This is a genomic window from Hymenobacter psychrophilus, from assembly GCF_900107135.1.
In the GTDB taxonomy this organism is placed as follows: domain Bacteria; phylum Bacteroidota; class Bacteroidia; order Cytophagales; family Hymenobacteraceae; genus Hymenobacter; species Hymenobacter psychrophilus.
On record NZ_FNOV01000002.1, the window covers coordinates 401,807 to 459,477 of the forward strand.

A 57,671-nucleotide genomic window follows, 5' to 3' on the forward strand; every position below is an offset into this window, starting at 1 on the left:
CTCGGCCCTGCCCGTTGCCGCGCAGGAGCGGCTGGAAGCCCAGACCGACAGCGGCCCGACGCGGTAGCAGGGCCGGCTGGCCTGTAGCCGTTAGGGAAGAACGCGGATCAAGGCGAACGTCATGCTGAGCGCAGCCGAAGCATCTCTACCGCTTCATCTGAACCGATACAATGAAGCGGTAGAGATGCTTCGGCAAGCGGACGCAGGATGCAGCATGACGTTCTTACTACTCTACTCTTCACCCAAAACAGCCTCTCATAACCCAACCCCATGACCCACACCCCCCAAACTTACCGCTGGGCGGTGGCCGCGTCCTTCGCCGTGCAGGGGCTGTGCTTTGCCACCTGGGCCTCCCGGATTCCGGCGGTGCAGCACCGGCTGGGCCTGTCGCCGGCCGAGCTGGGCGGGGTGCTGCTGGCGCTGCCGGTGGGCTCGTTGGGTACGCTGCCGCTGGCGGGCTGGCTCGTGAGCCGCTTCGGGAGCCGCCGGGTGGTGCTGCTGGGCATGCTGCTTTATGGGCTGGGGCTGCCGCTGCTGGGGCTGGCCGCCACCGTGCCCCAGCTGCTGGCGGCGCTGGTGCTGTTTGGCATGGCCGGCGAGCTGGGCAACATTGGCGTGAACACCCAGGCCGTGGGCGTGGAGGCCCTGTACGGGCGCTCCATCATGGCCACCTTCCACGGCCTCTGGAGCCTGGCCGGTTTCGCCGGGGCCGGGCTGGCCGGGCTGCTGATTGGGCAGCACATCGGGCCGTTGTACCATTTTGTGGGCGTGGCCGTGCTGGTGCTGCCCACGGTGCTGCTGCTGGCCCCGCGCCTGCTGCCCGCCGATGCGCCCCGCCCGCCCGGCGCCCCGCTGCTGGCCCTGCCCGACCGCTCGCTGCTGCTGCTGGGCGTGCTGGCCTTCTGCTCGCTGCTCTGCGAAGGCACCATGTTCGACTGGAGCGGGGTGTATTTCCGGCAGGTGGTGCGGGCGCCCGAAGCCTGGGTGGGGCTGGGCTTCGCCGCCTTTATGGCCCTGATGGCCACCGGCCGCTTCGTAGCCGACTGGTTTATCGACCGTTACGGCCGCCACCGCACGCTGGTGCTGAGCGGGCTGCTGGAGGCCACCGGGCTGCTGCTGGCGGTGGCTTTTCCTACGTTGGGAGTGGCTACGCTGGGTTTTATGCTGGTGGGCCTGGGCACGGCGGCGGTGGTGCCGCTGGTGTACGGGGCGGCCGGGCGCTCCACTACGATGCCGGCGGGCATGGCGCTGGCGGCCGTTACCACGGTTGGCTTCCTGGGCTTTCTGCTGGGCCCGCCGCTTATCGGCTTCGTAGCCGGCCTCAGCAGCCTACGCGTTTCCTTCGCCCTGATTGCCGCCATGGGCCTGGCCGTGGCCGCCCTGGGCCGCCGGGTGAAGTAAGAAGGGTTCGAAGCCACCGGTCATACGCCAGCGCCCACCCCTCAGCCAGCTGCAGCCAGGGTTTCGGGTACTTGATTCAGAAACAAGCCCTCCGGTGCGTTTGGGCGGGGTCAGGGGCGGCCTTCGACAGAATGACGGGCAAGCCTCTACTTTTAACTTTCATCCGTTCACCTTCCCTGCCCATGGCTTCCGACACCATTTACACGCCCCGCCAGCAATACGTGCTGCTGATTGTGTGCCTCGTCGGCCTGACGGCGCTGATATTGCTGGGGCTGGGCTCCTACATCACGGCGTTTCTGGGCGCGGGTGTGCTGTACGTGGTGCTGCGGCCCTGGTTTGCGGCCCTCGTACACCGCCGCAACTGGAGCCGGCAGCTGGTAACGGCCGGGCTGCTGGTGTTTGCCTTCGTGGTGATTATTCTGCCCTTCACGGGGCTGGTGCTGATGCTGGTCAACCGCATCCGGCTCTACGCCCAGGACACGAGCCAGATTATGCATGTGCTGCACCTGGTAGAGCAAAAAACCGGCTACCAGTTCACGACCGAAAACAACGTGCGCGACCTGGTCCAGCAGGTGGTAACCTGGCTGAGTACCCGCATTCCGTCGCTGGCCAGCGGGCTGCTGCACTTTATGGTCGTTATCGGCCTGATGCTGTTTACGCTCTACTTCATGTTCGTGCAGGAAGAGGCCTTCCTGCGGGGCCTGCGCCGTTATCTGCCCTTCCGCGCCAGTACGCTGCAGGAGCTGGGCGATGCGCTGCGCAACACGGTAAACGCCAACGTGCTCGGCCAAGCGCTCATTGCCCTGGTGCAGGCCCTGCTCACCACCTTCACCCTGCAGATATTCGGGGTGCAGGATGCCCTGTTTTGGGGTACACTGGCCTTTTTTACCGCCTTTATCCCGGTGCTGGGTACGCCCCTGGTGTGGGGGCCGGCGGCCGTTCTCAAGCTGGCCCAGGGCCAAGTAGGCCAGGGCGTGGGCATTCTGCTGGTGGGCGTCATCGTCATTATCAACATCGACAACCTGCTGCGCATTGTGCTGGCCAAGCGCATGGGCGACATTCATCCGCTCATCACGCTGGCCGGGGTGGTGCTGGGCGTCGAGCTGTTCGGCATCCTGGGCCTGGTGATGGGGCCGCTGCTGCTCTCCTATCTCATTGTGCTGGTGGGGGTGTTCGAGCGCGAAAACCGCAGCCGCAAGCGCCTCCAACACAAGCGCAGCAAGCCCCTGCCAGCCCCACCGAAGCTACCGCTGCTGCCCGAGTAGCCCCTCGGACGGGTAGCACTACTACGGCTTCCAACCCTCCGGCATGGGCTGCTGCCCCCGCACATCGCGCGACCAGAACTCGCGTACTGCGCGGCCGCCCGACCGCGAGTACATGTGGTGTACGGAAAGTGTATCGGCCGGCGTTTGGTAGCCGAACTGCACTACCACGTTGTGCGTCACCGAGTCGCCGTCGAACATAGCCGGCAGTTGGTAGTTCACAAATTCCAGGGAGCCATCCGGCCGGTAATTTTTCCAGATGCCTTTGTAAGGCACGCTATCGGCGGTCGTAGTATATATATTTTCGGCCTGCAACTGCCCGTGCTTCGAGAGGCGCACCCAGGTACTGTGGGGCGTAAACTGATAGCGGCCGTTCTGCCAGCGCACCCGCAACGGCCCCTGGTCGAAGTAAGAGTGCCAGATGTCGCCGTATTTTTTGTGGATTTTCTCTACTACCTCCCCACGCTGGGCCGCCGCCACTTCTGCCGGAGTCAGGTGCCGCTGATACTGGCGGTAATAGATACGCTGCCAACCAGCGTCGGAAATTGGCTTTCCCGCGAAGTAAATGCCGCCACCCAGCGCCAGGCCAATCGGTATCAATAGCTGCCACATAGCCTACACACTCCTGCGCCGGCCCGCTGATTTGCTGGCCGGCAGTCAAATATAAAGGCCTGCCCTCAGTCTCTGGTTAAGATTGACTGAAAGCAGACCTTTTGAAAAAACCTCACCCGAGAGCAGCGAAACCTAAACCTATTCTCAGGTTTCCGTCAGCACCGTTTTAAAACCCTGCAGCCGGCCACCTTCGCCCTCGCCGAGCACCAATACCGGCACCTGCGGGCCTGCCCCGAAACGGTACACCTGTGTGCCGCTTAGCTCTTGCTTGAGAAACATCTGCAGCTGCTTGAAGCGGTTGGCCGTTTCGGGGCTACCGCTCACGCCCTCGTCGGCGGTGTGGTTGCGCAGGAAGTAGGTCAGCTCCTGCCGCTCTACGCTCGTGCCGGCCGGTACGCCGGCCAGCTTGGCCAGCGCCTCGTCGGTGAGGCCGCCGGCCGGGGCCGCGAAGCTCACCGGCTCCAGCGACGCCTCCGACTCACTCACATACTTAAGGCCCTGGGTCAGGTCGCGCAGGGGCTCCGGGGCCGCGTCGTCGGGCGCTGCAGCGTTGGGGGCGGGGGCCTGGAAGGCGTCGGGCTCGGAGGCCTGCACGGTTTCGCGGCCGCCTTTGGTGTCGCGCGGGTCGGCGGGCATTTCGGGTGTGCCGGCTACCACGGCGGGCACCTGGGCCCCGATGGCGGCGGCCAGCGCGTTCATGCGCTGCTCGCCGACCTTTATTTTGGGGTTGGCGAAGTTCATATCCGACACGTTGTGCATCGGAATCAGGTGGATATGGGCGTGGGGTACTTCGAGCCCGATAACGGCCACTCCCACGCGCTTACAGGGCACGGCTGCCCGCACCCCGGCCGCCACGCGCTGGGCAAACAGGTGCAGCGCCGCAAGCTCGGCGGGCGGCAAATCGAAGATGTAGTCGACCTCCCGCTTCGGAATAACCAGCGTGTGCCCCTCCACGAGCGGCGTAATGTCAAGAAAAGCCAGGTGATGCTCGTCTTCGGCTACCTTATAGGCGGGCAGCTCGCCAGCCACGATACGGGAGAAAATGGAAGGCATGTGGTGAGGTGGTGAAATGGTGAGTTGGTGAGTTGATGTTCAAGTGGCTTGGCGGCGCGGACGGTGGGGCGGCAAAACGAAGAGGCTTCTCCGCCGGGCCAAAAAAAGGGCAGCCGCTCCTGATTGTCCCAAAGTACGGGACCGAACGCAAAAAGGGCGAAGCCGTAGCTTCGCCCTTTTCACTTAGTGCTGATATAGTGAGATGGTGAGTTGACCTTGCAAAGACCGATATACGCTACTTGCGCCGCCAGGTCGCCGGTACGTCAACTCACCATTTCACCACCTCACCTTAACGGCTGATTTCGAGTATCTGGAACTGTAGCTTGCCGGCCGGCACCGTAATTTCGGCCGTGTCGCCTACCGATTTGCCCAGCAGGCCCCGGCCGATGGGCGACTTAACGGAGATTTTACCGGTGGCTAGGTTGGCTTCTTCCTCGGCTACCAGCGTGTAGTCGAGAACCATGCTGTTCTTGAGGTTTTTGAGCTTCACCTTGCTCATAATAAGCACTTTGCTCAGGTCGAGGTTGGTTTCGTCGAGCAGGCGGGCGTTGCCCAGTACTTCTTCCAGCTTGGAAATTTTCAGCTCCAGCAGGCCTTGGGCGTCCTTGGCGGCGTCGTACTCGGCGTTTTCGCTCAGGTCGCCTTTGTCGCGGGCCTCGCGCAGGTCGTCGGCGGCCTTGGCCCGGCCCCGGATTTTAAGGTCCTGCAGTTCCGTTTTGAGCTTCTGAAGGCCTTCGGGCGTATAGTAGTTGATGGTTGACATGACATGGGTGGGATTAGCTCAAAAAAATAAGGAGAACGGCCAGCGTCGCTGGCCGTTCTCCCCCTGGTAGGTGCTGGCAAATATACGAAAATCGGCGAAAGGGTAATCGGGTGATGGAGTGAGCGTCGTTCGGCACGTAGCGAAGAATGATGCGGGCTGCTGTTGGGTTATATATTGCAGCGGTTTCGAGTAAGATTCTTCGCTTCGCGCTGAATGACGCGCCTTTCCTCCTCTACACCCTCTTGTCCCCTCACCGGGCCAAAAATACCCCCAGCTTACGGGCCAGCACGGCATTTATACGCTCGTAGCTCTGGAAAGTCCAGCCGCCGATGTGGGGCGCGAGCACCACGTTGGGCGCCGTGCGCAGGTAATCGAAACGGGCCTGTTGCTCGGGCGTGAGGGCGGTGAGCTTCTCGTTCTCCAGCACATCGAGGGCCGCGCCGCGCACCTGGCCGGTGCGCAGGCGCTGCACCAGGGCGGCGTGGTCGAGCACTTCACCGCGGGCCGTGTTCAGCAGCCAGATGGGATTCACGAAGCCGGCCAGAAATTCCTCGTTCACGAAGTGGTGGTTGGCCGCCGAGTAAGGAATGTGCAGGCTCAGTACTTCCGTCCGGGCCTGGAGCTCGGCCCGCGAAACCAGCGTGGCGGACGCGTCGGGCGGGCAGGCGGGGTCGTGGTCGTGGGCCAGCACGGTGCAGCCGAAGGCGCTGAGGCGGCGGGCAAACGCCCGGCCCATGTGCCCGTAGCCCAGCAGGCCAATGGTTTTGCCCCCGATTTCCTCGCCCCGGTTGGCCTCCCGGTGCCACTGTCCGGCCTTCACCTCGGCATCGGCCCGCGGAATATGCCGGAACAGCGCCAACAGCAGCCCGATAGCGTATTCGCCCACCGCGTCGCGGTTGCCTTCGGGAGCATTAAGCAGAGCCACGCCCGCCTCGGCTATGGCGGCCTCATCAATATTATCGACCCCTGCCCCGGCGCGGCACACGTAGCGCAGGTGCGGGCCGTGGGCCAGCAGCTCGCGCGTTACGTGCAGCTTCGAGCGCACCACCAGCCCCGCGTAGGGGTGGGCGGCCAGGGCAGCGGGCACTTCGGCGGCCGTTAGGTTGGGGCGGTAGTGCAGCGTCAGGCCCAGCGGCTCCAGGTACTCGGGCAGGCTGGGGTGCATGTCGTCGATGATGAGACAGAGGGACATCTTTTTCGGGTATAAATGGCGACTGGCAAACGGTTGGGCGAAGGTATTGCTATCTGACCCAACCAGCCGCCGAAGCGGGCCTGAACTACCGCATATCCACGCATCAGGAGGCCGTCGGATTTCGCGCGGGCTCCTCTCTTTTTCACCTATTGCCCATTCGATCATTTAATACCTTTAGCCCGCCGCCACTGGCTTTATTGCTTAACCCAGCCCTTATGAAACACGTCTTTATTCTGGTCTTGCTCCTCGTACTGGCAGCCTGCGCCGCTTTGCAGGCAGCGGCCCAAACGGCGCCTGATGCTGCCGTGGTGCCCGACTCGGCCTGGAAGAAAAGCTTCACCTCGACGCTTAATTTTCAGCAGGGCCTGCTCTCGTCCAACTGGCGCGGCGGCGGCGTCAGCTCGCTGGGCCTGAATGCCTCCATCAACGCCAAAGCCGATTACCAGCAGGGGATTCATAGCTGGGACAATCAGGCCGACTTGCTTTATGCCTTCGTTTCGAACAAGGGCCAGGGCTACCGCAAAAGCCTCGACCGGATTTACCTGGACACCAAGTACGGCCGGGCAATGAGCCCCAAGTGGGACATGTTCGTGTCGCTGAATCTGCTCACGCAGTTTGCGCCCGGCTATAAGTACTCCGACGATGCCAACGGCCGGCAACGGGCGCAGCTCGTGTCCTCGACCTTCGCGCCGGCCTTCCTCACGGCGGCCTACGGCTTCGAGTATCACCCCACCAGCTACTTCAAGCTGCGCCTCTCGCCCTTCGCCCCGCGCCTGACGGTGGTGAGCCGCCCCGAGCGGTTTGTGGCGGCGCTGGGCGAAACGCCCTACGGCGTCAAACTGGGCCGCTCCACCCGTTTTGAGGTGCTGGCTGCCCAAATTCTGGCCGAGTTCGACAAGGATATTGCTACTAACATGAACCTGAAGGCCCGCTACCTGCTGTTCGCCAACTACGGCTCCGACTTTGCCCTGCGCCGCATCGACCACCGCCTCGACGCCAGCCTCACGGCCAAAGTTAACCGCTACGTGAATGTGGCCCTGACCGGCATTTTACTGTACGATTACGACCAGGATACCGCCGTACAGTACAGCCAGGGCCTAACGCTGGGCCTCATCTACTCAATGCAGAACTTCAAGGCGAAGAAATAAAAACGATGTAGGGGCGGGGCTTAGTTGCGCCCCTACACCGTGCTGGTAGCGTTACTCGCTTTTATTTGCCGCCACGCGGTTGGTCAGGTCCACGAAATCAGCCACGCTGAGCTGCTCGGCCCGCAGGTCGAACACGGCATCGGCGGTAGTTTCGGGGGGCATGCCGAAGGGTTTGAGGGCGTTGCGCAGGGTTTTGCGGCGGGTCTGGAAAGCCTGTTTCACGACGCGGAAGAACAGCTTCTCGTCGCAGGCCAGTTGCTCAGTATCGTTGCGGGTGAGGCGAATAACGGCCGACTGCACTTTGGGCGGCGGGCTGAACACGTGCGGCGGCACCGTGAACAGGTACTCAATGGTATAGAACGCCTGCAGCAGCACGCTCAGGATGCCGTAGGTTTTCGAGCCCGGGCCGGTGGCCAGGCGGTCGGCTACTTCCTTCTGCAGCATGCCCACGCTTTCGCGCACCTGCTGGCGGTGGGCCAGAATCTGGAAGTAAATCTGGGTGCTGATGTTGTAAGGAAAGTTGCCGATGATGCTCAACGGCTGCTCGCCGTAGAGCGCCGTGAGGTCCATTTTCAGGAAGTCCTGGGAGTAAATTCGGTCTTCGAGGGCGGGGTAGTGCTTCTGCAAGTAGGCTACCGAGTCGCGGTCGATTTCCACCACGGCCGTTTCGTACTCCGGGTGCAACAGCAGCGTCTGGGTCAGCACACCCATGCCCGGCCCGATTTCTAGCACGTGCTGCACGCCATCGGGCAGGCGCAAGGCCTCCACGATGTTGCGGGCAATGTTAGGGTCGTTGAGAAAGTGCTGACCGAGGTGCTTTTTGGCTTTAACGAAATCCATTTGGGCGTGGTGAGGGGCGGAGGAGCAGGTGGTGTGGTTGGGAGGATGCTGGAGGAGGAAAGAACGTCATGCTGAGCGGAGCCGGAGGCGAAGTCGAAGCATCTCTACCGCAATGCTAATCCTGACGTCGGGGTTGGTTTGGCAACGAAGCGGTAGAGATGCTTCGACTTCGCCTCCGGCTCCGCTCAGCATGACGTTCTTTCAATCCTTAAACTCCTAAACTTCCTACCTTCACGGCCAAAGATACGCCGCGGCCGGTCGTTTCGGCCGGTGCTTCATTCCAGTTCTTTCCCGCCCATGTCCCTGACCCTCGCCTACGCCGCCGATTTTCCCGCCATTGCCAGCACGGTCTTCATCCTGCCTGCCGGCACCACCGAGCTGCCCGTAACGGCCGCCGCCGACCTGCCCGAAGCCGCCCGTAGCTACGTAGCCGCCCAATTGGCCGCCGATGAGAAGCTGGTAGTTGTCAACCAGTACAGCCATCATCATTATTATATTGTAGCTGAGGACAAGAAAACGCCCGCCCTAGGCCTGGAGGCGCTGCGCAAAGCCGGCCACCAGCTGCACGCCCGCCTCAAGGCCGATAAGGTGGAGGAGCTGTTCATCTGCAACCTCACGCCCGCTGGCGCCTCGCTGGCCCTGGCCGAAGGCCTGGCCCTGACCGCCTACCAGTTCGCGGGCTACAAAACCGACGAGAAATCCAAGCAAGCCCCCACCCTGCAGCGGCTCACGCTGGTCGGCCCCGATTTGTCGGCGCAGAAGGTGGCCGAGCTGGAGGGCGTGCTACAGGGCGTGTACCTGGCCCGCGACCTGGTGAACCGCCCTTACAGCCACCTCAATGCCACCCAGCTGGCGCATCAGTTCGAGAAGGCCGGCGAGGAAGCTGGTTTCGAGGTGGAAGTGCTGGACTTGGTGCGCATTGAGGCCCTGCGCATGGGCGGCCTACTGGCCGTGAATCAGGGCAGCCCCGAGCCGCCTACCTTCAGCATTATGGAGTACAAGCCGGCCGGCGCCACCAACGCCAAGCCGATTGTGCTGGTAGGCAAGGGCGTGGTATTCGACACCGGCGGACTCAGCCTCAAGCCCACGCCCAACAGCATGGACATGATGAAGTGCGACATGGGCGGCGCGGCCGTAGTGGTGGGCGTGCTCACGGCCCTGGCCAAAAACAAGGTTCCACTGCACGTAATCGGGCTGGTGCCGGCCACCGACAACCGCCCCGGCGGCCCCGCCCTAGCCCCCGGCGACGTGATTACGATGTACAGCGGCCTGAGCGTGGAAGTGCTCAACACCGACGCCGAAGGCCGCCTGATTCTGGCCGACGCACTGGCCTTCGCCAAAAAGTACAACCCCGAGCTGGTGATGGACTACGCCACGCTCACCGGCTCGGCGGCCCGCGCCATCGGCATTGAGGGCATCGTGTACATGGGCACCGCCGACGAGGACGTGATGGCCGACCTGAAGAAGGCCGGCAACGTCACGCACGAGCGGCTGGTGGAGTTTCCCCTCTGGGATGAGTACGCCGACCACATCAAGAGCCCCATTGCCGACATGACCAACCTGGGCAAAGCCGAGGCGGGTGCCATTTCGGCCGGTAAGTTTCTGGAGCGCTACGCCGAGGGCTACCCCTGGGTCCACTTCGATATTGCCGGCCCCGCCTTCCTCACCGCCCCCGACTCGTACCGCGGCAAAGGCGGCACCGGCACGGCGGTCAGGTTGACATATGAGTACCTGAAGAACCGGGCGTGAGCGTGAAGGACAGGCAAAGAACGTCATGCTGAGCGCAGTCGAAGCATCTCTACCGCTTCGTTGGAGCTTACTACTGCAAAGAAGCGGTAGAGATGCTTCGGCTCCGCTCAGCATGACGTTCTTGTTTCTGTTCCGCCTTCACTCAGTTCCACCTTCGCTCAGCATATCAGCACACCGAACAATCACCACATCAACCGAATGCTCCCACGAATTGGTATTTCCGTCGGTGACCTGGCCGGTATCGGGCCCGAGGTCATCTATAAAACGTTCCTCGATCCGCGCCTGCTCAAGTTCTGCACGCCGGTAGTGTACGGCACGGCCGCCGTACTCTTCGACGACTTCCCCACCGATCCTAACCACGAGCCGCTCCGGTTCCGGCAGGTACGCGAGGCGGCCGATATTGCCCCCGGCAAGCACAACGCCGTGAGCTGCTGGGAAGATGACGACGTACAGCTCACGCCCGGCCAGCCCAGCACGGCCAGCGGCGCGGCCGCCCGCCAGAGTTTGCTCGCCGCCGCCCGCGACCTGAAAGCCGGCCTGCTCGACGGCCTCGTCACGGCGCCCATCAGCAAGGAAAATACCCAGGCCGACGACTTCCGCTTTCCCGGCCACACCGAGTTCCTGACCAGCTTCTTCGGGGCCAAAGAGAGCCTGATGCTGCTCGTGGCCGACGAGCTGCGGGTGGCGACGGCCACGGGCCATATTCCGCTCAAGGATGTGCCCGCGCGCCTCACCAAAGAGCTGCTCACCACCAAGCTCCGGATTCTGCTGGCCTCGCTCAAAAACGATTTCGGCGTCGAGAAGCCCCGGGTGGCGGTGCTGGGTCTCAACCCCCACGCCGGCGAAAACGGCCTGCTCGGCACCGAGGAAGCCGCCGTAGTAACGCCCGTAATCCAGCAGCTGCTGCACGGCGGCCACCTGGTGTTCGGCCCCTACCCTGCCGATGGCTACTTCGGCACCGGCCAGTACAAGCAGTTCGACGCCACCCTCTCGCTTTACCACGACCAGGGCCTGATTCCGTTTAAAACCCTGGCCTTCGAGCGGGGCGTCAACTACACGGCCGGCCTATCCGTCATTCGCACCTCCCCCGACCATGGCACCGCCTACGGCCTCGCCGGCCAGTTCAAAGCCGACGAAACCTCCTTCCGGGAGGCCCTGTACTTGGCCTGCGAGCTGGTAAACTACCGGAAAGCGCAGGCCGAAATTGTGCCCCTGGTACCCGGTCCGGCCCCGCGCGGCGGCCGCCGGGAGTAGGTGTAAGTGAGCAGGAAAACGGGCATTTCCCCCTGGTCTGGCTAATCTCCCAAACCGAAACTTTCTTTCCAAATATGAAAGTTTGTTTGCGGATTCGGAATTGCGTTTTACCTTTGCAGCAGAAACGCCGGAACCACTAGGCTCCGGCGTTTTGCTTGCCACTGGTTCTATGCTCCTTCAAACCCCCCTTGACTACCGTACTGCCCTGCGCCGCCTCGATGCGCTGGCGGCCGCCGGCGTGGAAGGTAATGAGGCGCTGGAAATCGAGTTCCGCACCCTTATTGCGGCGCTTGATATTTACGAGGGCAAGTTGGGGTTGCTGCCGATTCCGAACCTGCCCACCTCGCTGGCCGAGATGATTGAGCTTAAGCGTCAGCAGATGCGCCTCAAGCAGAAGGAGCTGGCCGAACTGCTCGAAGTGCCCGCCAGTCGCCTCTCGCAGATACTTAGCGGCAAGCGCCGCGTAACGCTCGATCTGGCCAAGCGCCTGTACGAGCGGCTGGGCATTCCGTCGGATTTCATTCTGAAAAACGCCTGACCCCACCCTACCCCCGCTATACGACTAACATACCGGGCAAAAGTGCCTACTTTTGCCCCCTTGCCACTACCTCCCGTGAAAAAGGATTCGCCCACTACCATCAACATAGCCCGGCTGGCCGATAAAACCCACCACTTCGAGTTTGACCTCGACCGGGCCTTTTTCGAGCAGTTCGACCAGGAGCTGATTCCGGATGGCAACGTGCATGTGGATGTAACGCTGCACAAAACCGAGCGCCTCATCACGGTTGATTTCGACCTGAACGGCACCGTGCGCCAGGTATGCGACCGGAGCCTCGACGATTACGACCAGGACATTAAAGCGCACGAGCAGCTGCTGGTGCGCTTTGGCGACGAGAACAAGGAGCTCGACGACAATGTGCTGCAAATCACGCCCGATGCCCAGACGCTGCCGCTGGCTCAGCACCTGTTCGATTTCGTGGGCCTGGCCCTGCCGATGAAGAAGCTGCACCCCCGCTTCCAGAACGAGCCCGACGACGAGCCCGACGCCAAAACCAAGCTCATCTTCACGACCCGCGGCGAAGCTGCCGACGACGACGATGACGAGGACCCGCGCTGGAACGCGCTGCGCAACCTCAATTAGGCCCTGCGCCTGCCCGAGTTTTCATTTTTACTTTTTTCATTTTTTCACTGTTTTCTTCTCATGGCTCATCCTAAACGCCGGACCTCCTCCGCCGCCCGCGACAGACGTCGTAGCCACTACAAGCTCACCCCCAAAGCCGTAACCCTCTGCGCCAACACCGGCGAGCTGCACCTGCGCCACAAGGCCTATGTAGTAGACGGCGACCTGTACCTGAACGGCAAAGTTGCCATCAAGGACTATGCTCCCGTTGCCGCCGCCGCTCCGCTCGATAGCGACGACGAATAGCCTTCTTTTGTAGCTGATAGCTGGTAGCTGTTAGCTGTTAGCTCTTGTCAGAAAAACAGAAGCTAACGGCTAGCAGCTATTGGCTAACTGCTCAACCAACATCCCGACCCTCTTGACTTTTCTTTCATGAAGATAGCTCTGGACGCAATGGGGGGCGATTTCGCTCCCCAGGCCGCCGTCGATGGGGCCGTGCTGGCCGCTCAGCAGCTGGCGGGCAAGGCACAGATTGTGCTTATTGGTCAGGAGGAAGCCGTGCGGCCGTTGCTGGCCGCGCACGGCGCCGCCGCCGAAAGCCTCACGCTGGTTCCCGCTTCCCAAATCATTGAGATGGGCGAGCATCCGGCCAAAGCCTACCAGCACAAGCAGGATTCGAGCATTGCCGTGGGCTACCGCCTGCTGGCCGCCCGCGAGGTGGAGGCATTCTGCTCGGCCGGCAACACCGGCGCTATGCTGGTGGGGGCCATGTTCAGCGTAAAGGCTGTGCCCGGCGTGCTGCGGCCGGCCATTGCCAACTTCGTTCCCAAGCTGCACGGCGGTACCTGCATCATGCTCGATGTGGGTGCTAATGCCGACTGCAAGCCCGAAATGCTGGAGCAGTTCGGTGAGCTGGGTTCCTTGTACGCGCAATATGTACTGGGCATCGGGCAGCCGAAGGTAGGACTGATGAATCTGGGGGAGGAAGAGGGCAAAGGCACGGCCGTTACCCAGGCCGCGCACCAGCTGCTCAAAGTCAATCCGCACCTCAACTTCATCGGCAATATCGAGGGCCGCGACCTGTTCAACGAGAAAGCCGACGTAATTATCTGCGACGGTTTTACGGGCAACGTGCTGCTGAAAATGGCCGAGTCGGTGTACGACGCCCTGACTGAGCGCAACTTCAAAGACCCGTTCTTCGACCAGTTCAACTACGAAGCCGTGGGCGGCTCGCCCATTCTGGGCATCAACGGCAATGCCATCATCGGGCACGGCGTAAGCACGCCCACTGCCATCTGCAATATGCTGCTGCAGGGCTACCAGATGGCCCATGCCGGCATTGCCGACCAAATTAAAGCTACTTTCAAGTCCTGATTTCGGCTTTCGTCCGGTTTCCATAACGGGGACCGGACTTTTTGCGGGCCGCTTCTTTTGTTCCTTCGCTCCACTCATGAAGATTACCGCCGCCATTTCCGGGGTGGGTGCCTATGTGCCCGATTACGTGCTCACCAACCAGGAACTCGAAGGCCTGGTCGACACGACCGACGAATGGATTTTGAGCCGTACGGGTATCAAGGAGCGGCATATTCTGAAGGGCGAAGGCCAAGGCACCTCGGTGATGGGCGTGAAAGCGGTAGAAAACCTGCTGGCTAAAACCGGTGTGGCCGCCGTCGACATCGACCTCATCATCTGCGCCACCACCACGCCCGACCTGGTGTTTCCGGCCACGGCCAACATCATTTCGGCGGCAGTGGGCGCTACCAAGGCCTTTAGCTTCGATATGCAGGCGGCCTGCTCGGGCTTTATGTATGCGCTGGCCACCGGGGCGCAGTTTATTGCCACCGGCACCTACAAAAAGGTGGTGATAGTGGGCGCCGATAAAATGTCGAGCATCGTGGATTATACCGACCGCTCGACCTGCATTATTTTCGGCGACGGCGCCGGCGCGGTGCTGCTCGAACCCAACCACGAGGGCCTGGGCCTGCTCGACCAGGAACTGCACTCCGACGGCAACGGCGAGCAGTACCTGCACCAGAAAGCCGGTGGCTCGCGCCGTCCGCCTTCGGCCGAAACCGTAGCCAACCGCGAGCATTATGTGCATCAGGAAGGCGCGGCCGTGTTTAAGTTTGCCGTCAAAAACATGGCCGATGTCGCAGCCCAGGTATCGGAGCGCAACGGCCTCACCCCCGATACCATCGACTGGCTGGTGCCGCACCAAGCCAACAAGCGCATCATCGATGCCACGGCCCACCGCGTGGGCATTGGCCCCGAAAAGGTAATGCTCAACATCCACCGCTACGGCAACACGACCAACGGCACCATCCCGCTCTGCCTCTCCGACTACGAACAGCAGCTGCGCAAGGGCGACAACCTCATTATTGCGGCCTTTGGAGGCGGCTTTACCTGGGGCGCGCTCTACCTTAAATGGGCGTACGATGGCGCTTCGCGCAATTAGTAATTGATAATTAAGAATTAAGAATTTGCCGCTCAAACATGTTTTTTGCTGAGCATCGACGGTTAATCTTGATATCTTATGTTTCAATTATTAATTACTAATTCTTAATTACTAATTAAAAAACGAATGGCCACCACCGCAGATTTCCGCAACGGGCTCGTAATCAACTACAACAACGAGCTGCACGTCATCACCGAATTTCAGCACGTGAAGCCCGGTAAGGGCCCGGCATTTGTGCGCACCAAAATGCGCAATATCAAATCCGGCCGCACCCTCGACAACACCTTCAATGCAGGTGTGAAAGTAGAAACGGCCCGCGTGGAGCAGCGCCCCCACCAGTACCTGTTTAAGGACGACTACGGCTTCACGTTCATGGACAATGCTACCTTTGAGCAGGTGGTGCTGCCCGAAGCCATGGTGCCCTTCGCCGATTTGATGAAGGAAGGCCAGGAAGTAGGCATTCTGTTCCACGCCGAAACCGAGCAGCCCCTCACGGCCGAGCTGCCGACCACCGTGGAGCTGGTAGTCACCTACACCGAGCCCGGCCTGAAAGGTGATACGGCCACCAACACGCTCAAGCCCGCCACCGTCGAAACGGGCGCCCGCATTCAGGTGCCGCTGTTCGTTGATACGGATACCAAGATTCGGATTAAAACCGCCGACTACAGCTACGTCGAGCGGGTTAAGTAAGCCGCCGAGCCCGTTAATTTCCCCGGATACGCCCTCTTCCCACCAAGCCCATGAAAGCCCAAGAACTTCAGGACCTCATTGATTTCATCGCCAAATCGGGCCTCAACAAGGTCAACATCGAAACCGAAGACTTCAAGATTTCAGTGCAGCGCGACCCCAACACTAAAATCGTGACGATGGCCGGCGCTGCTCCGGCTCCGGCCGCTACTGCTGCCGCACCGGCCCCGGCCGCCCAGGCGGCTCCGGCTGCCGCCGCACCGGCCGCCGCCGAAGCCCCCGCCGCCAGCAGCGCCACGCCCCTGAAGTCGCCCATGATTGGCACGTTCTACCGAAGCAGCAGCCCCGAAACGCCGGCCTTCGTGCAGGTAGGCGATATGGTGGAGAAAGGCCAGGTTATCTGCATCATTGAGGCCATGAAGCTCTTCAACGAAATCGAAGCCGAGCAGTCGGGCCGCATCGTGAAGGCCTTGGTAGAAAACGCCACGCCTGTAGAGTACGACCAGCCGCTGTTCCTGATTGAAGCGGTATAATTTCAGAACTTAGAAGACAGAGCTTAGAGCTTAGAGTATGGAGGGGCTCCGCGCCGCCTCATTTCTAAGTTCTAAGCTCTTAGTTCTCACATCTACTTCAGCGCTGTGTTCAAAAAAATACTGATTGCTAACCGGGGCGAAATTGCGCTGCGCGTGATTCGGACCTGCAAGGAAATGGGCATCAAAACGGTGGCCGTGTACTCGACTGCCGACAAGGAGAGCCTGCACGTGCGCTTCGCCGACGAGGCCGTGTGCATTGGGCCGCCGCCCTCGGCCCAGAGCTACCTGAGTATTCCGACGCTGATTGCGGCCGCCGAAATCACCAACGCCGACGCTATCCACCCGGGCTACGGCTTTCTGAGCGAAAACGCCGAATTCTCGCGCGTATGCCACGAGAACGGCATCAAGTTCATCGGCGCCTCGCCCGATATGATCAACCGCATGGGCGACAAAGCGTCGGCCAAAGCCACCATGATTGCCGCCGGTGTGCCCGTAGTGCCCGGCTCGGTGGGTTTGCTAGAGTCGGTGGAGCAGGGCAAGCAGATTGCCGCCGAAATCAAGTACCCGGTCATCATCAAGGCCACGGCCGGCGGTGGTGGGCGTGGCATGCGCATCATCAACTCGGAAGACGAGTTTGAGAAGGCCTGGAACGATGCCCGCACCGAGTCGAAGGCCGCTTTCGGCAACGACGGCATGTACCTGGAAAAGTTTGTGGTGGAGCCCCGCCACATCGAAATTCAGGTGTGCGGCGACCAGTTCGGCCACGTCTGCCACCTTTCGGAGCGCGACTGCTCGATTCAGCGCCGCCACCAGAAGCTGGTAGAGGAGGCCCCCTCCCCTTTCATGACCGACGATTTGCGCGAGCGGATGGGCGCGGCGGCGGTAGCCGGCGCATCGGCCATCGGCTACGAGGGCGTAGGCACCATCGAGTTTCTGGTCGACAAAAACCGCGACTTCTACTTCATGGAGATGAACACCCGCATTCAGGTGGAGCATCCCGTGACGGAGGAAGTGGTGAACTACGACCTGATCAAGGAGCAGATCAAGGTGGCGGCCGGCATCCCGATTTCGGGCGCCAACTACTACCCGCAGCTGCACGCCATGGAGTGCCGCATCAACGCCGAAGACCCGGCCAACAACTTCCGGCCTTCGCCAGGCAAAATCACGACCCTGCACATTCCGGGCGGCCACGGCGTGCGGGTGGATACCCACGTGTATGCGGGCTACCAGATTCCGCCCAACTACGACTCGATGATTGCCAAGCTCATCACCGTGGCCCAGACCCGCGAGGAGGCCATCGTGAAAATGAAGCGCGCCCTGAGCGAATTCGTGGTGGAAGGCGTGAAAACGACCATCCCCTTCCACCTGGCCCTGATGGACAACGAGAAGTTCAAAGCCGGCGACTTCACCACTAAGTTCCTGGAAGACTCGTTCGACTTCTCGCAGCTGCAGTAATTGACACAGCTGCTTAGCGCAGTAAAAAACCGGGCTGCTTCACTTGCGTGAGGCAGCCCGGTTTGCGTTGGAGCGAATTCAGCTACAGCCTATCCTGCGGCCGTTTCACCGCCCTGCTCAATTTCCGCTACCAGCTCGCCGTACCAACCCTCGCCATACTTGCGAATCAGGGGCTCCTTGAGGAACTGGTAGATGCGCACGCCCAGGCTGGCGCCGAACGAGCAGGCGGGCGAGCAGATGGTCCACCGGTCGTAGTTGAGGGCCTCGAAGCCGTCGTATTTGGTGATGCGGATGGGGTACAGGTGGCAGCTGATGGGCTTTTTGAAGCTGGTGGCTCCGGCCAGGTAGGCCTGCTCGATGCCGCACTTGAGGATGCCCCGCTCGTCATAGAGGGCGTAGGCGCACTCCCGGTCGTTGATGGTGGTGGTGCTGAAGTCGCCCTCCCAGTCCTTGATGTAGCGGCCCTGCTGCTCGATGGCGGCGCGGCCGGCATCGGTGAGGAAGGGCTTGATGTTCTCGTATTCCTGATTGAGGATGTCGAGCTCCTCGGGCTCCAGGGGCGCGCCCAGGTCGCCCTCTACGCAACACGCGCCCTTGCAGGCTTCGAGGTTGCAGACGAAGAAGTTGTCCCGAACGTCGTCGGAAATAAGTGTGTGCTGAATCTGAATCATCTGGTTGTTTTCTCGCTGCAAAGATACCCCCAATTATGCCACCGCCCAGAGAATCTGTTCGGTTAGCTCGCATTGGCGGTGGTGCGAATACGTGGCCAGGGCCTCCTGCTGCCCCTGCCGGCCCAGGCGCTCCATCAGGCCCGGCTCCTGAAGCAACCGCGCCACTGCCGCTGCGAAGGAGGCGTGGTCGCGTAGCTCGAACAGCAGCCCAGTGCGGTTGTCGTCGAGCAGCTCGCGGGTGCCGCCCGCCGCCGCGCCCAGCACGGGCCGGCCGGCTGCCAGCGCCTCAATGGTCACCATGCCGTAGGTTTCGTTGGTAGAGGCCGTGATGGAAACGTCGAGGGCGCGGTAGGCTACTTCGGGCTGGGGCGTGAAGCCGCGCAGGTGTACCACCTCGGCCAGGCCCAGCGCCTGAATACGGGTTTGCAGCGCGTCGGCGTAGGTATTGCCCTCGTTGCGCGTCGGCTCCCCTACCAGCAGCAGGTGCAGCTGCGGAAACTGTTGGCGTAGCTCCGCCAGAGCTTCCACCACGAAATCCTGGCCCTTGCCGTCGTCGAGGCGGCCGATGAGACCCAATAGCACGGCATCTTTGGGTAGCGCCAGATTCAGGCGGCGGCGGGCTTCGACGGTGGTCAGCTGCTCGTCGGCGAATTTCTCCAGCTCCACGCCCAGCGGTACTACGTGCAGCGTTGAGGGTGCCAGCCGGGTTTTCTCCAGCACCTGTTGGGCCAGGCCGGGCAGCGGGGCCAGCCAGGCCGCTAAGGCCCGGTAGCGCAACGTATGTACCAAGCCGCGCTTGGCCAGACCCAGCTGCATGTGCTGCTGATACACCAGCGGCAGCTTCGGCAGATACAGCCGCTTACAAAGCACGGCCAGGCCCAAGTCGCCGTTGCGGCTGATGAGCAGGGCCCGCGTTCCGAAGGTCCGCAGCACGGCGGCCAGCCGGCCGGCCGCCGGCAGGTCGAGAGCTTTCCAGGGGTTTTCGAGCGTTGCCACGGTGGCGCCCAACTCGGCGGCGCGGGCGGCCAGCGGCGAGCCGGCGCGGGTGATAACCTGCACCGGCCAGCCCCGCGCCTGCATCCAGCCCGCAAAACGGGCCGTGTTCAGCTCCAGCCCGCCCCAGCTATCGGACAGGCACAGGATGGACAGCGGAAACGGGGTGCGGGCGGAGGTGCTCATGGCGCGAAGATATGGCTGGGTTTTCTCGCAGAGGTCCGCAGAGGGATAAACGAAGATAAAGGGAGGACTTGCTTTAACCTTCGCGCGCTCCTCTGCGAGAAAACCTAGCTGCGCCCGTTTCCATCCCCCGCCCGAAAGCCTTACCTTTGCTAACAAGCCAACCGGCTTAGTTTTCCGCTGCTGACTACCGAATATGGGACTCGATTATCACGCTCTACTGAACCCCTCGCAGGCCGCTGCCGTGATGCAGATTGAAGGCCCCTGCATGATTATTGCCGGCGCCGGCTCGGGCAAAACCCGGGTGCTCACCTACCGCATCGCTAATCTGCTCGAACAGCAGGTCAACCCGTTCAATATCCTGGCCCTCACCTTCACCAACAAAGCCGCCAAGGAGATGCGCGCCCGCATCGAGAAGGTCGTGGGTCCGGAGGCCAAGAACCTGTGGATGGGCACGTTTCACAGCGTGTTTGCCCGCATTTTGCGCTCCGAAGCCGATAAAATCGGCTACCCCCGCTCGTTCACTATCTACGACACCCAGGACTCCAAAACGCTGATTGGCCAGATTCTGAAGGAGCTGGAGCTGGACGACAAGATGTACAAGCCCAACATGGTGCTGAGCCGGATTTCGGGGGCCAAAAACAAGCTGATTTCGGTGCAGCAGTACCTCAACGACCCGGTTATCAAGCAGGACGATGAGGCGGCCATGCGGCCCAAGCTGGGCGTGATTTACCAGCAGTACGCCAACCGCTGCTTCAAGGCCGGGGCCATGGACTTCGACGATTTGCTCTACCAGACCAACGTGCTGTTCAAGGACCACCCCGACGTGCTCAACAAGTACCAGAACATGTTCCGGTACGTGATGGTCGACGAGTACCAGGACACCAACTACTCGCAGTACCTGATTGCCCGCAAGCTGGCGGCCAAGGAGCGCAACATCTGCGTGGTGGGCGACGACGCGCAGAGCATTTATGCCTTCCGGGGCGCTGATATTCAGAACATTCTCAATTTCGAGAAGGACTACCCCGAACTGCAGGTGTTCAAGCTGGAGCAGAACTACCGCTCGACCCAGAACATCGTGAAGGCGGCCAACTCGGTTATCAAAAACAACCAGGCCCAGCTGCGCAAAGACGTGTTTTCCGACAATGAGGAAGGCCCGCTGATTGAGGTGTTTAAGGCCTCCTCCGACAACGAGGAAGGCAAACTGGTGGCCCAGAGCATCTACGAGGACAAGATGAACCAGCATCTGTCCTATGACAACTTTGCCATTCTGTACCGCACCAACGCCCAGAGCCGGGCGATGGAAGAGTCGTTGCGCAAGCTCGGCATCAAGTACAAAATCGTGGGCGGCCTGAGCTTCTACCAGCGCAAGGAAATCAAGGATTTGGTGGCCTATTTGCGCCTCACGGTGAACCCCAACGACGAGCAGGCGCTGCGCCGGGTTATCAACTACCCCAAGCGCGGCATCGGCGACACGACGCTGGCCAAGCTCATCAATGCGGCCGAGGAAGCCAACCACACCATCTGGGAAGTCGTCAGCAACGCCGACAAGTTCCTGCCCACCCGCACGGCCAACCCGATTGTCGATTTTTCAGAGAAAATAAAGGCCTATACCACCGTAGCGGCCAAGGAAGATGCGTTTGAGGCGGCCAAGTTCATTGCCAAGAACTCGGGTATGATTGAGGAGCTGTATTCCGACAAAAGCATCGAGGGGCTGAGCCGCTACGAGAACATCCAGGAACTACTCAACGGCATCAAGGCCTTCGTGGAAGACCCCGAGCGCGAGGACAAAACGCTCGGCTCCTTCCTGCAGGATATAGCCCTGGTGACGGATTCGGACCTCAAGGATGCGGCGCAGGAGGGCGAGCAGGTAACGATGATGACCATTCACTCGGCCAAGGGCCTGGAGTTTCGTAACGTGTATATCGTGGGCCTGGAAGAAAACCTGTTTCCGAGCCAGATGATGATTACCTCGCGGGCCGATTTGGAGGAGGAGCGCCGGCTGTTCTACGTGGCCATCACGCGGGCCGAGAAGAAGCTCACGCTCAGCTACGCCACTTCGCGCTACCAGTGGGGCAATTTGCGCAGCTGCGAGAAAAGCCGCTTTCTGGATGAAATCGACCCCAAATACGTCGACTTCAAGTTTTCTTCGGGCCCCGGACCCGACCGGGCCGGGCCGGGCGAGTCGCCGTTCGGCCATGTGTTTGAGCGCCGCTCGAACCTGGTGCCGCCTCCGCCCCGCAAGACCGTTGCGACCAAGTACGTGGCCCCCGCCGACTTTGTGCCCTCCGACACCAGCAAGCTGGAAGCCGGCCAGCGCGTGGAGCATCCCAAGTTTGGCTTCGGTAAAGTCACCAGCCTCGAAACCGTGCAAGGTTCCACCAAAGCCATTATTCAGTTCGAGGAAGTGGGCGAAAAAACGCTGCTCCTGAGCTTCGCCAAGCTACGGGTGCATTAAGCTGATTCCGGCCTTCTTGCGCTCCTTTGCGTTACTTTAGGCAAACGTAGCGCGGCAACAGCCGCCTACGCTGCCTCTGCCAAACCTTGCCCGACCGGCTTCTGTGCTGAAGGCACTGCCCGCAGGGCGCGTTTGGCGTATATTTGATCTTTCGCATACCATTTTCATGACCCTTCCCTCCCTTCATAAGCACGAGTTGCTCCAGCGCGAATACGGCCAGAGCACCTTCCAGCTCGTGCAGCAGTTGGCCGGCATTGAGGACCGCGACGAGCGGACCCGCCGGGCCCAGCAGATCGTGCAACTCATCTTCCGCCTGCAGCCCGCGCTGCGCGACCAGCCCGACAGCCAAGCTACGGTCTGGAACCACATCTTCGAAATGGCCGACGGCGAGCTGGACGTGGATGCGCCTTTCACACTGGCTGCCCAAGTGAACCTGGGGCCGCCCAAGCGCCTCGCTTATCCGGCCAAAGGCCCTAAGTTCCGGGCCTATGGGCAAGCCATAGAGCAGCTCGTGGCCCAGGCCCTGACGCTGGAAGACGCCACCGAACGCGAGCAGGCGGCCATTATCATCGGCCGCACGATGAAGTTCCTGTACCGCTCCCACAACAAGGAGAATGCCAAGGACCTCACCATCATCAAGCACCTGCGCGAGCTATCGGGCGGCGAGTTAAACCTGGATGCTGACTGTGTGCAGGCCGAGAATCTGTTCGAGTTTGCCAGCACCGGTGGCCGGACAGCGTCATTCATCGTGCCTCAGCCCCGCCAGGAACGCGACGGCAGCGGCAACCGCCGTAGTGGTGGTGGTGGCAGTAACAGTGGCGGCAACCGGCGCGACAAGCAGCGCCGTGGCGGCCGCAAAAACCGCCAAGAGCCCCAGCAGCCCCCGCAGTAGAGTTTTGCGGAGCTATTGGCTGACAGCTGTTAGCTAATAGCTTTTCAGTGCTTGGATCCGCCCCATTCAATACCGAACATCAAGCTAACAGCTAGCAGCTGTCAGCTGTCAGCTAATAGCTCAACACATGGCCTCTTTTGAAGTAATTGGCGGTAAGCCGCTGCATGGTGAAATTATGCCTCAGGGCGCAAAAAACGAAGCCCTGCAGATTCTGTGCGCCGTGCTGCTGACCAGCGAGCCGGTCACCATCAGCAACGTGCCCGACATCCGCGACGTGAACAAGCTCATTGAGCTGCTCCGCGATTTAGGCGTGAAAGTGGGCAAGCTGAGTTCGGACTCTTACCTGTTCCAAGCCAACAACGTGAACCTGGCCTACCTCGACACGCCCGAGTTCGTGGCCCAGGCCGGGGCCTTGCGGGGGTCGGTGATGATTCTGGGGCCCATGCTGGCCCGCTTCGGGCGCTGCCAGTTGCCCAAGCCCGGCGGCGACAAAATCGGACGCCGGCCAATGGACACGCATTTTCTGGGCCTTGAAAAACTGGGTGGCAAGCTCACGCTCGAGGGCAAAGACTTCTACCGCATTAAGGCTGAAGACGGCCTGACCGGTGCCTACATGATGCTGGATGAGGCCTCGGTAACAGGCACGGCCAACATCGTAATGGCCGCGGTGCTGGCGAAGGGCACCACCACCATTTACAACGCCGCCTGCGAACCATATTTGCAGCAACTGTGCAAAATGCTGGTACGCATGGGCGCGAAAATCAACGGTATCGGCTCCAACCTGCTTACTGTTGAAGGCGTGGAGCAGCTCGGTGGCACCGAGCACCGCATGCTACCCGACATGATTGAAATCGGCTCGTTTATCGGCCTGGCCGCCATGACGGGCTCCGAAATCACCATCAAGGATTGTCAGATTGCCGAGTTGGGCCTTATCCCCGACACATTCCGTAAGCTGGGCATCAAGCTGGAATTTCGAGGTGACGATATTTACATTCCGGCCCAGCAGCACTACGAGATTGACACCTACCTCGACGGCAGCATCCTCACCATTTCCGACCACACCTGGCCTGGCTTCACGCCCGATTTGCTCAGCATTGTGCTGGTAGTGGCTACCCAGGCCAAGGGCACGGTACTCATTCATCAGAAGATGTTCGAGTCGCGCCTGTTCTTCGTCGATAAGCTCATCGACATGGGCGCCCAGGTGATTCTCTGCGACCCGCACCGGGCCACCGTTATCGGCCTCAACCACCAGAAACGCCTACACGGCATCACCATGACCTCGCCCGACATCCGGGCCGGTGTGGCCCTGCTCATTGCCGCTCTTTCGGCCGAGGGCCGCAGCGTGATTGAGAATGTGGAGCAGATCGACCGCGGCTACCAGCACATCGACCAGCGCCTGATTGCACTGGGAGCCCAGATTCGGCGGCTGTAATTTCACTGGTGAGTAGTTGCTAGTGAGTAGTTGGCCTGGCCTTTTTAATAGCTGCCCGGCTCCCGTTTAGGGGGCCGGGCAGTTTCGTTCAGGAGCGGTACAGCAGGTTACCTTCCAACAGGTCGGGTATGAAGTGCAGGTGCTAGCCCGCTTTGCCCAGTCATGTCCAGTAAAAAACCTGCCGTATGCGTATCCCGATTTTATTGTGGTTGAGTTTAACAGCAGGGTTGCTGAACTGCGGCAACAGCCAGTCGTCGATGGGCGAGCCATCAGCCGAAGTTGCTGCGGATGCTGCAGTAGCGGACGGTGCAGTTATGGAAGTACCCCCGCCTCCTCCCCCACCTGACGTCCCGGGTCCAGAAGCCAAACAATATACCACCACCTCAAATGGCACTCCAGCTGGCGAACCTACTTCCGCCACGCCGGCCGCTAACCGCAAACTGGTGTATCACGCCACGGTGCGAATGAAAGTGGCTAGTCTGGCCCGCGCCAACCAGCGTATGGATAGCCTCACCCGGGCCCTTGGGGCTTTCGTGGAAGGAGCTTCGGAAGAGCGCGAGGATGGCCAGTGGCGGCACGAGATGAAAATTCGCGTTGCGCCGGCCCGCTTTCAGGCTTTGTTAAGCGGACTGGGCCGCTTTGGCGTGGTCGAATCCAAGCAGCTGACCACCGACGACGTAACGGCCCAGCACGCCGACATATCGGCCCGGCTGGCTTCCAAGCGGGCGCTGGAACAACGGTACCTGGAATTACTGAAGCGGGCGAACAAAGTGTCCGACATGCTGGAAATTGAGCAGAAAGTAGGCGAAATCCGCGAGGATATTGAGTCAACCCAGAGCCGCCTGCGCGCCCTCAACGATGAGGTGGGCTACTCTACCATCACGCTCACCTATTACCAGGAGCTCAGCCAACGCCGCCCCGATGCGCCGATGCTCTCCTTCGGAAGTCGGCTGCTGGCCTCGTTCTATGGTGGCTGGGAGCTGCTGACCGACCTCCTGCTGGGCCTTGTGGCCGCCTGGCCGTTGCTGCTACTACTGGCAGCCGGCACAGCCACCGTGCAAGCCTGGCGACGCCGACGGGCCAGCCGCGTCAAGTAACAAGCTGCCTTTTTCAGCATCTCCCCCCCCCGAACAGATCCGGTACGCATAGGCGGCTGCTTCCAGGCTATAGGCACCAATGATAGCGCTTATTAACCCATTGATATAACTGATTTCAGCTGGCTTTTTATGCAGAACGCCCCGCCAACATAAGTCGGCGGGGCGTTCTGCATAAAAAGTCAACCGGAATCTAATCGGTAATCAAGCCCACTATCGAAGTAGCCAACGAAAGCACAATACTGAACAACAACGCTGAGAAGAAGCCATCAATCTCGAAACCGGCCATTAGGTAGCTGGCCAGCATGATAATCAGGGCATTGATTACAAACAGGAACAGACCGAGCGTTAGAATGGTAATGGGCAGCCCGATGATTTGCAAAATGGGCTTTACCACTGCGTTGAGGATGGCCAACACGACAACCAGAATCATGGCGTCGCTGAAGCCGCGGATGTAGGCCCCGGGCAGGAAGGTAGCCAGCAGGTACGCGACGATGGCCGAGAGGATAAACTTGAGAATGAAGCCCATAAGTCAAAAAGAAGGTTCAGGTGAGAGAATACAGTATTCAGGGAGTTGAATACTATACGCGCACAGGTGTTTTCAGTTGCCCGTGTTCCGTTGTGAGGCGACGAGAATAGTAGCCGCCAACCGGACCCAAGCACTTACATTACTCAATGGTGCGGGCTTTGAGGCGACCCTGCGAAACGGCCATCCAGTTGGCCATGTGGAAGAGTAAACGAGCACCGACGATGGCATTCCACTCGGTGTCGCCGGGTGCTACCTCGTTCAGGTCGCAGCCAATAATAGTACGGCCCGAGCGCACCACCATGCGCAGCAGGTACACGGCCTGCTCGAACTCGAGGCCGCCGGGTACGGGGGTACCGGTACCGGGGCAAAGCTTGGGGTCGAGGCCGTCAATATCAAAGCTCAGGTACACTTTCTGCGGAAGTTGGGCAATGATTTTCTTGCACTCCTTCTTCCACGACTTACCGCCCAGCATTTCCGATTGCAGGAAACGGTCGGCGAACAAGGCCACGCGGCCATTGCTCTGGTCGATGAAATCGGCTTCCTGCTGGCAGTAGTCCCGGATGCCAACCTGCACCAGCTTCTTCACCTGGGGCAGCTGCAGGGCGTTGTGCATGATGGAGGCGTGCGAGAATTCGAAGCCTTCGTAGGCGGGGCGCAGGTCGCAGTGGGCGTCGATCTGCAGAATGCCGAACTCCTCGTGGCGCTCGGCCAGTGCGTGCAGGTAACCCAGCGGTGTGCTATGGTCGCCGCCGAGTACTACCACGCCCTTGCCGGCATCGAGCAACGCGCCGGTTTTAGCCTTTAGCCACTCCAGCAGGGCCCGCCCGCGCTGGTTGATGCGCTCAATGTTAAGGGCATGCTCGGCGCGGCCCTCTTTGGGCTGGCCCTCTTCGAGCCAACCGATGTAGCCTTCGGCCAGCGGACGCAGTTCCTCGCTTTCGGCCGCAATGGCGGCATCGAGCTTCTCCATGGCCAGCCCCATACGCCAGGCTTCAGGCAAGTCGGGGTCGTAGAGGTCAACCTGCAGCGAGGCTGTATGGATGGCCTCGGGCCCCTGGGCCGTACCAGCCCGGTACGACACGGTTACTTCCCAAGGAACGGGCACTACCACCACCTGAGCTTCTTCGGGCGTGAAAGGTAGCCCGAACAGCCCGCCGGCAGCATCGGCAAGGGCATTGGGGTCGAAAGTAGCCAGCTTTTGTTCGAGTGCAGATGCGGAATTGGCCATGGAAAGAGAGATGTTAAGGCTTGAAGATGGAAGAACAAGGTAAAATGGTACTACTGCGAAAATCCGTTTCGCGACGAGCAAAGCGAGTTCCCCACGGAGGAACTCGCTTTGCTCGTCGCGAAACGGATTTTCGCGGTGCGGTAGCACGGCACTTCAAAGATACGTTTAGGCGCCTAACTGATGGCCGCCCATAAAGTCGTAATTACGAATAATGGCAATAATTTTATCGAACGTGTCACGGTCGAAGAAAATCATCAGCGGCAACTCCACCGAGTTATCCTTGTCCGAAAACTGAGTTATCACCGAGAAAATAAGCGGCTGCACCATCGGATTGTCGTGCAGCAGGCTCCGTAGAGCGGCATCCATATCCCCCTGCGGATGAGCGGGTGGGGCCCCGTAGATGCGGGCCTTGAGGATGTTGGCCAACTGCGTTACCAGCGAACCGGTGATGATGTTGCTGATTTCGAGCAGCAGCGACTCCTGCATATCGTCGATGGCAATGGAGTCGGTGGTTTGCATGCGCAGGCACACTCGCGAAAGGCGCTGCACATGCTGTCCGGAGAAAAACATGAGCGTAGTGCCGTTAAAGTCGCCCCGGATATCGGACTGAATAACGACGTGGCCGGCCTGCAGTTCGCTCACCTTATCCAAGATGCTGCTTCCCGAGACAATGTCGAGGTTGGGCACTTCGAGCAGCACCTTCTCCTGGGCCACCACCGCGAACGAGTCGGCGGCGCGGGCCAGGCCGATGTTCAGGATTTCGCGGATGATATCGCGCTCCAGTTCCGTCATGTGCAATTCCATAGGGTTCAGATGAAAGGGCAGGCTACCTGAGCAACCGGCCAGACTGCAATACGAAAGTTATGGCCGTTTGGCTAAAAAGAGTCGGGTTAAGGCGGGCACATCGAGTACCAGGCAAACCTGACCGCTGCCGAGCAGCGTGACGCCACCAAACAGATCAATAATATCCAGCGGTTTACTCATGGCTTTCACCACAATGTCCTGCTGGCGCAAAAAACGGTCGACGATAAGGCCGAGCCGGCGGTTGTTGTAGTTCACAATGATGATGTCCTGGCGTCCCTGCAGTACCGATTTTCGGGCCGGTGCCAGCGGCTCGTCGCCTTCAAGGTGCAACAGCTCGCGCAACGATACCACCGGCACGTTTTCGTCCTGCAGACGCGTGAGCAGCACCCCGCCCACCACACTGAAGCGGTCGGGCATCAGCGACACGACCGAATCGGTGTGCATGAGGGGCAGCGCGTAGCTGCGGTTGTCGAGCTCGAACAGCAAGGCACCCTTCACGGCAATGGAGGTGGGCAGTACCAGCGTAAAAGTGGTACCCTGACCCAACACCGAATCGACGCGCAACTGCCCACCGAGCGAGTCGATGGCCAGCTTCACTACATCAAGCCCCACGCCGCGACCCGAAATTTCGGTTACCTCCTTCGCCATCGAAAAGCCGGGTTCAAACAACAAGGCCCGCACGGCAGCTTCGGAGAGTTGCGCGGCGGCGGCCCGCGTCACCAGGCCACGCTCTACAGCCTTGCGGCGCACGCTGGCCACGTCGATACCGCGGCCGTCGTCTTTCACCTGCACCAGCACATCATCACGCTCGGCCTGCGCCGAAAGTATAAGTTGGCCCTGGGCGGGCTTACCGGCGGCCTCGCGCTCAGCGGGCGTTTCGAGGCCGTGGGCAATGGCATTGCGCACCAAGTGCAGCATTGCGTCGGTGATAATCTGAAGGATGTTGCGGTCAATCTGGATGTCCTCGCCCTGCAGGGTCAGCGCCACGTCCTTGCCTTCGGTAGTAGCCACGTCGCGGACTACCCGTGGGAACTTGCTGAACAACGACCCTACTCCTACCAGCCGGGCATCCATCACACTGTACTGCAGCTCTTCGGCAATGCGCGAGAAGTGGGCGGCGGCCGTCGTAAGGGCCGGGTTGTCAATTTCGCGGCTCAGCGTCAGAATCCGGTCACGGTCGATAATCAGCTCGCCCATCAGGTTCATCAGGTGGTCAAGCTTCCGCACCTGAATGTAAACCAAGTCGGAGAGTTCAAGCTTACGGCTGACATCCTCCTCATCGTCGGCTTCCTCATCCTCGAGGTTAGGCTCCTCGCCGCGAGTCAGCTTGTCGAGGTTATCAAGCAGGCGCTGCACATCGGGGACTTCTTGCTCTTCGCCTACGGCCCGAATCAGCTCACCGAGCGTATCGATGCCGCCGAACAGCACCGGCACCAGATTGCCGGTAAAGGTGGCCTGCCCGTCGCGGAGCTGGCCAAATACCGTTTCCATGTTGTGGGCCACCTCACCGATGCTGGTGTAGCCCATAGCCCGGGCGTTCGACTTAAGGTTGTGCATAAGCCGGAACAGCTCGCGCAGGGCCTGCTCATCGGCCGGATTACGCTCCAGCTCGCTGATATGGCGACCCATGGCGTCATAGTATTCCAACGCTTCGGCCATGAATAGCTCGCGGTACTCCTGCTCCCGGTTACTCATCGCGCCACGGAAGGTTGGGGCCAGTTTTCATTGCACTCGCCCACCCCTGCTCCGCAGTGGAGCAGGGGTATTCGGCAAGAGCAGAAACTGCGGATGGGTAAAACAACACAAACGACACGATACGCGGGAGATTATTCACTAATCAGCGGCCAGTTGGCAGAATATCCTCCTGCCAACTGGTCGCTGATTACTGGTTACTGCAGAGCGATGCCTACAATTTCGAGCACTTTCTCCTCCGAGAAAGGCTTCACAATGTAAGCTGAAGCGCCACTTTCGAGGGCTTCATTGACGATAACCTCCTGGCCCACGGCCGAGCACATCACCACTTTCACATCGGGCTGCTCCTGGCGAATACCACGCAGCACATCGAGGCCGGTGTTATCGGGCAGAATCACATCGAGCGTAATCAGGTCGGGCTTGGTTTCGATGGCCATTTCCAGGGCCTGCTGGCCATTGGCAGCCTCGCCTACCACTTCGTAGCCAGCATCGGTGAGCATGTTCTTGAGCATCGTCCGCATATAGAACGAATCGTCGACGATGAGAATGCGGTTTTTCATAAGAGGGAGGAAAGCGAAATGAGAATGCGGGGCCCGGCTCAGTAGCCGGTTTGGCCCGTTGTACGGCGGCGGGGGGGCTAAGATGCCGCCGAAGCCGGTAACTGCATAATTTCGGAGGGAGTAAGTAGCTTCAGCATGTCGAGCACCACAATAATTCGGTCGCCGATGCGGGCAATACCCTCGATGTATTTGTCGTGAATATTGGCTTCCTGAATGAATTCTGGCGTCTGCTCGATGGCTGACTGGGGTACCGACAGCGGCTGGGGCACCTCGCGCACCACTACACCAATGGTGTAATCTTTGGCCTCAATGGCCATGGTGTAGGTGTGGGCCGCCAACTCCTCGGTGGCTTCGCGCAGCTGAAACCGCTCCTCCAAATCAATAACGGCAATAATATCGCCGCGCAGGTTGGCAATACCCTTCACAAATGCAGGCGTTTTGGGCATGCGGGCAATATCTGGCGTCAGAGTTACCTCCTTCACCTGCTCGATACGGACGGCATACTCCTCCTGTCCCAACCGAAAAATGATCAGCTGAATAAGTGGGTCGGGCGCGGCGGCTTTTTCGGTGGGGGGCATTTAGTGGCGGTGCATGTTGGATAGTGGGTAATTAGCCTTTCAGGGGGCAAAATCCTACTTCCCCTTCGCTGGCTTGTCTTTCGCAGCCTTGGCTTTCGCAGCCGACTTCGGATTTGAAGCCTGGGCAGTGGGAGCGGCAGCTTTACGGCGGACTGAAGCGGCGGGCTTAGCAACTGGCGCTTCGGCCGTGGTGGCCGGCTTAGCAGCTACCCGGCGAACCGGCCGCCGCTCGGGCTCTGGTTCGGGCTGGGCCACGGCCCGGCGCGGACGGCGTAGCGTAGCAGCGGTAGCTACCGGTGTTGCCGGCGCCGGGGTCGGGACCGGGCGGCGGATCATCCGGCGGCGGATGGGTTCGGGCTCCGGTTCGGGCTCGGGCTCCAGGTATTCCATCAGCTGGAAGGCCGAAAGGCCCAGCTGCAGGTCATCGGCAATATCGGTCAGGTTCTGGCTGCTGGTGGTCAACTCCTGCATGCTGGTGGAGAGCTGCTTGGCCGTGCCAGCTACCTGCTGGGTGCCCGAGGCGGTCTGTTCGGCAATGGCCACCACTTCTTCCACGTACTTCACCACGTCGCCGATACTCGTTTTCTGAATTTCGGTGGCCGTGAGGATGTCGCGACTGGTGCGCAGGGTTTCGCCGCTGCTGGTGGCAATGTTTTTAAAGGCCGAACTGGCCTCGAAGGTGGCATTTTTACCCTTGAGTACCCGGCCTTCCATGGTGCTGATGGCGGTAGCGGCCGAGGTAGTGTCTTTGCGAACATCCTCTACCAGCGTGGCAATTTCGCTGGCCGATTTGCGCGAGCCCTCGGCCAGCTTGCGGATTTCTTCGGCTACCACGGCAAAGCCGCGACCGGCCTCGCCGGCGCGGGCGGCCTCGATGGCGGCGTTCAGGGCCAGCAGGTTGGTCTGAGAGGCAATGTCGGTAATCACGCCCAGCGACTTGCTGATTTCGCCCGAACGGGTGCTCAGCACTTCAATGGTTTTCGAGGTCTGGGCCGCAGCCGAGCTGATTTCCTCCATGTTCTTCACCACTTCAGCCACTGTTTTGAGGCCCAGCTGCGAAGTCTGCTCACCCAGGATGGCCGCTTTGATACCCACATCGGCTTTGCCGGCGGTTTCCTTGGTGGCCTGCATGATTTCCTCAATCAGCTTGAAGGCCTGATCGGTTTTGAGGGCCTGGTTCTGGGCGCCCTCGGCCATTTGCTGCATGGCGCGGGCCACGTCGGCCGTTACCTGGCTCATGGCCTGCCCCTTCTCCACCATCTCCTCCGACGACTCGCCCACAATCTGCGACGACTCGTTGATTTCGCCCAGCAGCTCGTTGAGGTTGTCCACGGCCAAGTTCAGTGCGTCGGCCATGGCCCGGATGTCGCCGGTCGTTTCAATCTCGGCCCGCTGCTGCAGGTCGCCCTCCGAAATGGCCCGTACCACGCGGCTCACTTCGAGTACCGGCGAGGCAATGGATTCGATGAGGGCGTTGAGTGTATCGACGAGCTCTTTCCAGGAGCCCGACACGTCGGTTACGGTGGCCCGCTCGGTGAGCTTGCCCTCCACGCCGGCTACTTTGGCTACCCGGCTTACTTCCACGGCCAGGCGGTTGAGGTCGTCCACCATGCGGTTGATGGTGTCGGCCAGGTCTGCCACTTCGCCCTGGGCACCGAGGGTCAGTTTCTGGGTCAGGTCGCCCTGGCTTACGGCGGTTACTACTTTCACGAGGCCCCGCACCTGGGTGGTGAGGTTGGCGGCCATGGTGTTCACGTTGTCGGTCAGCTCCTTCCACACCCCGCTCACGTTGGGCACGTTGGCCTGCCCGCCGAGGCGGCCCTCGGTGCCCACTTCCTGGGCCACGCGGGTTACTTCGCCGGCAAACACATTCAGCGAGTCCACCATCTGGTTGATGTTGTCCTTGAGGTCGAGCAACTCGCCCTTTACATCCACCGACACCTTCTGGCTCAAATCGCCGCGGGCTACGGCGGTGGTTACGTTGGCAATGTCGCGCACCTGGCTCGTGAGCGAGGCGGCCATAAAGTTCACGTTGTCGGTCAGGTCTTTCCAGGTGCCGCGCACGTTGGGCACTACGGCCTGGCCACCCAGCTTGCCCTCAGTGCCCACCTCGCGGGCCACCCGGGTTACTTCGTCGCCGAAGGTGTTGAGCGAGTCCACCATCTGGTTGAGGTTTTCCTTGAGCTGAAACAGCTCGCCTTTCACGTCGACCGATACTTTCTGGCTCAGGTCGCCGCGGGCTACGGCCGTGGCCACATTAGCAATGTCACGCACCTGACTCGTCAGGTTGCTGGCCATCGTGTTCACGTTGTCGGTCAGGTCTTTCCAGGTACCCGATACGCTGGGCACGTTGGCCTGGCCGCCCAGAATACCTTCGGTGCCTACTTCGCGGGCCACGCGGGTTACTTCGCCGGCAAACACGTTGAGTGAGTCCACCATCTGGTTGAGGATATCCTTGAGCTCCAGGATTTCGCCCTTCACGTCCACGGTCATCTTCTGGGTCAGGTCGCCCTTGGCCACGGCCGTGGCCACGCTGGCAATGTCGCGCACCTGACTCGTCAGGTTGCTGGCCATCGTATTCACGTTGTCCGTCAGCTCCTTCCAAGTGCCGCCCACGTTGGGCACGCTGGCCTGGCCGCCCAGCTTGCCCTCGGTGCCTACTTCGCGCGCCACCCGGGTTACTTCGTCGCCGAACACGTTGAGCGAGTCCACCATCTGATTGAGGATGTCCTTGAGCTCCAGGATTTCGCCCTTCACATTCACGGTCATCTTCTGGGTCAGGTCGCCCTTGGCCACGGCCGTGGCCACGTTGGCAATGTCGCGCACCTGAGAAGTCAGGTTGGAGGCCATCGTGTTCACATTGTCCGTCAACTCCTTCCAGGTGCCGGCTACGTTGGGCACGCTGGCCTGGCCGCCGAGCTTGCCCTCGGTGCCCACTTCCTGCGCCACCCGGGTTACTTCGCCGGCAAACAGGTTGAGCGAGTCCACCATCTGGTTGAGGTTCTGCTTCAAATCGAGCAGCTCGCCTTTTACATCGACGGTGATTTTCTGGCTTAGGTCGCCGCGGGCTACGGCCGTGGCCACGTTGGCAATATCGCGCACCTGACTTGTCAGGTTGCTGGCCATCGTGTTCACGTTGTCGGTCAGGTCTTTCCACACGCCGCCTACGTTGGGCACGCTGGCCTGGCCGCCCAGTTTGCCCTCGGTGCCCACTTCCTGCGCCACCCGGGTTACTTCGCCGGCAAACAGGTTGAGGTTGTCGATGGTCTTGTTGATAGTTTCGGCCATCACCTTGAAGTCGCCCGAAACCGGAATCTGGAACGTCTCGTCGAGGTTGCCGCGGCTGATGTTCTTGAGCACCTTGCCCACTTCGAGCACCGGTACGGCAATGCTGTCCACGAGGCCGTTGATGTTGTTGATCATGTCGCGCCAGAAACCGGCGGCATTATCGACCGAGGCGCGGGCCTTCAGGTTACCTTCTACGCCGGCCACCTTCGAAATGCGCGACACCTCGCCGCCTACCCCGGCAATCATATCCACCATCGAGTTGTACGCCTCGGCAATTTCAGCAAAGATGTCGTCGTTCTGCTTGGTCAGGCGCACGCTCACGTCGCCCTTCTTGAAGGCGTCGAGGGCGTAGAGCACCCGATTGAGCTGGTCGTTGATGTAGTCCGAATCGGAACTCCGCACCAACGCCTTGCGGGAGTCCTCGGCCCCTTTTTTACGAGTATGATTGCTGCCACCCAGGTGAGCATTTGCGCCTGGTGCCGCAGTAGTAGCCGTGTCCGGGGTAGCGGCGGCCGGACGGGTGGATGGGGACGTCTTTGCTGAAGCCATAGGAAGGGAGCGTAACCAAATCCGCGCAGTGTGAGCGGGGCGCAAACTAAACTGCCGGAGTGGAGTTTCTTACCCGGCAAAGGTAGCAGAACTGCCGATTTGGCCGCACGCTGTTTTTGGATACTCCACAAAAAGCCCGCAGTTTCTTGGCGGACCTACATCGGCTCGAGCTTAGCCGCTAGTATCCAACCCGCTAGCCCGGCCCGACACTTACACGGCCTTACGACACTCCTATATATAGGTAGGACCGCCAGTCTGCTTATTTGAGGACCATTGGGATGAGGCCGGATTATTGCAGCATCTTTGCGGCAAAATTCAACTTTTGCGCGGGGCAACCCGTTTCCTACTACATACCCGTTCCGCGTCCTCCCCACCTATGGTCAAAAACTTAGTCATCGTCGAATCACCTGCCAAAGCCAAAACCATCGAGGGTTACCTCGGCAAAGACTTCGTTGTGCGCTCGTCCTTCGGTCACGTCCGGGACCTTCCCAAGGACAATAATGCCATCGATATTGCCAACGGCTTCAAGCCCACTTACGTCGTATCAGCCGATAAGCGCGATATAATCAGTCAGTTGAAAAAATTGGCGAAGGAAGCTGAAATCGTGTGGCTAGCTAGTGATGATGACCGCGAGGGTGAAGCTATCAGCTGGCACCTGGCCGAGACGCTGAACCTGAACAGTGAGAAAACGCGGCGCATTGTGTTCCGCGAAATCACCAAAACGGCCATTCTCAAGGCCATCGACAACCCGCGCGAAATCGACCTGAATTTAGTGAATGCCCAGCAGGCCCGGCGGGTGCTCGACCGGCTGGTGGGCTTCGAGTTGAGTCCGGTACTGTGGAAAAAAGTGAAGGCCGGCCTGTCGGCGGGGCGGGTACAGAGCGTGGCCGTGCGGCTGGTGGTAGACCGGGAGCGGGAAATCAGCGGCTTTACCGTGACGTCGGCGTATCGGATAGTGGCCCGTTTTGATGCCGGTCGGGGAGCCGTACTCGAAGCGGAGTTGCCCACCCGTTACAAAACCCGCGCCGAGGCTGAAGCCTTTCTGGCTCGTTGCGTAGGGGCCGATTATGCCATCCAGAACTTGGAGCAGAAGCCCGGCAAGCGCACGCCTGCACCGCCCTTTACCACTTCTACGCTGCAGCAGGAGGCCTCACGCAAGCTCGGCTTCTCGGTAGCCCAGACGATGAGCGTGGCCCAGAAGCTCTACGAGGCCGGCCGCATCAGTTACATGCGTACCGACTCGCTCAACCTGTCGGAAGACGCCATTGCAGCCGCCAAAACCGCTATTACCGACGCTTACGGCGCCGAATACGCGCACACGCGCCACTTCAAAACCAAGTCGGCCTCGGCCCAGGAGGCCCACGAAGCCATCCGTCCCACCGACTTCACGCTGCTCAAAGCCGGCTCCGATTCGCAGGAGCAGCGCCTTTACGACCTGATCCGCAAGCGGGCCATGGCCTCGCAAATGGCTGACGCGGTAATTGAGCGCACTGTGGCCACCATTGGCATCAGTACCCAACCGGGCGTTACGCTCACGGCCAGCGGTGAGGTCATCACCTTCGAAGGTTTCCTGAAGGCCTATACCGAAAGCAAAGACGACGACGAGCAGGACAGCGACGAGCCGGCGGAATCGTCGTTTTCGCGGGGGCTGCCGCCGTTGAGCGTGGGCCAGCAGCTGCCGTTGCAGCAGTTTACCGCCACCGAACGGTTTGCCTCGCCGGCGGCCCGCTTCACGGAGGCCTCGCTGGTGAAAAAGCTGGAGGAAATGGGTATTGGCCGGCCTTCGACCTACGCCCCCACCATCAGCACCATTCAGAAGCGCGGCTACGTGGAAAAGGACTCGCGCGACGGCAAGGAGCGCAAATTCCATGTACTCACGCTGGATGGCCAGCAGGTAAAAACGGAAATCAAAACCGAAACCTACGGTGCCGATAAGGCCAAGCTGTTCCCCACCGACGTGGCCATGGTCGTGACCGACTTTTTGGTGGAGCACTTCCCGGCCATTGTCGACTTTCAGTTCACGGCCAAAGTAGAGGACGAGTTTGACCGGATTGCCGACGGGCTCGACAACTGGACTGACATGCTGAGCGGTTTCTACACACCCTTCCACAAAACCGTGGAGTTGGGCGAGGAGATTGAGCGCAGCACGCTGGGCAGCACCCGCGAAATTGGCCTGCACCCCGAAACGGGCCAGAAGCTGACCGCCCGCCTCGGCCGCTATGGCCCCTACGTGCAGATTGAGCCGCTGGAAGGCGCCCCCGAAGACGAGAAGCCGGTGTACGCCAGCCTGCGCAAAGGCCAGTTCATCGAGAGCCTGACTATCGAAGAAGCCCTCGACCTGTTCAAGCTGCCGCGGGTGGTGGGCGAGTTCGAGGAGAAGAGCATGACGGCCGCCCTCGGCCGTTTCGGCCCCTATATCCGCCACGACAGCAAGTTTTACTCCTTGCGCAAGGACCAGGATCCGCATACCATCACGGGTGAAGAGGGCGTGGAGTTGATTGAGGCCAAGCGCAAGGCTGATGCCGAGCGGCTCATCAAGTCGTTTGATGAGAACCCCGATATTCAGGTGCTTAATGGCCGCTTCGGCCCCTACATCGTGGCGGGCAAAAAAAATGTGAAGATTCCGAAAGGCGAAGAGCCCGCCGACCTCACGCTGGCGCGCTGCCTGGAACTGGCCGAGGCCACACCCGACAAGCCCGCGCGCGGCGGCCGTTTCGCCAAGAAGACTGCCCCTGCGACCGAGGAAAAAACTGATACGCCGGCCAAGAAGGCGGCTGTCAAAAAACCGGCCGCCAAAAAGAAGGCACCAGCCAAGAAAGCGGCCGGCGCCACGGCAAAGAAACCAGCGGCTAAGAAACCCGCCAAAAAGGCTGAATAATCCAAGTTGTGAACATACTTTTCCGGTGTCGGCGCTTTACGCCCACACTATGCTTTTTTGCAAAGCTCCGGCCCCAACTGGCCGGAGCTTTTTTTGTGGCTTGACCAGCAAATACGTAATCTGCAGCCGCGTTTATATTTTCCTCTTCCGAAGCCTTGCTGCGTGCGAAAAAGCTGTTTGTTCCTGTTGCCCTTTCTGCTCGACTGCACTGGCCCCAACTCCGAATCGGCGGCCGGTACGCTTCCTGAACGTAGTACTGGTGCCACTGGCACCATTGGCAACACTGCCGCCGCACCGCCAGTACCGGACCCGCCCGCCCCCACGCTGTACTCCTGGCTGCCGCCGGGCCGCTACCGGGCCAGCCAGACGGTGGCGGCCCGGTTTGGGCCGCCGGCCGGCTACCAGCGGGTGGCGGTGGCGGCCGGCTCGTTTGGGCAGTGGCTGCGGTATCTGCCGCTACTGCCGGCTGGCGCGCCCGTGAAACTCTATAACGGCCAGCTCAAGGACCGCCAGGATGTGCATGCGGCCGTACTCGATATGGATGTGGGCAGCCGCGACCTGCAACAGTGCGCCGATGCGGTTATCCGGCTGCGGGCCGAGTACCTGTTCAGCCAGAACCCCGATCAAGTACATTTCCATCTGACCAGCGGCGACGATATCGGTTTCAGGGACTGGTATTCGGGCCGGGGCTTCCGGGTGGCGGGCAACTCGGTGCTGCCGGCCACCCGGCCTGCCGAAGCGCCCAGCCACGCCAACTTCCGCCGCTACCTCTACCAGATTTTCACCTATGCCGGCACGCTTTCGCTGAGCAAGGAGCTGCAACCCACGGCCCTGGCCCAGGTGCAGGCCGGCGACGTACTCATCCGGGGCGGCTCGCCAGGCCATGCCGTACTGGTGCTCGATGTGGCCGTGCAGACCGCCACCGGCCGCCGGCTGGTGCTACTGGCCCAGAGCTACATGCCCGCCCAGCAAATGCACGTACTCAAAAATGTTTCGGATGATACCGGCCTGGGCGCCTGGTTCTACCTCGACCCCAGCCAAGCGCGCGTGGATACGCCGGAGTGGACATTCCGGAGCACCGAGCTGGGCCGGTTTGAGTAGAGTAGAAAACTTATTTTACAATGGCCATTCCGATGCTGAACGAATCTGGCGTGCAGCAGTAAAATCAGTTACTCGCGCAACGTCAGCACGCTGGCAAAATTTCTCTTGCCGCTCGATTCGAGGAATGTCGGAATGACTGTTTCCAGCTTCATCACTCACTATGAAAAAGATTGTAGCCTTAACCGGAGCCGGTATTTCGGCGGAAAGCGGACTGGCCACGTTCCGGGCCTCGGACGGACTCTGGGAAAACCACCGCATCGAGGACGTGGCCACGCCCGAGGGCTGGGCAAAAAACCCAGCCTTGGTGCTCGACTTCTACAACCAGCGCCGGGCCGCCGCCCGGGCCGCCCAACCCAACGCCGGCCACCTGGCCCTGGCCGGGCTCGAAGACCAGTTTGAGGTCGTCGTCATCACCCAGAACGTGGACGATTTGCACGAACGGGCGGGCTCCTCGCGGGTGCTGCACCTGCACGGCAAGCTGTTTGAGAGCCGCAGCTCGCGCCACGAGCAACTGGTATATCCGATGAGCAGTGACCGAATTGAGCTGGGCGAGAACTGCGAGAAAGGCCACCAGCTGCGGCCCAACATTGTGTGGTTCGGCGAGGCCGTACCGATGATGGAAGTAGCCATGGAAGAGGTGGAAACTGCCGATGCGCTGCTCATCGTGGGCACTTCGCTACAGGTGTACCCGGCGGCTGGGCTGGTCGATTATGTGCCTCGCAATGCCCCTATCTACATCATCGATCCTGGCCGGCCGCCGTTGTCGGCCCGCCCACGCCTGCACTTTATTACCGAGCCCGCCACCACCGGCACGCCCCACGTGGCCGAGCAGCTGCGGCAACTATTTGGCTTTGATGTTTAGCCTGCTTCCGTCTCGTCCACTATTTCTCTTGGGCGACATAACCGGCCTTCTGTGGCTGGGAGGAATGGTACTGCTAGTGCTATTCAGTGGCTTAGTAGCCGCTATAATAACGACCGGGAAGAGCAGCTTTGTCGCGGGAGCGAATACTCCCGCGGACAAACAACAGCGGCTGACGCTGCTCATAGTACTGGCACCCGTTCTGACCCTTATCCTGTTATATTATTTGATAATAGGGGCGTAATGCGCTGTTTACAAAACCCTTCATTATTCACCCACTTACTTATTCACCGCTCATGGCCTCGATTGTCGGGCACTGCGTATTGGGCGCAACGCTGGCTAAACTACTGCTGCCCGAGCGGCGCTACTGGTCTTACTGGCTGCTGGCCGCCGCCTGCGCCTTTCTGCCCGATGCCGATGTAGTTGGGTTCAAGCTGCACATTGCCTACGGCAGCCTGTGGGGCCACCGCGGGCTAAGCCACTCGCTGCTGGCAGCGGCGGTGGTGGCTACCGTTTTGGTACTGCTGGTGGGTGGTCGGGCCGGGGCGCCGCCACCCGGGCGGTTGTGGCTGCTGCTGCTGCTGGCCACGGCCTCGCACGGCGTGCTCGATGCCATGACCACCGGTGGGCTGGGCGTAGCTTTTTTCAGTCCGTTTGATACCGGGCGGCACTTTTTTGGATTCCGCCCGATTGCGGTTTCACCAATTGGGCTAAAGAACTTTATGGGCGAGTGGGCAACGCGGGTGCTGCGGAGCGAGGCGAAGTGGGTGCTGCTGCCCTGCGCACTGCTGCTGCTGGTACAGGCAGCCGTGCGGCGAGGCATACGGACAGGTTGAACAAGCGGTGTCCATAAAAATTAAAGTCAGATTAAATCGGAATCCGGGCCTATCCGTAGAAGAAAATCCTACACCTTTTTTTCTATGGTATTTAGCTACGCCCGCACGCTGCTGACGGGGTTGAGCCTGACGGCCTCCCTATCGGTTTTCGCCCAAACCACTCCCACTCCGGCCCACAAGGTTTTTCTGCTGGGCAATACGGCCGGTCCCAACCTGCCGGCCAGCCACCTCAACGCCCTGCGCCGCACCCTGGAGCAGCAAACCGGCCCGTTTACCGTCGTGCATCTGGGCGATGTGGTGAGCGGCGAGGGTCTGGGCAGCAAGCAGGACTCGAGCCGCACCGGCCAGACGGCGCGGATTGATGCCCTGCTGGCCCTGGTGCAGGGCCTGCCCAACGGCAAAATCTACTTCGTGCCCGGCGACCAGGACTGGGCCAACTCGGGTCCTGATGGCCTGAAGCGGGTGCGGCGGCTCGAACAGTACATTGAGGAGCACAATGGCAAGCACACCTTCATCCCCGAAAAAGGTTGTCCCGGCCCCTACATCGTGGATATTGCGCCTCTGGTGCGATTGGTAGCCCTTAACTCGCCCTGGTTTACCCACCCCTACGACAAGCCCGAGGCTCCCGATACCGACTGCTCGACCCTGACCCAGGAGGAGTTCCGCGAACAGCTCCAGGACGTGCTCGACGACACCAAGGGCCGCAACGTGCTGCTGGTGGGCCACCAGCCCGTCGTCAGTAATGGCGAATACGGTGGCCACCTGCCGCTCGGCCGCTACCTGTGGCCGCCGGTAATCGGGACCATCAAGGCCGCCTACCACCAGAATGTGGGCACGCCCCGCGACCTGGCCAACCCGCGCTACCAGCAGTTTCAGCGCGAAATGCTGAATACCCTGCGCGACCACCCCGGTGCGGTGTACGCGGCGGCCCACGACTATAGCCTGCAGCTTACCTCCCAGCAGGGCAGCTACCACCTCGTGGCGGGCTCTTTTGCCCAGGCGCGGTACGTAACCGGCAACTCGGGCTCCCAATTCAACGAAGCCAAGCCGGGCTTTTCGGAACTGGATTATTACGCCGACGGCACCGTAAAAACCACCTTTTTCACGTTTGACGAGGATACTGACGCGATTCCCGCCCGCCGGGTGAGCAAAGCTTACGATGACAAGACCACGGCCAGCCCTTTGCGCGAAGCTTACGCGGGCACTTTGTTCCAGAGCGCCTGCCAGGAGCCGCGCCTGCCGGGCGTGCCGGTGAACAGCTTCATTCCGGAGTGCCCTTCGGCTCCCAGAGGGGTGGCGGAGGTGAAACCCGATGCACCCTTCGTGGCCGTGCAGACGCTGCCGGCCGGGGCCCAGTACGGCGGCACCCGCTCGTCGCGGTTCTGGCTGGGGCCGGTGTACCGCAAATCGTGGGTGCAGCCAGTGCAGGTGCGCACGCTCAACCTGAACACCGAGTTGGGCGGGCTGCGGCCCTTCGGACGCGGCGGCGGGCGCCAGACAACCTCGCTCAAGCTCATTGCCGCCGACTCGTCGGAGTACGTGTTCCGGTCGGTTGACAAGGACGTAACCAAGATTCTGCCGCCCGAGCTGCGCAACTCCTTCGCGGCCGACGTGCTGCGCGACATTACGCCCACGGCTCACCCCTACTCGGCGCTGGTTATCAGCTCGCTGCTTGATAAAACCGACATTCTGCACGCCCGGCCCCGGCTGTTTGTGCTGCCCGACAACCAGCAGCTCGGCCCCTACCGTGCCGATTATGCCGGCTTACTCGGTACGCTCGAAGACCGCCCCCAGGACCCCAAACCCAACCTGCCGGGCTTCGCAGGGGCCGACAACATCCGCCGCTCGTTCAGCTTCTTCCGCCAGCTCTATAAAGACAACGACAACCGCATCGACGCCGTGGCCCTGGGCCGGGCCCGGGCCTTCGATATGCTGGTGGCCGACTTCGGCAAGCACGAGGACAACTGGAAGTGGGCCGCCTACGAAGACGGCAAAAAGACCGTGTACAAGCCCATTCCGCGCGACCGGGACCAGGCTTTCACGCTCTGGAACGGCAAGCTGACCTACCTGGCCAACCGCGAGTGGGCGCTGCCCAGCATCGAGGATTTCCAGGCGGAGTTCGGTGATATGAAAAGCCTGAACTGGCCCGCCCGCCACCTCGACCGGTTCCTGCTGCAAAGCCTGAACCGGGAGCAGTGGCAGGACATTGCGAAGTATCTGCAGGCCCAGCTCACGCCGGCCGCCATTGATGAGGCCACGGCTACGCTGCCGCCCGAGCTTAAGGAGCTCTCAACCGACGACCTCAACCGCAAGCTCAAAGCCCGCATTCAGGAGTTGCCCAAGGCCCTGGACCGCTACTATCTGCTGCTGGCTAAGCGCGTAGACGTAGTGAGCTCCAATAAGGCCGAGGTATTCCAGGTGAACCGGCTGGCCGATGGTACGGTGCGGGTGCAGTTGTTCGACAAGGCCAAGGAGGGCAATGGCCCCGCTGGCCCCGCTATTTTCGACCGCACGTTTCAGCCCAAAGAAACCGACGAAATCAGCCTCTACGGCCTCGATGGCAAGGACGTATTCATGGTAACCGGCGAGGCAAAAAAGAGCATCCTGGTGCGCGTTATCGGCGGTTCGGGCAAAGACCAGATTGCCGATAACTCGCAGGTGCGGGGCCTGCGCACGCTTACCAAAGTGTACGACGCGCCCGACACCGAACTGCAGCTGGGCTCCGAGGCCGACAACCGCACGTCGGCCAAGTCCGGCGTGAATGCCTACGACCGCGAGCAATTCGAATTCAACTCGTATCGGCCCACTATTGGGCTGGGCTACAACCGCAACGATGGCTTTGCGGCCAGCGCGGGTATCTCGTTTCTGCGTCAGGGATTCCGTAAGCCGGGGTACAAGAACCGCTACGATTTCCTGCTCGAAGGCAGCACCGGCGGGCAGCGCCAGTTCACGGCCAGCACCCGCCACCGCTACGCCATCGGCAAAGTCGATGCGGGCGCGTCGTTCAGTTACGGCAGCTACTTCCCGTTCTACAACTTCTTCGGCCTGGGCAACAACACGTCCATCAACCAGGACCGCTACGACGACAATTTCTACCGGGCCCGCTACAAAGGCATCCAGCTGAGTGCTTTCCTGGAGCGCACGTTCTTTCAGCGGAGCGTACTGCGCGTGGGCCCCAGTTACGAATACTACAACAACGACTTCGCCGCCAGCAGCTTCCTCGGCACCTACCCGTTCCGCCCCGACGCCCCCGTTTCCGACCCAAAAATCAACACCGATTTCCAGCGTCTGGTGGGCCTGAACGCGCTGTTTGACCTCGATTTGCGCGACCGGCCCACCTTTGCCCGGCGCGGCATACGGCTGCTGGTCCAGCACGATTCCTACCACCAGCTCAATGGCAACAAGGGCAACTTCGGCCTCACCCAGGGCTTTGCGCAGTACTATGGCACGGCCCAGATGCTAATTCCGGTGACGCTGGTAGTGAAAGGCGGCGGCGCCAAAAACTACGGCAACAACGACGACATCCCGTTCTACAAATTCACCAGCCTGGGCCTGCGTGAGGGCCTGCGCGGCTACTACCGCAACCGCTTCAGCGGCGACGCCAGCCTCTACCTCAACACGGAGCTGCGTCTGGCGCTGGGCCGCAGCAAAAATGGCTTTCTGCCCTTCTCCTACGGTGCCTTTGGCTTCTACGACCGGGGCCGGATATACCTGAACGGTGCCTCGCCCGGCGGCTGGCACCAGGGCTACGGCGCGGGTCTGTACATCTCCCCCGTCTCCGATCAGTTCGCCTTCTCCGTGTCTTACCAGAAGTCCGTGGAAAACAACCTGATTCAGTTCGGGCTGGGGTTCAATATTGATAAGTAAGCACGCCGTAGGGCCCGGCCCGGCCCCCGCCCGCCATTGCACCGACCCGACAGAATAGCTTGGCGGTAATCGTGCAGCAGTGGCCAGGCACTAGCCCCGCCCCTACGGCGTGCTTTTATATTTGCTCTCTGTTCTTCTTACCTTTCATGCCTATGATGTTCCCGCTCTCCAAGCTAGCTGCCATTGATATTGGGTCGAATGCCGTGCGCTGCCAGATTTCGGCCGTGCTCCACCACGAGGACCGGTATCGGCTCAAACGGGTCGAGTATATCCGCTATCCGCTGCGGTTGGGCGAAGACGTGTTTGCCACCGGCCGGATTTCGGAGCCCAAGCAGGAGAAGTTCATTAAGTTTCTGCACGCGTTGCGCCTGCTGATGGAGGTGCACGACGTGGCCCCCACGCACTACCTGGTTTGCGCCACGTCGGCGATGCGCACCGCCAGCAACGGCCCCGAGGTAGCTGCCCGCATCGAGCGCGAGTTGGGGATGAAGGTGAACGTCATCGACGGGCAGGCCGAGGCCATGTACATCAACCGCGTAATCGAGCACCTGCTCGAAGACAACAAGCACTACCTGCACATCGACGTGGGCGGGGGCAGCACCGAGTTCAACATTTACCACAACCGTCGCAAAGTAGCTTCGCAGTCGTTTGAGGTGGGCAGCATCCGGCGTATGCAGCAGGAAGAGGCTGGTCTGAGCACCGAGGCCATGCGCGCCACCTGGCAGCGCATGGAAGACTGGGTGAGTACCAACGCCCGCCGCTACCATGTGTCGCGGGCTATTGGCACGGGTGGCAACATCAACAAGCTCTACAGCATGGCCCAGGCCGGCACGCCCCTCGACAAGCCCGTGACGCGCAAGAGCATCAGCGCCCTGCTCGAGCGCATAACGGGAATGAGCATGGACGAGCGCGTGAACGTGGCCTTACTCAATCCCGACCGCGCCGACGTGATTGTACCCGCCGGCCACATCTACGTTTCGGCTATGGAGTGGGCGGGCGTGCAGCACATGTTTGTGCCCGATATCGGCCTTAAAGACGGTATGCTGCAAACTCTGTTCGAAGAACATTTCGAGGAACTCCGCGCCACCGACGACCACCGCCCCGGTGGTCCCCAAACCACCATCCAAAGCCGCCCCACGGAGGTGGAATAGTAGAACTTCATTCTGAGTGAAGCGGAGCGTAGTCGAAGAATCTCGCGTGCAATGGTAACTCCTGATAGCAGGATTACTTTGGCACGCGAGATTCTTCGGCTACGCTCCGCTTCGCTCAGACCGACGTTCTCTTTTCCTTAAACCACTCACCCCTACGCTAAATCGGCTTCTTCCTGCGCGTCGTAGTCGCTGCCGGCGCTCATCGGGATTTCCCGCTGGGCGCGCTCGGACTCCATTTCTACTTCGCCGGGCACTGGGGGCAGCATTTCGGGGGTGATGACGATTACCGCTTCTTTAGGCTGGCCGTTGGCATCCTTGGAAGAAGCCTGGATATTGGCCACCGACAGCCAGTCGTCGTAGAGCGCTTCCTGGGGCATCACCACCAGATTACGGCTATAAAACTCCTTGTGCAGGTCGGAAACGGCCTCGCCCTCGACGGGCGTGCGGCGCACGTAGGCCCCGTCTTCGCGCATCACGTAGGTATTCTGGTTGTCTTGCAGGTTGTAGTAGAGGATGTTGATGGCCTCGCGCTTGAGCTGCGGATTTACGATAAGAAACAGCGCTTCCAGCCGCCGCTCGAAGGAGCGCACCATCATATCGGCTGAGCCGGCGTACAGTTTCGGCTTGCCGGCCTGGTGGAAATAGAACATCCGGGCATGCTCCAGGTAGTCGCCCACAATGCTGCGCACCTCAATGTTGTCGCTGAGCCCGGCCCGGCCCGGCCGCAGGCAGCAAATGCCGCGCACGATAAACCGGATGGGTACGCCAGCCTTGCTGGCCTTGTAGAACTCGTCAATCATCTCCTTGTCTTCCAGCGAGTTCATCTTCATCACGATGCCGCTGGGCAGGCCTTTCTTGGCGTTCTTCACTTCCTCCCGAATCAGGCAAACCAGCTGCTGGCGCATGTCTTTGGGGGCCGTAATCAGGTACTCGTACTCGTCGGGCTGGCTGTGGCCGGTTATTACGTTGAAGAATTCCGACACGTCGTGGCCGTACACTTCGTCGGTCGTGAGCAGGCTCACGTCGGTGTACACGCGCGAGGTCTGCTCGTTGTAGTTGCCGGTACCCAGGTGCACGTAGCGCGTCACTTTCTCGCCTTCGCGGCGGATAATCATGAGCATCTTGGTGTGGGTCTTGAACTTGCTGACCCCGTAAATCACGAAGCAGCCGGCCTTTTCGAGCCGCGCCCCTTCCCGGATATTACGCTCCTCATCGAAGCGCGCCTTCACCTCGAACAGCACCGACACGTGCTTGCCGTTTTCGGCAGCCTTGAGCAGCGCCGCCGTTACGCGCGAGTCGTCGGCGAGACGGTAAATGGTTTGCTTGATGCCCAGTACGTGCGGGTCTTCGGCGGCTTGTTCCAGCAGCCGCACCACCGGATCGATGCTGTTGTAGGGATGATGCAGCAGCACATCCTGGTGCTTGAGGTAATCGAACAGGTTTTCCTCAACCGTTTCGGGCAGGCTCAGGGGCGGCACCGAAGCCGGCTGCTTAAAGCCCTTGCCACGGAAATTAGGGTGCTTGAGAATTTGAAACAGCCCCTTCATATCGAGCAGCGAGCTGATGACGAAAACGTTGCCGTTATCAATATTCCACCGCTCCCGTAACACCTGCATCAGAAAATCGGAGGCGTTAGGCTCCACCTCCAAGCGCACTACGCGGCCTTTTTTACGGGTTTTGAGGCCTACCTGAATTTCCTTGATAAAGTTGGCGTCGATGTCGTCGGATTCTTCGAGCGTAAAGTCGCCGTTGCGGGTAATCCGGAACAGATCGGCCGACAGAATCTCCACGTTGCGAAACAGCTTGGGCAGGTTGGCCCGCACAATTTCCTCGATGGGCACGAACAGCACTTTGTCGCGCCGCGTGAGCTCGAAAAAGCGCGACAGGTTTTGCGGAATCTGCACGAACGTGAGCCGCTCCTGCCCCTTCTCCATCTCGATATCGCCCGAGCCCGTGCGCGTCACCACCCCGAAGATGAGCATCTGGTTCATCATCATCGGGAAGCCGTGGTACGAGTCGTACACCATCGGCGTGAGCAGCGGAAATACGGTGTTTTTGAAGTACCCGTCGGCTTTCTTCAGCTCCACTTCGGTCAGTTCAGCCAAGCTCAGCACGTTGAAGCCGTTCTTCTCGAACTGGGGCTTCAAATCGTTCAAGTAGGTCATCGACTGGTCGTTGATGAACCGGTGGGCAAAGTCGAGCAGCTTGCGCCGGAAAGGCATTTCGCGCAGCCCCGAGTAGTCGACCCGCTCCTTGCCATAGTCGATATAGTTATAGAGCGAGCCCACCCGAATCATAAAGAATTCGTCGAGGTTGCTGCTGGTAATGGCCATGAATTTGAGCCGGTCGAACAATGAGCGACTGGTGTCGCGGGCCTGGTCGAGTACCCGGTAGTTGAAACGCAACCAGCTCAGGTCGCGGCTGATGTATTTGCTTTTACGAATCAGGTCAGCAGATTTGAAGATTTTCATAGGATAGCAGGCTTGAAGTGGCAAAATACGCCAAAACCGCGCCGTTACGTTCTTTTGAGGCGGGAAATACTGTGTTGGGGCCACCGGATACCGCCACTCAGGAAATAAAACGAAGCTGGTCGTGAAAAAAACACAGCTTGGCGGCTTAGCATTGCTTTATTGTCGGCAAAATCCTGTTCATCGAGTGGATAATACAGGTCCGACTCAGGTACCAAAAGGCCCTCGATGCCGCTAAAAAATCAGTTACTAAACTGTCCTCGGGATGCTGCTGGTAGAGCATAAACCAAACAGCGCCGACCAACCGGCCGGCGCTACGTGGTGACGAATTAACAGATGAGTCCAATCCTTGCGAAGATCAGGCCAGCTGATCGGGCTCAGTTTCCGGCTCTGACGGCGCGGGTTTTGGCTTTGGCGGCACGGGCCTAGCCGGCCGCCGCCGGTCGGTGGTAACCAGCAGGGCCAGAGCGGTAAGCGAAAGGCGCAGGAGCCATTTTCGGCTAAGCATATTCAGCGGGCGAAAAAGGCGTTGTTGTTTTCCACCGTCAGGTCGCAGCGGCTGCCGCCGGTGTTTTCCTCGCACGAGGTGCCCACGATTTCGTTGCGCTCGAAGTTGAAGTAGCAGAACGTGCAGCCCACGCTGGTGAGAATATAGCGCGGGGCGTTGGAGCTCAGGTACAGGCTGTTATCAGATGAACTCTCGAGCGGAATAGCCATTCCCCGAAACATGCCGTCGCGCAGGCCCAGGCCTACGAGGTAGTACACGGCCTTGTCTTTAGGCGTTTCCTGGACTTTACGAATGATGGTTTTGTTGATGGATGTGCCGTCGCCGAACTGCCGGGTGAACCGGGTGGTCAGTTCCTGCTTGGGTGTCAGGTATTCCACTTTATTGTTGACTACCTGGGCAATTTGCTTGCTGGTAGCTTCCAGCTGCCGCCGCCCCAGCGCATCGGGGTCGTTGTTGGGCGAGCTGATTTCCGGGAAGCCCCGCTTGGTGGTTTCGCAGGCGCTCAGCCCGCCCAGCAGTAGCGCGGCACACAAGCAGGCAACCGAGGAAGTACGTAAAAAACGATTCATCATTCAAAGTAAGAAAAGTAGCCTTCTAATACCTGAAAAGGGGGATACGCTGTCCTAATGTTCAGCATACCCCCGCTTAGGCATATTTCATTTTCAACCCCTCTAGCGAGCCTTGTAGTACTTACGGGCCTCCGGCAATTCCTGCTGAATGCGGGAAATACGGCTGCCGTTGGAGGGGTGCGTGGAGAGAAATTCGGGCGGGGAAGCCTGGCTTTCGCGGGCATCCATCCGCTGCCAGAATTCCACGGCTCCGTCGGGGTTATAGCCGGCCATGGCCATAAAAATCAGGCCCAGGTGGTCGGCTTCCGATTCCTGGTTGCGGCCGTAGCGTAGCAGCCCCAGCTGCGAGCCCACGCCCACGGCCTGCAGAAACACGTTCTGGGTGGCCGACGGATTCTGGCCCACCGCCGACGACACCACCCCGCCCAAACCCTGGGCGGCCATTTGCTGGCTCATGCGCTCGGAGCTGTGGCGGGCTACGGCATGGGCAATTTCGTGGCCCATTACGACGGCCAAGCCGTTTTCGTCCTTCGTGATGGGCAGAATACCGGTATAGACCGCCGTTTTACCGCCGGGCATAGCCCAGGCGTTTTCCTGCTTATCCTGAATCAGGCTGAACTCCCAGGCGTAGCCTTCGAGCTGCTGCGACTGGTTTTGCTGGCTGAAATACTGTTGCACGGCCTGCTCGATGCGCTGGCCCACCCGCTTCACCATGGCCGCCTGCGCACCGCTATTGACTACCTGGCTGGTGGATAGCACCTTCTGGTATTCCTGAGCAGCCATCTGATTCATCTCGGTATCGGAAACCAGGCTGAGCTGGCGGCGGCCCGTGATGGGAACGGTGGAGCAGGCGGCTGCTACGAACAGGCAGCTAGCCAGGGCGAGATTCTTAAGCATAAGCTGGTTGAGTTGAAAAGGGAAGATAAACGGCCGCTTGCCCCTGCCCGAAAGCCCGGGCCAAACGCGGCCGTTGCTGGGGTCCTATACGTCAGGAACCCGCCAAAATGTTTGCGTTTAGCCCCGGACAATCAAAAACCTCCCCTTTTTGGTACCAGAGGCCCACGAATTACCGTTACTTTTGGCATTGATGGGGTTTTGGCTGGTTGGGTAGTTGGATTAGCGCTGTTTTCGGCCGAACATCATCCCAGTCCCAAGCCCCCAGCCTTCCAAGAATCTACCTATGAAAATCCTGTGCATCGGCCGCAACTACGCGGACCATATTGCTGAACTGCAGAACGAGACGCCTGCAGCGCCCGTCATTTTTGCCAAACCTGATACGGCCCTGCTCCAGCGCAACCAGCCGTTTTTTATGCCCGATTTCTCGCAGGACATCCACCACGAGATTGAGCTGGTGCTGCGCGTGTGCAAAAACGGCAAGAACATCGAAGAGCAGTTTGCGCCCACCTACTTCGACGCCATCGGACTGGGCATCGACTTCACGGCCCGCGACCTGCAGAGCCAGCTCAAGAGCAAGGGCTTGCCCTGGGAACTGGCCAAGGGCTTCGACGGCTCGGCTCCTATTTCTCAGACGTTTAAGCCAGTAGCCGACTTCGCCGACCTGGGCAACATCGACTTTCGGCTTGAAGTGAACGGGCAGGTGCGCCAGCAGGGCAACTCGGCCCTCATGCTGCACGATTTCAACAAAATCATCAGCTACATCTCGCGCTTTATTACGCTGAAAATGGGCGACCTGATTTTCACCGGTACGCCCAGCGGCGTGGGCCCCGTACACATCGGCGACCAGCTAACGGGCTTTATCGGCGAGGAAAAGATGCTGGACCTGGCCGTTAAATAAGCGCTTAGCCAGTCGCCATCCGCTTTCGTTCTGCACTCCTACCCTTTCGCTGCCAAGTACGTTCTGTTTTGAAAAATCTATCTGCTAAAAACTATCCGCTAAAAGCCCATTTCAGCTTCGCACTGCCCTTTTTACTGCTGATGGGCGTGCAGCCCTCGGCTTGCCAGAGCCAGCAGCCGGCTACTTCTGCCCTGGAGCAGCCCACCGATGCTGCAACCGGCAGCCCCGATGGAGCGCCCAACGCACCGAGCCGCCGGGCGGGCATTCCGGCGGTGGCCAAAGGCTACTTCCTGCTGCCCATCAAGCCCGGCCAGGAAAACTTTCTGTCGGGCAGCATGGGCGAGCTGCGGCCCAACCATTTTCACGGCGGCCTCGACATCAAGACCGACGGCCGGGTGGATTTGCCGGTGTACGCCGCGGCCGATGGGTACGTGTCGCGGATGAAGCAGAGCAGCTACGGCTACGGCAATGTGCTTTACATCACCCATCCCAACGGCCTGACGACGGTGTATGGCCACCTCAATAGCTTTAAAGGCCCGGTGGCCGAGGAGCTGCGCCGCCAGCAGTACGCCAAGCAGACATACGATCTGGAGCTGTACTTCGAGCCCGGCCAGTTTCCGGTAACGCGGGGTGAAGTGGTGGCTTTGTCGGGCAACACCGGCGGCTCGGCGGGCCCGCACCTGCACTGGGAGGTGCGCACCGCGGCCGGCCACCAGCTGAACCCGCTGCAGTGGGGCGGCTTCCCCGAAATACAGGACCACGTGGCCCCGATGGTGCAGGCGTTTGCGGTGGAGGCGCTGGGCATTGCGGCGCGGGTGGAAGGGCGTTTTGGTAAGCGCATATTCGCGCCCAAGGCCCCACTGGCCGACGGCAGCTATGCCTGGCCCGATACCATTGCCGCCAGCGGCACGGTGGGCCTGCTGGTGCAGGGCTTCGACCGGTTTGATAAGGTCTGGAACAAGAACGGGATTCAGCAGGCCACCGTGCTCGTGAACGGGCAGCAGGTGTACCAGCATACCATCGACGACGTGCCGTTTCCGGAGGGTTCGCGCCAGATAAACCGCCACGTGGATTATGAGTGGCGGGCCACCCAGGGCCGGCAGCTGGAAAAGCTGTTCGTGGATGATGGCAACGACCTGAGCATGTACACCGCCGGCCCCGGCCAGGGCCGCCTGAACATCGAGCCGGGCAAAGTGTACAACGTGGAAATCCGCCTGGCCGACTCCTACGGCAACACCACCCCGCTACGGCTGGTACTGAGGGGCCAGGAGCCAGCCTACTTCCACACCCGCTCGGCGGCCGTAAAAACGCCCGCCCTGAGCTACGATATCAGCCGCAACCTGCTGGTGGTAACCACCCGCTCGGCCGATACGGCCGCCGTGGCCGGGCCCGTAACGCTGCTGCGTGGCGGCCGCCGCCTCACGCTGCGCCCCAGCTACACCGACCAAAGCCAGAGCACCTACCTCTACGACCTACGCGCCGGCCGGCCCGATTCCATCCGCTTCGGCAACCTCACCCAGCGCTTCACGCGCGAGGCGCTGATTCCGGCGGGCCGCGAGTTCGGTTTCGCCACGGCCAATATGGGGCTAACCTTCGGGCCGAAAACGCTCTTCGACACGCTGTACCTGCAAACCAGCTACAAGCAGGGCCTCTGGACGGTGCATTTGCCCCGCACGCCGCTCTACGAGTCGCTGGGCCTCACGCTCCGGCCCGAAACGCCGGTGGCCGATTTGCGCCGTACCGCCATTTACAGCGTCGCGGCCAACGGAGGCAAGGGCTATGTGGGGGGCAAGTGGAGCGAGGACGGCACCAGCATTACGGCCCCTATCAAAACCTTCGGCCAGTTCCGGTTGCTTACCGACACCACTCCGCCCTCGGGCCGGCTGCTGAGCAAGGGGGCCGGCGGGGTAGCATTTAAGGTGGGCGACGACCTCTCGGGCCTGGCCAGCTACCGGCTGGAAGTGAACGGGCAGTTCCGGCTGCTGCGCTACGAGCACAAGAACGCCACGCTCTTCACCGAGCGCACCGACACGCTGGGCCCGCCCCTGCGCGGCCCCGCCACCCTGCGCCTCACCGACCAGGCCGGCAACGAGAAGGTAATTTCGGTGGTGCTGTAGCGTTCGATAGGCTATAAAATCGGCGGCTAACCCTCTTTCCTTTGCCGGAAGGAGAGTCAGCCGCCGATTTTGCTGGTAAGGCAGCGGCCCCAGCGCTACGGGTGCGGAACGGCAATACCGAGTTCGATGGTAATGCGGGTCCCGGGCTCCGACTCCGGGCCGTGGTGCAGACGGGCGTGCAGCAGTTGGACCCGCACGCCGATGTTGCACAGCGCATTGCCGTAGGCTGGAGCCGATCCTAAGCCAAGCGGCAACGACAAAAAGCTGTAGCCGTCGTCCTGCACTTCCAGCTTCAGAACGGCGCCCTCCTGGGCCAGCCGCACAGCTACGTAGGTGGCGCCCTGGGCGTGCTTGAGGGCATTGGCCACCAGCTCCTGGCAGATGCGGTAGAGCACCAGTTCCCGGACCAAACCCAGCGGTTGATAGTACCCCAGAGTGAAGCTGACGGGCACTTGGCCGGTTTCGTTGCAGATATCCGTCAGGCGCTGAATGGCTTCGGCCAATCCGTGCCGGGCCAGTACGGCCGGGTAGAGGCTGTGCGAAATACTCCGCACTTCCTGCACGGCGGTGGTCATCACGTCCTGCAGTAGCACCACTAACCGGCTGCACTCTTCCGGGGTGGGGTTCTTGCCCAAGTGATGCAGCAGCAGCTTGGCCGTGGACAAGCTGCTGCCAATACCGTCGTGCAGTTCCTGGCTGATATCCTCCCGCTCGCCTTCCTGGGCAGCAACAACGGCCAGCAGCAACTCCTGCTGGGCCACCAACAGCTGTTGCTGGTGAGAGCCTTCTGTGGTGCGCAGCTGCAACTGCTGCTGCAACAAACGGCGCTGGTACATGAGCAGAAAGGCAACCACCCCGCCGCCCGCCAGCAGCATAAAAGCAATACCCCCGTACAGCAGCTGGCCAAAAGTTACTTCTTCGGGGGAAGCCATAGGGCCCGACAATAACAGAGGTACAAAACGATAAATAGCAGGGAGTGCACGGTCCAGATATTCATGTTCAACTGCTTGGAATAGCGCAGCAGGTAGTTGCTAAAAAGGGCAATCTGAAGGTAGGCTGCAAAATAAATGCACAATCCCACCGACACCCAGAACATGGGTTCCTCCCACAGGCGCCGCACCTGCAAATCGTGCAACAACCGGCGGAAGTAGAGCCCGACCATGAGCAGAACCATGAGTCCCTGAATAACCTGCTGGCCCGGCCGAAACCGGTCGGGGGACGGCCCGGCCTGACTGTCGTATAGCAGGTAAGCAACAAAGCCGGTAACCAAGGCCACTACAAGCCAGGTGAACCGGCGGGAGCGCATGGTAGCGTGGTAGACCAGGCCAAGAATCAGCAACTCCCCAACCGTATAGATTGGCATCAGAAACAGGTTGTTGCGCTTCATCATCATCATGGCCAACCCAAGCAAGCCCATCGGAAACAGAAAGAACGCCACGCCCGCCGCCAGATAGCGCAGGTTATTGGGCAGCCGATGGAAGCGCAGCACGCCAATAACGCTGGCCACCAGCACCGGCACCAGCGTCAGGCGCATTAAGATCTGTTGCCAGGACAGATGCATGAGCGTATCCATTCAGCTAAGCAGTAAGTGGTTTGCCAATATGTGGTATAGGTGGCCAGCGAAAGCCCCCCGCTGTGTTCTGGGAGCTGCAGATTGCTCTTTTAATACGCGAACTACGCACCAGAGAGGAAACAGCTGGCCAGATAAAACCGGGATAAGCCGCTGAACAAGCGCTGAAAAACAAGCGCCTAATTTACTAAAAACAGCGGAAGTGGTAGCCCCGAACCAGCCCGCCTCGCTGGCTACTGAAGCGCTATTGAAGCACCTAAAACCCTGTATATCTGGCGACAGTGCTACAAATCACAGCTATTACACCGGCCATTTTCAGCGTAGAAACACGCTTTCTGGTACCTCAGACTTCTAAAGGGATTCACGGCTATTGCGTTGTGGCACGTTGAGGTTTCCAACACCGACCCGCGCCAGCCGTAAGGAGTGTGGAGTTCAACCTTGAGTCATTTCTACCAACCACCGTCGGTATTTCCGTTTTCCCCTTCCCCATGCCCAAAAACCTGCTCAAGCGCCGCCAGCCCATATTGCTCGGAGCCGCTGCTGCCGTAGTAACTGCCGGCGCGGCCGCCTACGCTTACTCGCGCCGCAACACCCACCCCAATCTGCCCACCGTGGCCCACGTCGACCTGAAGCGGTACGCGGGCTTGTGGTATGAAATTGCCCGGCTGCCCGTGCGCTTCGAGAAAGGCTGCCAGCACGTAACGGCCGAGTACAAAGTGCGCCCCGATGGCAAGGTAGGCGTGCGCAATACCTGCCACCAGGGCAGCATCGGCGGGCCCGCTACTTCGGCTACCGCCACGGCCTGGGCAACCGACGACACAAACGCCAAGCTCAAAGTCCAGTTCTTCTGGCCTTTCACCGGCGACTACTGGATTCTGGCCCTTGACGAAGCCGACTACCAGTATGCGCTGGTAGGGTCGCCCGACCGCGAAACGCTCTGGATTCTGAGCCGCAAGCCGCACCTTGATTTAGCCACTCGGGGCCGGTTGGTGGGCATAGGCCGGGAGCTGGGCTTTCCGGTGGAGAACCTGATTTATACGCCCCAGCCGGTTGCCGGCAAGCCCTAACCTGCGGCGCGCTCCGGCGGCGTCCCATTTCCCTATCTCCCCTCCACCTTCTATCTTCGCGGCATGGCAATACCTCAAGCAGGCGAAACGGCTCCGGCCTTCGAAGCACTCGACCAGAACGGCACCACGCACCGCCTGGCCGATTACCGGGGCCGCAAAGTCGCCCTCTACTTCTACCCCAAAGACGACACCAGCGGCTGCACCGCCCAGGCCTGCAACCTGCGCGACAACTACCAGCAGCTGCTGGCTGCAGGCGTGCAGGTACTCGGCGTGAGCATCGATTCGGCCAAGTCGCACCAAAAATTCATAGCCAAGTACGAGTTGCCTTTCCCACTGTTGGTAGACGAGGACAAGAAGCTGGTGGAGGCCTATGGGGTGTGGCAGGAGAAGTCGATGTACGGGCGCAAGTACATGGGCACCATGCGCTATACCTTCCTCATTGATGAGGCCGGCAAAGTTGAGCGGGTTATCACCAAAGTCGAAACCAAGAATCACGCGGCGCAGCTGCTGTAGCTGCTTCAGGAGCCCCGCCCTTTGGCGGGGCTTTTTTACGCCGTTTTTTTTGCTGCTGGCGGCCGGCCTTTCGCTTTTCCAGCAGCGGCTCGCCGCCGAAAGCTCACAAAAGGTACCTTTGCTTTCCTATCAACCCCCACAATCCCGCATGGCCCAGCCTACCACTTCCGAAACCCACGCCCCCGAAGCCACCAAGTCGATTCCCGAGTTGAAGCAGATTGCCACCCAGGTCCGGCGCGACATTGTGCGCATGGTGCACGCCGTGAACTCGGGCCACCCCGGCGGCTCGCTGGGCTGTACCGAGCTGCTGGTGTCGTTGTATTTCAAGGTGATGCAGCACACGCCTGAGCCTTTCGACATGGACGGCATAGGGCAGGATATGTTCTTTCTGTCGAACGGCCATATTTCGCCGGTATTCTACTCGGTGCTGGCCCGCTCGGGCTATTTCCCAGTAAGCGAGCTGGCTACCTTCCGCAAGCTGAACTCGCGCCTGCAGGGCCACCCCGCCACCCACGAGCATTTGCCCGGTATCCGTATTGCTTCCGGCTCGCTGGGCCAGGGCCTGAGCGTGGCCACCGGCGCGGCCCAGGCCAAAAAGCTCAACGGCGACAAAAGCACGGTGTTCGTGCTCATGGGCGACGGCGAGCTGGAGGAAGGCCAGATCTGGGAAGCAGCCCTCTACGCCCCCCACCACAAAGTGGATAACCTGATTGCCTTTGTCGACCGCAACGGCCAGCAGATTGACGGCCCCACCGACAAAATTGGCGGCCTCGGCGACCTGCGCGCCAAGTTCGAAGCCTTCGGCTGGCGCGTGCTCGAAACCGACGGCAACCAGTTCGAAACCCTGCTCCCCACCATCGAGGAAGCCCAGGGCCTGCTCGGCCAGGGCGTGCCTGTCATGGTGCTCATGGACACCCAGATGGGTTTCGGCGTCGACTTCATGATGGGCTCGCACAAGTGGCACGGCGTAGCGCCAAACGATGAGCAGCTGGCCACGGCCCTGCTGCAGCTGGAGGTAGAAAAGGCGTCGGATTACTAGCACGGTGCAAGGTTGAATGCAGCACGACGTAGGGGCGGGGGCTTATCCCCGCCCGCCGTTAAACGATTAACGTTGAAAGGAATCGTAGAAACGGTGCGTACGGCGGGCGGGGACAAGCCCCGCCCCTACAGCGTGCTATAACTTGATTCACATCACTCATCCAAACATGCGGCAGTGGCTGGCGTTTCTGGGGTTGTTGCTGGCGGTGTTGCTGCCCGGTGCCGGCCGTGCCCAGAACGCCGCCCCGGCCCCGCCGCGCACCACCCGCATCCTGTTCCTGCTCGATGCTTCGGGTTCGATGCGGGCGCCTTGGGAGGGCGAACAGCGCTGGGACGTGGCCAAGCGGCTGCTTTCGAAAATGGTGGACTCGCTTAATACTTATCCCAACCTAGAGCTGGCCTTGCGCGCTTACGGCCATCAGCACGACAACAAGGAGAACAACTGCGAGGATTCGCGGCTGGAGGTGCCGTTCGCGCCCAAAAACGCGGCCGCCATCAAGTCACGGCTCAAAACCATTCAGCCCCGCGGCAACACGCCGATTACCTATTCGCTGCTGCAGTCGGCCAACGATTTTCCGGCCGACAAGCAAAGCCGCAACGTGCTGATTCTGATTACCGACGGCCTCGAATCGTGTAAGGGCGACCCCTGCGCTACTTCGCTGGCCTTGCAGCGCAAGCGCGTGTTTCTGAAGCCCTTCGTGATTGGTATCGGAGCTGAGCGCGAGTTCGGCAAGCAGCTGGAGTGCCTGGGCACCTACTACAACGCGGCCGACGTGAGCACCTTCCGCACCATTCTCAACGACGTAGTAGCCCAGACGCTGGCCAAAACTACCGTGGCCGTGAACCTGACCGACGAGCA

General features: G+C 60.6%; 49 protein-coding genes (2 of these 49 running past the window's edge). 30 read left to right on the top strand and 19 right to left on the bottom strand.

Going from position 1 to position 57,671, the window contains the following annotated elements; genetic code table 11:
- The 3 genes from BLW21_RS04165 to BLW21_RS04175 all read left to right on the top strand — a co-directional run.
- Positions 1-67, top strand: the end of a protein-coding gene (locus BLW21_RS04165) for a DNA/RNA non-specific endonuclease (protein WP_092738183.1). Its footprint begins 1,394 nt before the window's first position; 67 of the gene's 1,461 nt are visible here — the last part of the coding sequence; its start codon lies off the left edge, out of view; the stop codon is at positions 65-67.
- Between the two features lie 203 nt (positions 68-270).
- On the top strand, positions 271-1,401 hold the full coding sequence (locus tag BLW21_RS04170; protein ID WP_092738184.1) for an MFS transporter: 1,131 nt from the start codon (positions 271-273) through the stop codon (positions 1,399-1,401).
- Between the two features lie 182 nt (positions 1,402-1,583).
- Complete coding sequence (locus BLW21_RS04175; protein WP_245711804.1) at positions 1,584-2,666, top strand: AI-2E family transporter; 1,083 nt, start codon at positions 1,584-1,586, stop codon at positions 2,664-2,666.
- Between the two features lie 21 nt (positions 2,667-2,687).
- On the opposite strand, the gene BLW21_RS04180 is transcribed toward BLW21_RS04175, so the two are convergent.
- The 4 genes from BLW21_RS04180 to BLW21_RS04195 all read right to left on the bottom strand — a co-directional run bounded on the left by BLW21_RS04180 (position 2,688) and on the right by BLW21_RS04195 (position 6,283).
- Positions 2,688-3,275 carry a hypothetical protein gene (locus BLW21_RS04180; protein ID WP_092738185.1) on the bottom strand — a complete coding sequence of 196 codons (588 nt, stop codon included), beginning with the start codon at positions 3,273-3,275 and terminating at the stop codon, positions 2,688-2,690.
- A 144-nt stretch (positions 3,276-3,419) separates the two neighbouring features.
- Positions 3,420-4,328 carry a nuclease A inhibitor family protein gene (locus BLW21_RS22030; protein ID WP_092738186.1) on the bottom strand — a complete coding sequence of 303 codons (909 nt, stop codon included), beginning with the start codon at positions 4,326-4,328 and terminating at the stop codon, positions 3,420-3,422.
- A gap of 289 nt (positions 4,329-4,617) precedes the next feature.
- Positions 4,618-5,091 carry a transcription elongation factor GreA gene (gene greA / locus BLW21_RS04190; RefSeq protein ID WP_092738187.1) on the bottom strand — a complete coding sequence of 158 codons (474 nt, stop codon included), beginning with the start codon at positions 5,089-5,091 and terminating at the stop codon, positions 4,618-4,620.
- A 250-nt stretch (positions 5,092-5,341) separates the two neighbouring features.
- On the bottom strand, positions 5,342-6,283 hold the full coding sequence (locus BLW21_RS04195) for an NAD(P)-dependent oxidoreductase (RefSeq protein ID WP_092738188.1): 942 nt from the start codon (positions 6,281-6,283) through the stop codon (positions 5,342-5,344).
- A 215-nt stretch (positions 6,284-6,498) separates the two neighbouring features.
- Between BLW21_RS04195 and BLW21_RS04200 the strand changes: the two genes are divergently transcribed.
- The gene (locus BLW21_RS04200) at positions 6,499-7,431 is read left to right on the top strand and encodes a DUF3078 domain-containing protein (protein WP_092738189.1); all 933 of its coding nucleotides are present in this window, start codon (positions 6,499-6,501) and stop codon (positions 7,429-7,431) included.
- Positions 7,432-7,482: 51 nt separating this feature from the next.
- Here the strand turns inward: BLW21_RS04200 and rsmA are convergent, their stop codons facing one another.
- Complete coding sequence (gene rsmA, locus BLW21_RS04205) at positions 7,483-8,271, bottom strand: 16S rRNA (adenine(1518)-N(6)/adenine(1519)-N(6))-dimethyltransferase RsmA (protein WP_092738190.1); 789 nt, start codon at positions 8,269-8,271, stop codon at positions 7,483-7,485.
- Between the two features lie 297 nt (positions 8,272-8,568).
- Here rsmA and BLW21_RS04210 point away from each other — a divergent pair, with 297 nt between their 5' ends.
- From BLW21_RS04210 to accC, 10 genes are all read left to right on the top strand, one after another.
- Entirely contained in the window at positions 8,569-10,020 is a 1,452-nt protein-coding gene (locus BLW21_RS04210) for a leucyl aminopeptidase family protein (RefSeq protein WP_092738191.1), read from the top strand.
- A 198-nt stretch (positions 10,021-10,218) separates the two neighbouring features.
- Positions 10,219-11,274, top strand: a complete 1,056-nt coding sequence (gene pdxA, locus BLW21_RS04215) for a 4-hydroxythreonine-4-phosphate dehydrogenase PdxA (protein ID WP_092738192.1) — start codon at positions 10,219-10,221, stop codon at positions 11,272-11,274.
- Positions 11,275-11,443: 169 nt separating this feature from the next.
- A complete protein-coding gene (locus BLW21_RS04220; RefSeq protein WP_092738193.1) occupies positions 11,444-11,812 on the top strand; it encodes a helix-turn-helix domain-containing protein in 369 nt (122 codons plus the stop codon).
- Between the two features lie 60 nt (positions 11,813-11,872).
- On the top strand, positions 11,873-12,415 hold the full coding sequence (locus BLW21_RS04225; protein WP_245711805.1) for a YceD family protein: 543 nt from the start codon (positions 11,873-11,875) through the stop codon (positions 12,413-12,415).
- 60 nt (positions 12,416-12,475) lie between these two features.
- Positions 12,476-12,700 carry a 50S ribosomal protein L32 gene (rpmF, locus tag BLW21_RS04230; protein ID WP_092738195.1) on the top strand — a complete coding sequence of 75 codons (225 nt, stop codon included), beginning with the start codon at positions 12,476-12,478 and terminating at the stop codon, positions 12,698-12,700.
- A gap of 126 nt (positions 12,701-12,826) precedes the next feature.
- The gene (gene plsX, locus BLW21_RS04235) at positions 12,827-13,768 is read left to right on the top strand and encodes a phosphate acyltransferase PlsX (RefSeq protein WP_092738196.1); all 942 of its coding nucleotides are present in this window, start codon (positions 12,827-12,829) and stop codon (positions 13,766-13,768) included.
- Between the two features lie 76 nt (positions 13,769-13,844).
- Positions 13,845-14,849, top strand: a complete 1,005-nt coding sequence (locus BLW21_RS04240; RefSeq protein ID WP_092738197.1) for a beta-ketoacyl-ACP synthase III — start codon at positions 13,845-13,847, stop codon at positions 14,847-14,849.
- A 126-nt stretch (positions 14,850-14,975) separates the two neighbouring features.
- Positions 14,976-15,539: an elongation factor P gene (gene efp / locus BLW21_RS04245; RefSeq protein WP_092738198.1), complete on the top strand. Its 564-nt coding sequence runs from the start codon at positions 14,976-14,978 to the stop codon at positions 15,537-15,539.
- Positions 15,540-15,589: 50 nt separating this feature from the next.
- A complete protein-coding gene (accB, locus tag BLW21_RS04250; RefSeq protein ID WP_092738199.1) occupies positions 15,590-16,069 on the top strand; it encodes an acetyl-CoA carboxylase biotin carboxyl carrier protein in 480 nt (159 codons plus the stop codon).
- Positions 16,070-16,174: 105 nt separating this feature from the next.
- Complete coding sequence (gene accC, locus BLW21_RS04255) at positions 16,175-17,524, top strand: acetyl-CoA carboxylase biotin carboxylase subunit (protein ID WP_092738200.1); 1,350 nt, start codon at positions 16,175-16,177, stop codon at positions 17,522-17,524.
- 89 nt (positions 17,525-17,613) lie between these two features.
- Here accC and BLW21_RS04260 read toward each other — a convergent pair whose 3' ends face one another.
- Together BLW21_RS04260 and BLW21_RS04265 are read right to left on the bottom strand one after the other, a co-directional pair.
- Complete coding sequence (locus tag BLW21_RS04260) at positions 17,614-18,195, bottom strand: DUF3109 family protein (RefSeq protein WP_092738201.1); 582 nt, start codon at positions 18,193-18,195, stop codon at positions 17,614-17,616.
- A gap of 33 nt (positions 18,196-18,228) precedes the next feature.
- Positions 18,229-19,374 (bottom strand): glycosyltransferase family 4 protein, encoded by a 1,146-nt coding sequence (locus BLW21_RS04265; protein WP_092738202.1) that lies wholly within the window; start codon positions 19,372-19,374, stop codon positions 18,229-18,231.
- A 193-nt stretch (positions 19,375-19,567) separates the two neighbouring features.
- Here BLW21_RS04265 and BLW21_RS04270 point away from each other — a divergent pair, with 193 nt between their 5' ends.
- The 4 genes from BLW21_RS04270 (at position 19,568) to BLW21_RS04285 (ending at position 25,250) form a co-directional block, all read left to right on the top strand.
- A complete protein-coding gene (locus tag BLW21_RS04270; RefSeq protein WP_092738203.1) occupies positions 19,568-21,829 on the top strand; it encodes an ATP-dependent helicase in 2,262 nt (753 codons plus the stop codon).
- Between the two features lie 166 nt (positions 21,830-21,995).
- Entirely contained in the window at positions 21,996-22,721 is a 726-nt protein-coding gene (locus BLW21_RS04275; protein ID WP_092738204.1) for a DUF4290 domain-containing protein, read from the top strand.
- A 127-nt stretch (positions 22,722-22,848) separates the two neighbouring features.
- The gene (gene murA / locus BLW21_RS04280) at positions 22,849-24,153 is read left to right on the top strand and encodes a UDP-N-acetylglucosamine 1-carboxyvinyltransferase (protein WP_092738205.1); all 1,305 of its coding nucleotides are present in this window, start codon (positions 22,849-22,851) and stop codon (positions 24,151-24,153) included.
- A 314-nt stretch (positions 24,154-24,467) separates the two neighbouring features.
- Complete coding sequence (locus BLW21_RS04285; RefSeq protein ID WP_262490432.1) at positions 24,468-25,250, top strand: DUF4349 domain-containing protein; 783 nt, start codon at positions 24,468-24,470, stop codon at positions 25,248-25,250.
- 190 nt (positions 25,251-25,440) lie between these two features.
- Here BLW21_RS04285 and BLW21_RS04290 read toward each other — a convergent pair whose 3' ends face one another.
- The 7 genes from BLW21_RS04290 to BLW21_RS04320 form a co-directional block, all read right to left on the bottom strand.
- Complete coding sequence (locus tag BLW21_RS04290) at positions 25,441-25,776, bottom strand: phage holin family protein (RefSeq protein ID WP_092738207.1); 336 nt, start codon at positions 25,774-25,776, stop codon at positions 25,441-25,443.
- A 139-nt stretch (positions 25,777-25,915) separates the two neighbouring features.
- Complete coding sequence (locus tag BLW21_RS04295; RefSeq protein WP_092738208.1) at positions 25,916-27,004, bottom strand: agmatinase family protein; 1,089 nt, start codon at positions 27,002-27,004, stop codon at positions 25,916-25,918.
- 165 nt (positions 27,005-27,169) lie between these two features.
- On the bottom strand, positions 27,170-27,808 hold the full coding sequence (locus BLW21_RS04300) for a chemotaxis protein CheC (protein ID WP_245711806.1): 639 nt from the start codon (positions 27,806-27,808) through the stop codon (positions 27,170-27,172).
- A 57-nt stretch (positions 27,809-27,865) separates the two neighbouring features.
- The gene (locus BLW21_RS04305) at positions 27,866-29,503 is read right to left on the bottom strand and encodes a chemotaxis protein CheA (protein WP_092738209.1); all 1,638 of its coding nucleotides are present in this window, start codon (positions 29,501-29,503) and stop codon (positions 27,866-27,868) included.
- Between the two features lie 194 nt (positions 29,504-29,697).
- Entirely contained in the window at positions 29,698-30,060 is a 363-nt protein-coding gene (locus tag BLW21_RS04310; protein ID WP_092738210.1) for a response regulator, read from the bottom strand.
- Between the two features lie 77 nt (positions 30,061-30,137).
- A complete protein-coding gene (locus BLW21_RS04315) occupies positions 30,138-30,638 on the bottom strand; it encodes a chemotaxis protein CheW (RefSeq protein ID WP_092738211.1) in 501 nt (166 codons plus the stop codon).
- 54 nt (positions 30,639-30,692) lie between these two features.
- Entirely contained in the window at positions 30,693-34,475 is a 3,783-nt protein-coding gene (locus BLW21_RS04320; RefSeq protein WP_245711807.1) for a HAMP domain-containing protein, read from the bottom strand.
- A 376-nt stretch (positions 34,476-34,851) separates the two neighbouring features.
- Between BLW21_RS04320 and topA the strand changes: the two genes are divergently transcribed.
- From topA to BLW21_RS04355, 6 genes are all read left to right on the top strand, one after another.
- Positions 34,852-37,353, top strand: a complete 2,502-nt coding sequence (topA, locus tag BLW21_RS04325) for a type I DNA topoisomerase (protein ID WP_092738212.1) — start codon at positions 34,852-34,854, stop codon at positions 37,351-37,353.
- 177 nt (positions 37,354-37,530) lie between these two features.
- Complete coding sequence (locus BLW21_RS04330) at positions 37,531-38,454, top strand: DUF4846 domain-containing protein (protein WP_175470854.1); 924 nt, start codon at positions 37,531-37,533, stop codon at positions 38,452-38,454.
- A gap of 160 nt (positions 38,455-38,614) precedes the next feature.
- Positions 38,615-39,316, top strand: coding sequence for an SIR2 family NAD-dependent protein deacylase (locus BLW21_RS04335; protein ID WP_092738214.1), 702 nt, complete (start codon positions 38,615-38,617; stop codon positions 39,314-39,316).
- A gap of 293 nt (positions 39,317-39,609) precedes the next feature.
- The gene (locus tag BLW21_RS04345) at positions 39,610-40,149 is read left to right on the top strand and encodes a metal-dependent hydrolase (RefSeq protein ID WP_092738216.1); all 540 of its coding nucleotides are present in this window, start codon (positions 39,610-39,612) and stop codon (positions 40,147-40,149) included.
- A gap of 84 nt (positions 40,150-40,233) precedes the next feature.
- A complete protein-coding gene (locus tag BLW21_RS04350; RefSeq protein ID WP_092738217.1) occupies positions 40,234-44,016 on the top strand; it encodes a BamA/TamA family outer membrane protein in 3,783 nt (1,260 codons plus the stop codon).
- Between the two features lie 152 nt (positions 44,017-44,168).
- On the top strand, positions 44,169-45,167 hold the full coding sequence (locus tag BLW21_RS04355) for a Ppx/GppA phosphatase family protein (protein WP_092738218.1): 999 nt from the start codon (positions 44,169-44,171) through the stop codon (positions 45,165-45,167).
- Between the two features lie 152 nt (positions 45,168-45,319).
- Here BLW21_RS04355 and ppk1 read toward each other — a convergent pair whose 3' ends face one another.
- From ppk1 to BLW21_RS04370, 3 genes are all read right to left on the bottom strand, one after another.
- Positions 45,320-47,638: a polyphosphate kinase 1 gene (gene ppk1, locus BLW21_RS04360; protein ID WP_092738219.1), complete on the bottom strand. Its 2,319-nt coding sequence runs from the start codon at positions 47,636-47,638 to the stop codon at positions 45,320-45,322.
- Between the two features lie 507 nt (positions 47,639-48,145).
- Positions 48,146-48,712: a hypothetical protein gene (locus BLW21_RS04365; protein ID WP_139255076.1), complete on the bottom strand. Its 567-nt coding sequence runs from the start codon at positions 48,710-48,712 to the stop codon at positions 48,146-48,148.
- Positions 48,713-48,814: 102 nt separating this feature from the next.
- Positions 48,815-49,609, bottom strand: coding sequence for a M48 family metallopeptidase (locus BLW21_RS04370; RefSeq protein WP_092738221.1), 795 nt, complete (start codon positions 49,607-49,609; stop codon positions 48,815-48,817).
- A 283-nt stretch (positions 49,610-49,892) separates the two neighbouring features.
- Between BLW21_RS04370 and BLW21_RS04375 the strand changes: the two genes are divergently transcribed.
- Positions 49,893-50,507, top strand: a complete 615-nt coding sequence (locus tag BLW21_RS04375; protein WP_092738222.1) for a fumarylacetoacetate hydrolase family protein — start codon at positions 49,893-49,895, stop codon at positions 50,505-50,507.
- A gap of 68 nt (positions 50,508-50,575) precedes the next feature.
- A complete protein-coding gene (locus BLW21_RS04380; protein ID WP_139255077.1) occupies positions 50,576-52,624 on the top strand; it encodes a M23 family metallopeptidase in 2,049 nt (682 codons plus the stop codon).
- Between the two features lie 95 nt (positions 52,625-52,719).
- On the opposite strand, the gene BLW21_RS04385 is transcribed toward BLW21_RS04380, so the two are convergent.
- A complete protein-coding gene (locus BLW21_RS04385; RefSeq protein WP_092738224.1) occupies positions 52,720-53,556 on the bottom strand; it encodes a sensor histidine kinase in 837 nt (278 codons plus the stop codon).
- The gene (locus tag BLW21_RS04390; RefSeq protein ID WP_092738225.1) at positions 53,535-54,197 is read right to left on the bottom strand and encodes a hypothetical protein; all 663 of its coding nucleotides are present in this window, start codon (positions 54,195-54,197) and stop codon (positions 53,535-53,537) included. Before BLW21_RS04390 ends, BLW21_RS04385 begins: the two co-directional genes overlap by 22 nt.
- 485 nt (positions 54,198-54,682) lie before the next feature.
- On the opposite strand from BLW21_RS04390, the gene BLW21_RS04395 reads away from it, so the two are divergent.
- The 4 genes from BLW21_RS04395 to BLW21_RS04410 all read left to right on the top strand — a co-directional run.
- The gene (locus tag BLW21_RS04395; RefSeq protein ID WP_092738226.1) at positions 54,683-55,261 is read left to right on the top strand and encodes a lipocalin family protein; all 579 of its coding nucleotides are present in this window, start codon (positions 54,683-54,685) and stop codon (positions 55,259-55,261) included.
- Positions 55,262-55,324: 63 nt separating this feature from the next.
- Positions 55,325-55,774, top strand: coding sequence for a thioredoxin-dependent thiol peroxidase (bcp, locus tag BLW21_RS04400; protein ID WP_092738227.1), 450 nt, complete (start codon positions 55,325-55,327; stop codon positions 55,772-55,774).
- 148 nt (positions 55,775-55,922) lie between these two features.
- Positions 55,923-56,813, top strand: a complete 891-nt coding sequence (locus BLW21_RS04405; protein WP_092738336.1) for a transketolase — start codon at positions 55,923-55,925, stop codon at positions 56,811-56,813.
- Positions 56,814-56,979: 166 nt separating this feature from the next.
- On the top strand, positions 56,980-57,671 hold the 5' portion of the coding sequence (locus tag BLW21_RS04410; protein WP_092738228.1) for a vWA domain-containing protein. Its footprint extends 706 nt past the window's final position; only the first 692 of its 1,398 coding nucleotides appear in the window; its start codon is at positions 56,980-56,982; the stop codon falls past the right edge of the window.

Coding starts and splice junctions, on each gene's coding strand:
- BLW21_RS04170 (WP_092738184.1), top strand. CDS start 271: ATGACCCACACCCCCCAAACTTACCGCTGGGCGGTGGCCGCGTCCTTC.
- BLW21_RS04175 (WP_245711804.1), top strand. CDS start 1,584: ATGGCTTCCGACACCATTTACACGCCCCGCCAGCAATACGTGCTGCTG.
- BLW21_RS04180 (WP_092738185.1), bottom strand. CDS start 3,275: ATGTGGCAGCTATTGATACCGATTGGCCTGGCGCTGGGTGGCGGCATT.
- BLW21_RS22030 (WP_092738186.1), bottom strand. CDS start 4,328: ATGCCTTCCATTTTCTCCCGTATCGTGGCTGGCGAGCTGCCCGCCTAT.
- greA (WP_092738187.1), bottom strand. CDS start 5,091: ATGTCAACCATCAACTACTATACGCCCGAAGGCCTTCAGAAGCTCAAA.
- BLW21_RS04195 (WP_092738188.1), bottom strand. CDS start 6,283: ATGTCCCTCTGTCTCATCATCGACGACATGCACCCCAGCCTGCCCGAG.
- BLW21_RS04200 (WP_092738189.1), top strand. CDS start 6,499: ATGAAACACGTCTTTATTCTGGTCTTGCTCCTCGTACTGGCAGCCTGC.
- rsmA (WP_092738190.1), bottom strand. CDS start 8,271: ATGGATTTCGTTAAAGCCAAAAAGCACCTCGGTCAGCACTTTCTCAAC.
- BLW21_RS04210 (WP_092738191.1), top strand. CDS start 8,569: ATGTCCCTGACCCTCGCCTACGCCGCCGATTTTCCCGCCATTGCCAGC.
- pdxA (WP_092738192.1), top strand. CDS start 10,219: ATGCTCCCACGAATTGGTATTTCCGTCGGTGACCTGGCCGGTATCGGG.
- BLW21_RS04220 (WP_092738193.1), top strand. CDS start 11,444: ATGCTCCTTCAAACCCCCCTTGACTACCGTACTGCCCTGCGCCGCCTC.
- rpmF (WP_092738195.1), top strand. CDS start 12,476: ATGGCTCATCCTAAACGCCGGACCTCCTCCGCCGCCCGCGACAGACGT.
- plsX (WP_092738196.1), top strand. CDS start 12,827: ATGAAGATAGCTCTGGACGCAATGGGGGGCGATTTCGCTCCCCAGGCC.
- BLW21_RS04240 (WP_092738197.1), top strand. CDS start 13,845: ATGAAGATTACCGCCGCCATTTCCGGGGTGGGTGCCTATGTGCCCGAT.
- efp (WP_092738198.1), top strand. CDS start 14,976: ATGGCCACCACCGCAGATTTCCGCAACGGGCTCGTAATCAACTACAAC.
- accB (WP_092738199.1), top strand. CDS start 15,590: ATGAAAGCCCAAGAACTTCAGGACCTCATTGATTTCATCGCCAAATCG.
- BLW21_RS04260 (WP_092738201.1), bottom strand. CDS start 18,195: ATGATTCAGATTCAGCACACACTTATTTCCGACGACGTTCGGGACAAC.
- BLW21_RS04265 (WP_092738202.1), bottom strand. CDS start 19,374: ATGAGCACCTCCGCCCGCACCCCGTTTCCGCTGTCCATCCTGTGCCTG.
- BLW21_RS04270 (WP_092738203.1), top strand. CDS start 19,568: ATGGGACTCGATTATCACGCTCTACTGAACCCCTCGCAGGCCGCTGCC.
- BLW21_RS04275 (WP_092738204.1), top strand. CDS start 21,996: ATGACCCTTCCCTCCCTTCATAAGCACGAGTTGCTCCAGCGCGAATAC.
- murA (WP_092738205.1), top strand. CDS start 22,849: ATGGCCTCTTTTGAAGTAATTGGCGGTAAGCCGCTGCATGGTGAAATT.
- BLW21_RS04285 (WP_262490432.1), top strand. CDS start 24,468: ATGGAAGTACCCCCGCCTCCTCCCCCACCTGACGTCCCGGGTCCAGAA.
- BLW21_RS04290 (WP_092738207.1), bottom strand. CDS start 25,776: ATGGGCTTCATTCTCAAGTTTATCCTCTCGGCCATCGTCGCGTACCTG.
- BLW21_RS04295 (WP_092738208.1), bottom strand. CDS start 27,004: ATGGCCAATTCCGCATCTGCACTCGAACAAAAGCTGGCTACTTTCGAC.
- BLW21_RS04300 (WP_245711806.1), bottom strand. CDS start 27,808: ATGGAATTGCACATGACGGAACTGGAGCGCGATATCATCCGCGAAATC.
- BLW21_RS04305 (WP_092738209.1), bottom strand. CDS start 29,503: ATGAGTAACCGGGAGCAGGAGTACCGCGAGCTATTCATGGCCGAAGCG.
- BLW21_RS04310 (WP_092738210.1), bottom strand. CDS start 30,060: ATGAAAAACCGCATTCTCATCGTCGACGATTCGTTCTATATGCGGACG.
- BLW21_RS04315 (WP_092738211.1), bottom strand. CDS start 30,638: ATGCCCCCCACCGAAAAAGCCGCCGCGCCCGACCCACTTATTCAGCTG.
- BLW21_RS04320 (WP_245711807.1), bottom strand. CDS start 34,475: ATGGCTTCAGCAAAGACGTCCCCATCCACCCGTCCGGCCGCCGCTACC.
- topA (WP_092738212.1), top strand. CDS start 34,852: ATGGTCAAAAACTTAGTCATCGTCGAATCACCTGCCAAAGCCAAAACC.
- BLW21_RS04335 (WP_092738214.1), top strand. CDS start 38,615: ATGAAAAAGATTGTAGCCTTAACCGGAGCCGGTATTTCGGCGGAAAGC.
- BLW21_RS04345 (WP_092738216.1), top strand. CDS start 39,610: ATGGCCTCGATTGTCGGGCACTGCGTATTGGGCGCAACGCTGGCTAAA.
- BLW21_RS04350 (WP_092738217.1), top strand. CDS start 40,234: ATGGTATTTAGCTACGCCCGCACGCTGCTGACGGGGTTGAGCCTGACG.
- BLW21_RS04355 (WP_092738218.1), top strand. CDS start 44,169: ATGATGTTCCCGCTCTCCAAGCTAGCTGCCATTGATATTGGGTCGAAT.
- ppk1 (WP_092738219.1), bottom strand. CDS start 47,638: ATGAAAATCTTCAAATCTGCTGACCTGATTCGTAAAAGCAAATACATC.
- BLW21_RS04365 (WP_139255076.1), bottom strand. CDS start 48,712: ATGAATCGTTTTTTACGTACTTCCTCGGTTGCCTGCTTGTGTGCCGCG.
- BLW21_RS04370 (WP_092738221.1), bottom strand. CDS start 49,609: ATGCTTAAGAATCTCGCCCTGGCTAGCTGCCTGTTCGTAGCAGCCGCC.
- BLW21_RS04375 (WP_092738222.1), top strand. CDS start 49,893: ATGAAAATCCTGTGCATCGGCCGCAACTACGCGGACCATATTGCTGAA.
- BLW21_RS04385 (WP_092738224.1), bottom strand. CDS start 53,556: ATGGCTTCCCCCGAAGAAGTAACTTTTGGCCAGCTGCTGTACGGGGGT.
- BLW21_RS04390 (WP_092738225.1), bottom strand. CDS start 54,197: ATGGATACGCTCATGCATCTGTCCTGGCAACAGATCTTAATGCGCCTG.
- BLW21_RS04395 (WP_092738226.1), top strand. CDS start 54,683: ATGCCCAAAAACCTGCTCAAGCGCCGCCAGCCCATATTGCTCGGAGCC.
- bcp (WP_092738227.1), top strand. CDS start 55,325: ATGGCAATACCTCAAGCAGGCGAAACGGCTCCGGCCTTCGAAGCACTC.
- BLW21_RS04405 (WP_092738336.1), top strand. CDS start 55,923: ATGGCCCAGCCTACCACTTCCGAAACCCACGCCCCCGAAGCCACCAAG.